At 73.1% G+C, this 45,587-nt stretch carries 44 protein-coding genes and 1 tRNA gene; 29 read left to right on the forward strand and 16 right to left on the reverse strand.

Translation table 11 applies throughout. The features are described 5' to 3' along the window. The 4 genes from VMV22_02905 to VMV22_02920 all read right to left on the reverse strand — a co-directional run. The coding region (locus VMV22_02905; GenBank protein HUY21269.1) for an FAD-dependent oxidoreductase at positions 1-157 on the reverse strand (157 nt) is incomplete at its 3' end. 109 nt (positions 158-266) lie between these two features. Next, positions 267-1,316 (reverse strand): NAD-dependent epimerase/dehydratase family protein, encoded by a 1,050-nt coding sequence (locus VMV22_02910; GenBank protein HUY21270.1) that lies wholly within the window; start codon positions 1,314-1,316, stop codon positions 267-269. Positions 1,317-1,323: 7 nt separating this feature from the next. Continuing rightward, the gene (locus VMV22_02915) at positions 1,324-2,202 is read right to left on the reverse strand and encodes a lysophospholipid acyltransferase family protein (GenBank protein HUY21271.1); all 879 of its coding nucleotides are present in this window, start codon (positions 2,200-2,202) and stop codon (positions 1,324-1,326) included. Positions 2,203-2,273: 71 nt separating this feature from the next. Beyond that, positions 2,274-3,539: a C40 family peptidase gene (locus VMV22_02920; GenBank protein ID HUY21272.1), complete on the reverse strand. Its 1,266-nt coding sequence runs from the start codon at positions 3,537-3,539 to the stop codon at positions 2,274-2,276. 142 nt (positions 3,540-3,681) lie between these two features. Between VMV22_02920 and VMV22_02925 the strand changes: the two genes are divergently transcribed. From VMV22_02925 to VMV22_02940, 4 genes are all read left to right on the forward strand, one after another. Continuing rightward, positions 3,682-5,214 (forward strand): carboxylesterase family protein, encoded by a 1,533-nt coding sequence (locus VMV22_02925; GenBank protein ID HUY21273.1) that lies wholly within the window; start codon positions 3,682-3,684, stop codon positions 5,212-5,214. An 81-nt stretch (positions 5,215-5,295) separates the two neighbouring features. After that, on the forward strand, positions 5,296-6,609 hold the full coding sequence (locus VMV22_02930) for a glycosyltransferase family 2 protein (protein HUY21274.1): 1,314 nt from the start codon (positions 5,296-5,298) through the stop codon (positions 6,607-6,609). After that, the gene (locus VMV22_02935) at positions 6,606-7,229 is read left to right on the forward strand and encodes a methyltransferase domain-containing protein (protein ID HUY21275.1); all 624 of its coding nucleotides are present in this window, start codon (positions 6,606-6,608) and stop codon (positions 7,227-7,229) included. The genes VMV22_02930 and VMV22_02935 overlap by 4 nt, the downstream gene beginning before the upstream one ends. A 64-nt stretch (positions 7,230-7,293) precedes the next feature. Beyond that, a tRNA-Leu gene (locus VMV22_02940) sits at positions 7,294-7,367 on the forward strand. A 33-nt stretch (positions 7,368-7,400) separates the two neighbouring features. On the opposite strand, the gene VMV22_02945 is transcribed toward VMV22_02940, so the two are convergent. Continuing rightward, positions 7,401-7,862, reverse strand: coding sequence for a MarR family transcriptional regulator (locus VMV22_02945; GenBank protein HUY21276.1), 462 nt, complete (start codon positions 7,860-7,862; stop codon positions 7,401-7,403). A 159-nt stretch (positions 7,863-8,021) separates the two neighbouring features. On the opposite strand from VMV22_02945, the gene VMV22_02950 reads away from it, so the two are divergent. Further along, a complete protein-coding gene (locus VMV22_02950; protein ID HUY21277.1) occupies positions 8,022-8,852 on the forward strand; it encodes a TIGR03084 family metal-binding protein in 831 nt (276 codons plus the stop codon). A gap of 15 nt (positions 8,853-8,867) precedes the next feature. On the opposite strand, the gene VMV22_02955 is transcribed toward VMV22_02950, so the two are convergent. After that, the gene (locus VMV22_02955) at positions 8,868-9,722 is read right to left on the reverse strand and encodes a prolipoprotein diacylglyceryl transferase family protein (GenBank protein ID HUY21278.1); all 855 of its coding nucleotides are present in this window, start codon (positions 9,720-9,722) and stop codon (positions 8,868-8,870) included. Between the two features lie 189 nt (positions 9,723-9,911). On the opposite strand from VMV22_02955, the gene VMV22_02960 reads away from it, so the two are divergent. Next, on the forward strand, positions 9,912-10,730 hold the full coding sequence (locus VMV22_02960) for an SDR family NAD(P)-dependent oxidoreductase (protein ID HUY21279.1): 819 nt from the start codon (positions 9,912-9,914) through the stop codon (positions 10,728-10,730). 34 nt (positions 10,731-10,764) lie between these two features. Here VMV22_02960 and VMV22_02965 read toward each other — a convergent pair whose 3' ends face one another. Beyond that, positions 10,765-11,892, reverse strand: a complete 1,128-nt coding sequence (locus tag VMV22_02965; GenBank protein ID HUY21280.1) for an NlpC/P60 family protein — start codon at positions 11,890-11,892, stop codon at positions 10,765-10,767. A gap of 127 nt (positions 11,893-12,019) precedes the next feature. Here VMV22_02965 and VMV22_02970 point away from each other — a divergent pair, with 127 nt between their 5' ends. From VMV22_02970 to VMV22_02985, 4 genes are all read left to right on the forward strand, one after another. Beyond that, on the forward strand, positions 12,020-12,673 hold the full coding sequence (locus VMV22_02970) for a hypothetical protein (GenBank protein ID HUY21281.1): 654 nt from the start codon (positions 12,020-12,022) through the stop codon (positions 12,671-12,673). A 58-nt stretch (positions 12,674-12,731) separates the two neighbouring features. After that, complete coding sequence (locus VMV22_02975; protein ID HUY21282.1) at positions 12,732-13,487, forward strand: dienelactone hydrolase family protein; 756 nt, start codon at positions 12,732-12,734, stop codon at positions 13,485-13,487. Then, entirely contained in the window at positions 13,484-14,719 is a 1,236-nt protein-coding gene (locus VMV22_02980) for a hypothetical protein (GenBank protein HUY21283.1), read from the forward strand. The genes VMV22_02975 and VMV22_02980 overlap by 4 nt, the downstream gene beginning before the upstream one ends. Before the next feature lie 68 nt (positions 14,720-14,787). After that, positions 14,788-15,726 carry a CoA ester lyase gene (locus tag VMV22_02985; GenBank protein HUY21284.1) on the forward strand — a complete coding sequence of 313 codons (939 nt, stop codon included), beginning with the start codon at positions 14,788-14,790 and terminating at the stop codon, positions 15,724-15,726. 3 nt (positions 15,727-15,729) lie between these two features. Here VMV22_02985 and VMV22_02990 read toward each other — a convergent pair whose 3' ends face one another. Further along, on the reverse strand, positions 15,730-17,346 hold the full coding sequence (locus VMV22_02990; GenBank protein ID HUY21285.1) for an acyl-CoA dehydrogenase family protein: 1,617 nt from the start codon (positions 17,344-17,346) through the stop codon (positions 15,730-15,732). Positions 17,347-17,355: 9 nt separating this feature from the next. Next, complete coding sequence (locus VMV22_02995) at positions 17,356-18,015, reverse strand: methyltransferase domain-containing protein (protein ID HUY21286.1); 660 nt, start codon at positions 18,013-18,015, stop codon at positions 17,356-17,358. 33 nt (positions 18,016-18,048) lie between these two features. Between VMV22_02995 and VMV22_03000 the strand changes: the two genes are divergently transcribed. From VMV22_03000 to VMV22_03010, 3 genes are read left to right on the forward strand one after another with little or no spacing between them, the layout of a single operon-like run. After that, on the forward strand, positions 18,049-18,477 hold the full coding sequence (locus VMV22_03000; GenBank protein ID HUY21287.1) for a hypothetical protein: 429 nt from the start codon (positions 18,049-18,051) through the stop codon (positions 18,475-18,477). Then, complete coding sequence (locus VMV22_03005; protein ID HUY21288.1) at positions 18,474-18,986, forward strand: MaoC family dehydratase; 513 nt, start codon at positions 18,474-18,476, stop codon at positions 18,984-18,986. Before VMV22_03000 ends, VMV22_03005 begins: the two co-directional genes overlap by 4 nt. A 53-nt stretch (positions 18,987-19,039) precedes the next feature. After that, the gene (locus tag VMV22_03010; protein ID HUY21289.1) at positions 19,040-19,864 is read left to right on the forward strand and encodes an A/G-specific adenine glycosylase; all 825 of its coding nucleotides are present in this window, start codon (positions 19,040-19,042) and stop codon (positions 19,862-19,864) included. Positions 19,865-19,933: 69 nt separating this feature from the next. Here the strand turns inward: VMV22_03010 and VMV22_03015 are convergent, their stop codons facing one another. After that, complete coding sequence (locus VMV22_03015) at positions 19,934-20,800, reverse strand: alpha/beta hydrolase (GenBank protein ID HUY21290.1); 867 nt, start codon at positions 20,798-20,800, stop codon at positions 19,934-19,936. A 176-nt stretch (positions 20,801-20,976) separates the two neighbouring features. Here VMV22_03015 and VMV22_03020 point away from each other — a divergent pair, with 176 nt between their 5' ends. The 6 genes from VMV22_03020 to VMV22_03045 all read left to right on the forward strand — a co-directional run bounded on the left by VMV22_03020 (position 20,977) and on the right by VMV22_03045 (position 25,799). Next, positions 20,977-21,771 (forward strand): MBL fold metallo-hydrolase, encoded by a 795-nt coding sequence (locus tag VMV22_03020; GenBank protein ID HUY21291.1) that lies wholly within the window; start codon positions 20,977-20,979, stop codon positions 21,769-21,771. 35 nt (positions 21,772-21,806) lie between these two features. Next, positions 21,807-22,352, forward strand: a complete 546-nt coding sequence (locus tag VMV22_03025) for a flavin reductase family protein (protein ID HUY21292.1) — start codon at positions 21,807-21,809, stop codon at positions 22,350-22,352. A gap of 73 nt (positions 22,353-22,425) precedes the next feature. Further along, complete coding sequence (rfbC, locus tag VMV22_03030; protein ID HUY21293.1) at positions 22,426-22,977, forward strand: dTDP-4-dehydrorhamnose 3,5-epimerase; 552 nt, start codon at positions 22,426-22,428, stop codon at positions 22,975-22,977. Then, positions 22,974-23,534 (forward strand): helix-turn-helix domain-containing protein, encoded by a 561-nt coding sequence (locus tag VMV22_03035; GenBank protein ID HUY21294.1) that lies wholly within the window; start codon positions 22,974-22,976, stop codon positions 23,532-23,534. The genes rfbC and VMV22_03035 overlap by 4 nt, the downstream gene beginning before the upstream one ends. 16 nt (positions 23,535-23,550) lie before the next feature. Further along, entirely contained in the window at positions 23,551-24,801 is a 1,251-nt protein-coding gene (locus VMV22_03040) for an LLM class flavin-dependent oxidoreductase (protein HUY21295.1), read from the forward strand. Between the two features lie 194 nt (positions 24,802-24,995). Next, entirely contained in the window at positions 24,996-25,799 is an 804-nt protein-coding gene (locus VMV22_03045) for a DUF4115 domain-containing protein (GenBank protein ID HUY21296.1), read from the forward strand. Positions 25,800-25,850: 51 nt separating this feature from the next. Here the strand turns inward: VMV22_03045 and VMV22_03050 are convergent, their stop codons facing one another. Next, complete coding sequence (locus VMV22_03050) at positions 25,851-28,172, reverse strand: S9 family peptidase (protein HUY21297.1); 2,322 nt, start codon at positions 28,170-28,172, stop codon at positions 25,851-25,853. Positions 28,173-28,310: 138 nt separating this feature from the next. Here VMV22_03050 and sufB point away from each other — a divergent pair, with 138 nt between their 5' ends. Together sufB and VMV22_03060 are read left to right on the forward strand one after the other, a co-directional pair. Beyond that, positions 28,311-30,857, forward strand: a complete 2,547-nt coding sequence (gene sufB / locus VMV22_03055) for a Fe-S cluster assembly protein SufB (GenBank protein ID HUY21298.1) — start codon at positions 28,311-28,313, stop codon at positions 30,855-30,857. Positions 30,858-30,916: 59 nt separating this feature from the next. Continuing rightward, positions 30,917-31,264 (forward strand): hypothetical protein, encoded by a 348-nt coding sequence (locus VMV22_03060; protein ID HUY21299.1) that lies wholly within the window; start codon positions 30,917-30,919, stop codon positions 31,262-31,264. Between the two features lie 13 nt (positions 31,265-31,277). Here VMV22_03060 and VMV22_03065 read toward each other — a convergent pair whose 3' ends face one another. After that, positions 31,278-32,192, reverse strand: a complete 915-nt coding sequence (locus tag VMV22_03065; protein HUY21300.1) for an enoyl-CoA hydratase-related protein — start codon at positions 32,190-32,192, stop codon at positions 31,278-31,280. Between the two features lie 211 nt (positions 32,193-32,403). Between VMV22_03065 and VMV22_03070 the strand changes: the two genes are divergently transcribed. The 6 genes from VMV22_03070 (at position 32,404) to VMV22_03095 (ending at position 38,576) form a co-directional block, all read left to right on the forward strand. Then, positions 32,404-33,846 carry a SufD family Fe-S cluster assembly protein gene (locus VMV22_03070; GenBank protein ID HUY21301.1) on the forward strand — a complete coding sequence of 481 codons (1,443 nt, stop codon included), beginning with the start codon at positions 32,404-32,406 and terminating at the stop codon, positions 33,844-33,846. Next, positions 33,839-34,156 (forward strand): non-heme iron oxygenase ferredoxin subunit, encoded by a 318-nt coding sequence (locus VMV22_03075; GenBank protein HUY21302.1) that lies wholly within the window; start codon positions 33,839-33,841, stop codon positions 34,154-34,156. Before VMV22_03070 ends, VMV22_03075 begins: the two co-directional genes overlap by 8 nt. After that, positions 34,153-34,968: a Fe-S cluster assembly ATPase SufC gene (sufC, locus tag VMV22_03080; protein ID HUY21303.1), complete on the forward strand. Its 816-nt coding sequence runs from the start codon at positions 34,153-34,155 to the stop codon at positions 34,966-34,968. Before VMV22_03075 ends, sufC (VMV22_03080) begins: the two co-directional genes overlap by 4 nt. A 74-nt stretch (positions 34,969-35,042) precedes the next feature. After that, entirely contained in the window at positions 35,043-36,251 is a 1,209-nt protein-coding gene (locus tag VMV22_03085) for an LLM class flavin-dependent oxidoreductase (protein ID HUY21304.1), read from the forward strand. Positions 36,252-36,256: 5 nt separating this feature from the next. Further along, positions 36,257-37,060, forward strand: coding sequence for an alpha/beta hydrolase (locus VMV22_03090; GenBank protein HUY21305.1), 804 nt, complete (start codon positions 36,257-36,259; stop codon positions 37,058-37,060). A gap of 241 nt (positions 37,061-37,301) precedes the next feature. Beyond that, positions 37,302-38,576: an LCP family protein gene (locus VMV22_03095; GenBank protein HUY21306.1), complete on the forward strand. Its 1,275-nt coding sequence runs from the start codon at positions 37,302-37,304 to the stop codon at positions 38,574-38,576. A gap of 50 nt (positions 38,577-38,626) precedes the next feature. Here VMV22_03095 and VMV22_03100 read toward each other — a convergent pair whose 3' ends face one another. The 3 genes from VMV22_03100 to sufC (VMV22_03110) form a co-directional block, all read right to left on the reverse strand. Then, on the reverse strand, positions 38,627-39,175 hold the full coding sequence (locus VMV22_03100; GenBank protein ID HUY21307.1) for an SUF system NifU family Fe-S cluster assembly protein: 549 nt from the start codon (positions 39,173-39,175) through the stop codon (positions 38,627-38,629). 111 nt (positions 39,176-39,286) lie between these two features. Next, positions 39,287-40,585 (reverse strand): SufS family cysteine desulfurase, encoded by a 1,299-nt coding sequence (locus tag VMV22_03105; protein ID HUY21308.1) that lies wholly within the window; start codon positions 40,583-40,585, stop codon positions 39,287-39,289. Beyond that, positions 40,567-41,316: a Fe-S cluster assembly ATPase SufC gene (sufC, locus tag VMV22_03110; GenBank protein HUY21309.1), complete on the reverse strand. Its 750-nt coding sequence runs from the start codon at positions 41,314-41,316 to the stop codon at positions 40,567-40,569. The genes VMV22_03105 and sufC (VMV22_03110) overlap by 19 nt, the downstream gene beginning before the upstream one ends. A gap of 136 nt (positions 41,317-41,452) precedes the next feature. Between sufC (VMV22_03110) and VMV22_03115 the strand changes: the two genes are divergently transcribed. After that, on the forward strand, positions 41,453-43,597 hold the full coding sequence (locus VMV22_03115; GenBank protein ID HUY21310.1) for a glycogen debranching N-terminal domain-containing protein: 2,145 nt from the start codon (positions 41,453-41,455) through the stop codon (positions 43,595-43,597). Positions 43,598-43,622: 25 nt separating this feature from the next. On the opposite strand, the gene VMV22_03120 is transcribed toward VMV22_03115, so the two are convergent. Continuing rightward, positions 43,623-44,789, reverse strand: a complete 1,167-nt coding sequence (locus VMV22_03120) for a hypothetical protein (GenBank protein HUY21311.1) — start codon at positions 44,787-44,789, stop codon at positions 43,623-43,625. Positions 44,790-44,829: 40 nt separating this feature from the next. Here VMV22_03120 and VMV22_03125 point away from each other — a divergent pair. After that, positions 44,830-45,587, forward strand: a 758-nt coding sequence (locus VMV22_03125; protein ID HUY21312.1) for an FGGY family carbohydrate kinase, incomplete at its 3' end; no start/stop codon positions are given.

Consider the following 45,587-nt stretch of genomic DNA (forward strand, 5'->3'; position numbering starts at 1 on the left):
TCCCGCCGACCACGTCGTCGGCCTCGAGCACCATGGCGTCGCGCCCCGCCTTGGAGAGCTGGTAGGCGGCCGTGAGGCCGGCCGGCCCTGCGCCGATCACCACCACCGGCCGGTCGTCGCGCCACGCCGTCGTCTGCGTCAACTCACCCAGCTCCACTTCGTCCGGCTTCCTGCCGTTCCGCAGGGTAGTTGCTGGGGCCTTGCCACCCGCGGACGGGGTCGGGGAGTTGGCTTCTGGGGCTGGGCCTCGGGCGGGAGCGCGTGATTCAGCTTTCCCCGGTCGAGTGCACGACCGCGGGGGAGTGGCGGAAGAACTGCTCGATGTCCTGGGAGTAGGTGTACGACGGTGGAGCGTCCCCCACGCTGCGCCGGAGCCGCACGGCGCCGATGAAGCTCTCCACGGCCCCGGCGGTCGTGTAGCGGCACGAAAAGCCGGTCTTGTCGATCCGGGTGGTGTCGACGCCCCGGCCGTAGCGCAGCAGGCCCTCCAGCTCGGGCGGGAATTCGATGAGCCCGAGGCGGATCAGGGGGGCGGCCGCGGTGTGCGTCCCCACGGGCGGGATGGGCAGGAGGCGGGTGCCGCAGATGGACGCCACCTCGCTCCACGGCAGCTTGCCCGCCCCCGCCACGTTGTAGAGGCCCGGGACCCGGTGCCGGGTCACGTGTTCCAGGCACCGGGTGACGTCGTCCTCCTCGATGAACTGCACGAGGGGGTCGTAGCCGGCCACCGCCGGGCACAGCGGTCGCGACAGGTTGGTGCTGATCGGCGTCACGATGTCGGTGCCGAGCACGTTGGCGAAGCGCAGGACCGACACCACCGTGGCCGGGTTGTCCTCGGCGAAGTCCCGCACGAAGCCCTCCACCTCGAGCAGGGAGCGTTCCACCCGCGTGCGCGCCGGCGACGTGCGCGGCACCTCCTCGCGGAACCACGCCGGGTCGGTGGGGGCCGACCCGTAGACCAAGGTGGACGACTTCACCACCACCTGGCGCACCGGGGACCCGGACTGCCCCGCGGCGGCCAGGAGGTTCATGGTGCCGATCACGTTGATCTCGTGCAGGGCGCGGCCCGGCACGCGCGTCGAGTCGACCACGAGGAAGGTGTGGACGATGGTGTCCACCTGCGTCGCCCGGACGATGCGCGACAGGATCGAATAGGTCTGGTCGGCCCGGACGAACTCGGCCCGCTCGAGCGGCACCGACGGCTCGCGCGTCCCCATGCCCAGGATCATCTCGACTTCGGGGTCAGACTCCAGGGCCTGGGCCATGCGGCCCCCCCAGAACGAGTCGAGGCCGGTGATCAGGACGCGTCGGCCCACGCGCGTCTCAGCCGAACCAGACGCTGCGCCGCTCGCGCAGCATCTCGTAGATCGTCTCCTGCATGGCCGTCCGGATCTTCTCGGCCTCTTCCATGACACGGCTCTTCGAGTACCGGTCCTGGCCGCTCGGGACGTCGAAGGTGACAGGGTCGAGGACGCGGAGCTTGAACTTGGCCGGGAAGTACAGCGCCAGCCCGAGCGGGCCGAACGCCAACATGTTGGCGGTGACCGGCACGTAGGGGACGCCGAGGACCCGGGCGAGCGAGGGCAGGCGGAAGATGATCGGCATCGACTCCTCGGCGCCCACGACGGCGATGGGGATCACCGGGACGCCGGCGCGCATGGCGATCTCGACGAAGCCGCCCCGGCCGAAACGTCGCAGCCGGTAGCGGTCCGCGTACGTCTTCGAGGGGCCCTTGGTGCCCTCGGGGAACACCAGTGCGAGCTGCCCCTGGTCGCGCAGTAGGCGCAGGGCGTTGTCCGGGTGGGCGGGCACGCCGCCGACACGGGCCCATGCGGTGCCGAACCACGGCACGCCGCGGAAGAAGAAGTCGGCCATGCCGTAGACCGGGCGGCCGAGCTCGACCTCGATGCCGTGCATGATGACCGGGGCGTCCGAGGGGATCGCCGCCGCGTGATTGGCCACGAGGAGCGCGCCGCCGCTGCGGGGGATCTTCTCGAGGCCCTCCCACTCCACCCGGAACCAGTTGTTGTAGAGCGGGGCGAACAGCCGCCGGGCGACGTCCCGGGCGTGCTCGGAGCGGCCCCACTCGTCGACGTCGGTCAACCGGTGGCCGGGGATGGCGGCCTCGCCGGCCCTGGGGAGCGGGACGAGCGCGGCGCGCTGGCCCTGCTGCTCGCGCTGGACCGTCTCCTTGCCCGTCACGGGGTCATGGTACCCGGGGACGCCGATCGCCCCCGCGGCGTCCGAGAGCGCCACCGGCGCGCCACGCGGGCCTACGGCCGGCCGGCGCCCACCAGGCCCTCGTACCAGACCGGGTCGAATTCCACCACGGTCCCGGTGTGGGCCGCCTGGATGATGGTGGCGGCCCCGTAGGCGCCCGTCCCCACGTACATGACCACGTGGTCGATGCCCGATCCGTCGAGGTCGTAGAAGAGGAGGTCCCCCGGGTGGACCTGGGCGAGCGGGATGTGGGTCGTCTCGTCGTACTGGATCGCCGCGGAGTGCACCATGTCCACGCCGGCCGCGTGCCAGGCGAGCATGGTCAGGCCCGAGCAGTCGAGGCCGCCGCCGTCCGCCCCGCCCCACAGGTAGGGCACACCGAGGAACGTGCGCGCCTCGGCCAGGGCCACGGCGCCGGGCCCGGTGGCCGCCTGGGGCGCGCCCGTCCCGACGACACCGGTGACGCCGGCGCTGGCCGCCGCCTGGTTGGCCGCGTCGGTGGCCTGGGCCGCCGCCGCCGAGCCGCCGTCGAGCGTCTGGGCGACCTGCGCCGCCTGGGCCGCCTGCTCGGCCGCCTGCTGCCTGGCGGCTTGACTGGCCGCCGCCGCGGCTGCGACCGCCGCCGCGGCCGCCTGCGCGGCGGCGCGCTGGGCCACGAGCCGCGCCAGGGTGCCCTTCACCTGGGTCAGCGTCGCTTCGGAGGCGGCGTCGGCGGCCTGGGCGGCGTGTTGCGCCCGCCCGACCTGGCTCGTCTGCGCGGCCGCGTCCTGTTCCTGGAGGCGAAGCGTGGACTCGGCCGCCCCGAGCTGTCGTTCGCTCGATTCCAAGCGCAGCACGGCGTCGCTCACGTTGCCGATGGCGGCGCGCTGGTACTCGTCGTGCAGTTCGGCGGTGTCCGACGTCGGAGAGAACAGCGAGCTGATGTGTCCCGTCGGCGTGTCGAACATGTAGGCGTTCACCGCGGCGACCTGTAGTTGGTGGTGCGCGGCGGCGCGCGCCGCCCTGGCGTCGGCGAGGCGTGCGTCGGTCAGCGCCAGTTGGGCCTGCACCTGCTGGAGCCGCACCGTCGCCTGGTCGTACTGCTCCGACAACGAGGCCAGCGTCTGCTGCTGCGCGGCGACCTGGGCCTCCACCGCGTCGACCTGGGCCTGGGTGGCGCCGATGTCGGCCCCCACGGGGGTGCTCGTGCGCCCCGCCGCGGCCGCCGGCACGGCCGCGTCGATGCCCGCGACGACGACGGCCCCCACCACCGCGGCGCGCAGCCGGGAGGCGGTGACCTGGGTCCGGGCGCGACGGAACAGGCCAGTCACAAATGCCACTTTGTCAACAGTACCCAGCTCTGGGGCTGTGCGGTAGGGCCAGTGACCCATTGACCAGCCTGGGGATATCCCCGTACCGTGCCTGGGGGGCTCTGCGTTCGGGGAGGGGCTCCCGCTGTGTGGGAGGTGGACCGTGGAGGGCGTGGCCCGCACGACCGCCGGGGCCCTCCGAGGGGTGGAGGAGCCCGGCGTGTGGGTGTTCAAGGGCATTCCCTACGCCCGCGTCGGGGCGGCGGGTCGATGGCGCGCGGCGCACGATCCGCTGCCGTGGACCGGGACCCGGGTCGCGGACACGTGGGGCCCGATCGCACCCCAGTCGGCGCCGGTGCCGGGCTTCAGCCTTCCGGGCGACCCCACGGCATCGGACGAGGACTGCCTCAACCTCAACGTGTGGACGCCGCGGCCCGATGGCGGCGCCCGGCCGGTGATGGTGTGGGTGCACGGAGGCGGGTTCACCACGGGCACCGGGTCCAGCGCGTTGTTCTCCGGCCGCCGTCTGGCGTCGAGGGGCGTGGTCGTCGTCACCATCAATTACCGGTTGGGCGCCCTCGGCCTGCTCGCCCATCCCGAGTTGGCCGATGACGGTGACGGCGGATGGGGGAACTGGAGCCTGCACGACCAGATCACGGCGCTTGGCTGGGTGCAGGACAACATCGGCGCCTTCGGGGGGGATCCCGCCAACGTGACGGTGTTCGGCGAGTCCGCCGGCGCCATGAGCATCGCCGGGCTGCTGGCGTCGTCAGCGGCCTCGGGCCTGTTCCATCGCGCCGTGCTGCAGAGCGGCCCGCCGGCCACGGCCAGCGCGGCGTGGGCGATGCGACGCGCCGAGCAGCTCGCACACCATGCCGGTGTTCCCGGCGCCGTCTCGTCACTGCGCGACGTGCCGGCGGACCGGCTGGTCGAGGCGACGCAGCACCTGGCCGCACAGGCCCCGAGGGACGGCGGCCTGCCGCTCCCCCTCCTCCCCGTGGTCGACGACGGCCTCCTCGACCGCCCACCCGGCGACGTGATCACCGACGGGTACGCGGCGTGCGTCCCGCTCCTGGTCGGCACGACCCGGGACGAGACCGCGCTGTTCACCGTGATGGACCAGTCGAACGCCGCGCTCGACGACAGCCGCGTCGGGGCGCGGCTGGTGCCATTCGTCGGGCACGGCGCGGCTCGCGACGTCGTGGCCGCGTACGCCGCGGCCCGCCGGGACCGAGGAGAGCCCGCGTGCGGGCGCGACCTGTGGACCGCGGTGACGACGGACTATGTCTTCCGGCTCCCGCTCCTGGCGCTCGCCGCCGCGCATGCCAAGTACCAGGCCAAGACGTTCTCGTACCTGTTCACCTGGGAGTCACCGTTCCTCGGGGGGGTGTTCGGCTCGTGCCACGGGCTCGAGATCCCGTTCGTGTTCGGCACCGTCGAGGACGCCCCCGTGCAGCCGTTCACCGGCTCGGGGCCCGCGGCCAGCCGGCTCTCGGAGCAGATGCAGGCCGCCTGGGTGGCCTTCGCGCGCGACGGGGACCCGTCGTGCGAGGAGGCGGGGGAGTGGCCCGCCTACGACGCCATCCGTCGTCAGACCATGGTCTTCGGGCCCGGGGGCGGGGTGGAGGACGACCCCCGCCGGGCCGAGCGGCTGGCCTGGGAGGAGGCGGGCACCGACCTCGGCGTGGGCCACCACCACCACTGACCTGCGACCCGGGCCCTGTCACCGCACCCCGGTGGCGCCGATGGTGTCGTTCGCCGCACGCCGGCGCGACAGAATGGGGGCGTGAGCCGTTCTGAGCTGGGTCCCGTGCCGGCGTCGGCGGCCGGCTCGAGCGCTCCCCCGGGCACCACGCTCTCGTCGGTGACGTCCGCCGGCGACCCCGACATCGAGCTCCTCCTGCCCGGCCACGACGTCGAGGACCCCGAGGTCTCCATCGTCGTCCCGGCGGTCGACGAGGAGCTCACGATCGCCGACTTCGTGGCGTGGTGCCGCCAGGGCCTCGCCGACGCCGGCACGACGGGCGAGATCCTGATCGTCGACAGCTCGACCGACCGGACGGCGGAGCTGGCGCTCGCCGGCGGCGCCAGGGTCCTGCGCACGCCCAAACGAGGGCTGGGGCGTGCCTACATCGACGCCCTGCCCTTCATCCGGGGGCGCTACGTCGTGATGGGCGACGCCGACTGCACCTACGACTTCCGGCTCCTCGGCGGGTTCGTCGAGAAGCTCCGGCAGGGCTACGACTTCGCCATGGGGTCGCGCTGGCTCGGGAGCATCGAGCCCGGCTCCATGCCCGCGTTGCACCGCTATCTGGGGACGCCGGTGACGACGTGGATCCTCAACCGGCTCTACGGCAGCCAGTTCACCGACATCCACTGCGGGATGCGCGGCATCAGCCGCGACGCCCTCGATCGCATGGGCCTCACCTCGCAGTCCTGGGAGTACGCGTCGGAGATGGTGCTCAAGTCGGTGCGGATGAAGCTCAGAACGAGCGAGGTGCCCGTCACCTTCTACAAGGACCGGGAAGGGCGGCTCTCCCACCACAAGCGCTCCGGATGGTTCTCGCCGTTCCAGGCGGCCTGGATCAACCTCCGCGCCATGTTCATCTACCGCGCCGAGTTCTTCGCCCTGAAGCCGGGCCTGCTCTTTCTTGTCGCGGGGCTGGTCCTCACGCTGCCGCTCAGCTTCGGATCGATCTCTGTCGGCTCGGTCACGTTGAGCCTCTACTGGATGCTCCTCGGGGTGACCCTGGCCGTACTCGGGCTGCAGAGCTTCTTCTTCGGCGTGCTCGCGCAGGTGCTCTGCGACTACACCGGGGACGCGCGCGACCGCTGGACGGGGCTCTTCCGGTACACGCCGGCGGTCATGGCGAGTGCCGTGCTCTTCCTGTTGGGCCTGGGGCTCGCCGGTGCGCTCGTCGTCAGCTACCTCAGCCACAGCTTCACGCTCCCGCCGCCCTCGGCGCTGCTGGACCACCTGGCGGTGACGGGCTCGCTGCTCATGATCATCGGGTTCTCCGGGTTCTGCTTCACGCTCCTTCTCCACGCCACGGGCGTCCGCTACGGAACGGCTCGTGCTCCCGAGGACCGGCACCGGTGAGCCCGGCCGACGCCACGAGGTCCGAAGCCTTCGGGCAGCGCCGCGCCATGTCGCCCGCAGACCGGCTGGGCGTGTGGCTGTCGGGACGCCGGATCCGCAAAGAGGTCGGCACGTTCCGCGGGAAGGCGATCGGCGACTTCGGCTGTGGCTACCAGGCCCGGTTCGCCCGGACCGTCCTCGACGAGGTGGCGTCGGCCACGCTCATCGACGTGGCCCTGGCCGACGACCTGAAGGCCGACCCCAGAGTGCGCGCCGTCGAGGGGTCGCTCCCGGACGCGTTGGCCGACCTCGCCGACGGATCGCTCGACGTCGTCCTGTGCGTGTCGGTGCTCGAGCACCTGTGGCATCCCGACGCCGCTCTCGCCGAATTCCACCGGATCCTGGCGCCCGGGGGCACGTGCGTGGTGAACGTCCCGAGCTGGCGCGGCAAGCGGTTCCTGGAGCTGTCCGCCTTCCGTCTGGGGCTGAGCCCGCCCGAGGAGATGGACGACCACAAGTGGTACTTCGACCCGCGCGACCTCTGGCCGCTGCTGGTGCGGGCCGGGTTCGTCCCGCACGCGGTCCGCTGCTACCGCCACAAGTTCGGGCTCAACACGTTCGCCGCGTGCAAGAAGTCGTGACCACCGGCCTCCGCGTCGACGGCGCCGGGGCTCCGCCGGGACGGGTCTGCACGCCACGCACCTGGGGGGTGTAGCCCAACCGGCAGAGGCAGGGCGCTTAAAACGTCCCCAGTGAGGGTTCGACTCCCTCCGCCCCCACGATTCGGAACCCCACGACGTCGCGGACCGTCGTCACCGGCAGCCCGGCTCGGTGGCGACCTTGTCGAGCGCGTCGGCGAGCGCGACGAGCTGGCGCCGGCTGAGCCGGTCCACGAAATGGCGGCGGACCTGATCGACGTGGTCGGGGGCCACCGCCTCGAGGCGGGCGCGCCCCGCCGGCGTGAGCTCGGCGAACGAGCCGCGCCGGTCGGTGGGGCACTGGCGGCGCTCGACCAACCCGGCGCGCACCAGGCCCTCGAGCCGGCGCGTGAGCCCGCTCGGGGACAGCAGGAGGCGCTGCGCGAGCTCGCTCATCCGCAGCCGGCCGTCCTCCTCCTCCGACAGCTGCACCAGGACGCCGTAGTCGGCGACCGAGATGCCCTGGCTCGCCTGCAGCTCGGCATCGAGCCGTCCGAGCACGCGCGAGTGCGCCCGCAGCAGCGACCGCCACGCGTGCATCTCGAGCTCGTCGAGCCAGGGTGTCGTTTCGGACACAACCCCAGCGTATCGGAGGACAGTTGGTTGCGTATGCAATGAGATGGGATCGGGATCCCCGCCGCCTGCCGTCGGGTCGGCGCTCGAGCGACCGGTGCCTCCCCCGACCGGCCCGGGGGCTCGTGCCCTGGTCGGGGCCGGACCCCGTAGCCTGAGCCGATGGCGCCCGCACCCACCACGCTCGAGTCCCTGCTCCAGGACCTCGAGGACGAGCACGCCGACCTCGACGGTCTGGTGGGCCCGCTCGACGAGGCGTCCTGGGCGCTCGGCACCCCGGCCGCGGGCTGGGCCGTGCGCGACCAGATCAGCCACCTGGCCTTCTTCGACGATGCCGCCACCATGGCGATCACGGAGCCGGCGCGGTTCTCGGCCATGGCCGAGGCCGCCATGGCGGCGGCGGGCGATCCCATGGAGGAGCACCTGCGCAGGGGCCGGGCCATGGCCGGGCACGACGTGCTGGCGTGGTGGCGCACCAGCAGGCACGCCATGACGGCCGCCGCCGGTTCCCTCGGGCCCCGCGACCGCGTGCTGTGGTTCGGTCCGCCGATGGGCGCCCTGTCGTTCGTGTCCGCCCGGCTGATGGAGACCTGGGCCCACGGCCAGGACGTCGCCGACGCCCTCGGCGTCACCAGGGTGCCCACGGCGCGGCTGCGCCATGTCGCCCATCTGGGCGTCCAGGCCCGTCCCTTCTCGTACGTGGTGCGCGGGCTCGAGGTCCCGACCGCGCCGGTGCGCGTCGAGCTCACGGGGCCGTCGGGCGAGCAGTGGGAGTGGGGGGATGACGACGGCCCCGACGCCGTGCGCGGCACCGCCCTCGACTTCTGCCTGATCGTCACGCAGCGCCGCCACCTCTCCGAGACGGGGCTGACGGTGCAGGGCGCGGGGGCGGCCGAGTGGCTCGCCATCGCGCAGGCGTTCGCCGGCCCGCCGGGGCTCGGCCGCCAGCCCGGCGCCGTGGGCACGCCGTCGGGCGCACGACACCAGGGCTAGCGGGTTGGACGCGGCTCAGACCGAGGGGGCGGCGGGCTCCGGTTCGCCGGTGACGTCGCCGAGACGGTCCTCGGCGTCGGGTCGTCGGCCGTCGTCGGGTGCCGCGGGGCCGTGCCCCCGCCGGCGTCGGTGCAGGAACGCCATGACGACGAGGCCGGCGGCGAACAGGGCGAGGCCGGCGACCTGGACCAGGACCGACCCGAGGTGGCCGATCTCGCCGAGCCAGAGGCGCTCCTCGAGGAAGCGGGCGAGGCCCCACAACGCCATGGTGGCGGCCAGGACGAACCCGACGGGCCGGTCGCGGTAGTAGCGCTCCACCAGCAGGAGGATCCCGAAGATCACGAAGCTGTCGATGGCCTGGAAGATCGGCACCGGCACGCGCTCGCCGATCTGACCCGCGTACTGCATCCCGAACCATGCATGGGTGGGATGACCGCCGCCGTTCACCATGAGTTGCGGGCCGAGGAGCCGCCCGACGCCCCAGGCGGCCATGAGCACGGGCGCGACGATGTCCAGGCCGCGCATGGCGGTGAGCTCGGGGCAGCGCCTGCGGACGAAGACGAGGCCGGTGGGGACGCCGAACAACAGCCCTCCGAACGACGACAGCCCGCCGTGCCACACCTGCAGGATCTGGCCCGGGTCGGCGGTGTAGGTGGAGAGGTTGGCGAGCACGTGGAGGAGGCGGGCCCCGATGATCGAGGTCGCCACGATCCACAGGAACGCGGCCGTCAGCCATTCGGTGGGGTAGCCGTTGGTCCGCAGCCGCCGCTCGAAGTACCGGTAGGCGAACCAGAAGGTGATCGCCAGCCCGATGCCGTAGGTGTGGACCACGAGGGGCCCGATATGGAAGGAGACGGGGATTGGTTTCACGATGATCCTGGGCGGTCGACCGGGCCCGAGCGTGCCCGCGATCGGGGCCAGCGTAGCGCCGAGCCCGGGCCCGTCCCGATCGCGCCCGGCGCGACTGCCGGCTCCCCCCGCCTGTTCGACGCGTGGGCGGGGTCCCATTAGCGTCGAAGCGCCTCCCGTGGACGGGACCGGCACGACGAGGAGGGTGTGATGGCAGCGCTGCAGGGGAAGGTCGCCGTCGTGACGGGCGGCGCCTCGGGCATCGGGCTGGCGAGCGCCCGGCTGCTCGCGTCCGAGGGCGCCACCGTGGTCGTCGTCGATGCCAACGGCGACGGTGCCGAGAAGGCCGCGGCCGCGCTCGGCGGCATCGCCGTGCGCGCCGACGTCGGGAACGTCGGGGATTGGGCGGCCATCGTCGGCGCGGCGCGCCATCTCGGTGGCCTCGACATCGCCTACCTGAACGCAGGTGTGACCACCGGCGAGGAGGACATCACCAAGCTGACCGACGAGCAGTACCGGCGGATCATGTCGGTGAACGTCGACGGCATCGTGTTCGGCACCCGGGCCGTGGTACCCGAGCTCGTCGCACGCGGTGGCGGCTCGGTGGTGGCGACGTCGTCGCTGGCGGGGATCGTCTCGTTCCCCGGCGACCCGATCTACACCCTGACCAAGCACGCTGTCGTGGGTTTCGTGCGCTCGGTGGCGGCGCGCCTCGCCGAGCAGCACATCACCATCAACGCCATCTGCCCGGGCCTCGTCGACACGCCGCTCATCGACGGCGAGATCCGCGACGTCCTCGCGGAGTCCGGCTTCCCGTTGATCTCGGCGGAGTCCGTGGCCGAGGCCGTGCTCGGGTGCGTGCTGGGCGAGCAGACCGGCCAGGCGGTGGTGGTGCAGCTCGGGCGCGAGCCCGTCGCCTACCGGTTCGGGCGACCCCCGGGCCCTCGGGCGTCCGGCGTGGAGGGCAAGATCCCGCCGGGGTGGTTGGCGGCCCAGGACGGCGGCGCCTCGTCGCCCGCCGGCGACTGACCGTCAGGGGCGACAGCCCGCCGGCGACTGACCGTCAGGGGCGACCGGCGCCCACGAGCCCGGTGGTCCAGATCCCCGTGATCTGCACGAGCGTCCCGGTCTCCATGGCCTGCACCATCCGCCCGGGCCCCACGTACATCGTGACGTGGCCGATGGTCCCGCCCTCGTCGTAGAAGAGCAGGTCGCCGGGCTGCAGGTCCGACAGGGGCACGTGGACCGTCTCGACGTACTGGTCGGCGGCCGAGTGCGACAGCGCGACGCCGGCGCGTCCCCACGCCCACATGGTGAGGCCCGAGCAGTCGAAGGCCGCACCGGGTATGTCGCCGCCCCACACGTACGGCACCCCGATCTGGGACTCGGCGGCGGCCACGGCGCGCCCCCCGGCCCCGTCGGGCGCCGGCGGCGCCGAGGAAAGCCCGTCACCGGCGGCGGCTCGTTGCGCCGCCATGCGCGCCTGGAACGCGGCCGCCTGGGCGGCCGCGGCGGCGGCCTGCTGCTGGGCGACGAGCGTGGCGATCTGGCCCTTCACCTTCGAGAGGGTCGCCTGCTGGTCGGCGAGCGCGCTCTGGGCGCCCTGCCGGGCGGCACGCGTGGCGGTGAGCGCCGCCTGGGCCTGGTCCTGCGTCTGTTGGAGTTGCGCCTGCTGCGCGTTGAGGACGCTCTCGGACTGGTCGAGCCGGTCGATGGCGCCGGCGATGCTCCCGCTGGCGACCTGTTGGTACTCGCGCACCGCCGCCGAGCGCTCCCCTCCGGGGACGAACAGCTGCTCCACGCCGGCGTTCGACCCACCGGTCGTGTAGTCCTCGATGGCCTGCTGGCGCAGGGCGCTCCGGGCCGCGGCCACCTCGGTCCTGGCCCTGGCCACGTCGGCCTGGGTCTGCGAGATCTGCTGGTCCAACTGCTGGACGTGGATCTGGTCCTGGTCGTACTGCTCGGACAGGGCGGCGAGCTGCTCACCCTGCGCCTGGATCTGCGCGGCGATCTGCGCGGCCTGGGCGCGGGCCTGCGACAGCTGGTCGGCGGCAGCAGGTCGTGCGGGGGAGAGCGCCGCTCCGGCGACGACGGACGCCGCCGCGATCGACGCCGCGACGAGACGGCGGGATCGAACAGAGCGCGGCGCCCGCGCGGGCCTCGCATTCGCGTGCTGCTCGCGGCACGTCACAACGACTCGTGTCTAGCAACCGGGCCCACCCGGTTCAAGCATTTCGCCATGCCGGGGCACCTCCCGGGTCGGCCGCGCCCTGCGCGGCGCGGGCCGGTCACGCCCCGGCCCCGGTAGCGTCGGGTGGGTGCACCCGATCGAACGCCTCCGCTACGTGGCCCGCGCCGGATGGGCGCCACCCGCGGTGCTCGCCGCCGAGGCGGCGTGGGCGCTGGGCGACCTCGCCGTGCACGAGGAAGCGGCCGTCCTTCCGGCTTGCCGCCGACTGCTCGACCGCCACCCGGGGTGCGGGCCGCTGTGGTGGGTGGCGGCGCGGATCCTCACTGCCGGCGACGCCGTCGAGGAGGCGGAGCGCTGCGCGCACGAGCTCGAGTCCGACCGCACGCCCGACCGGTTGCACGAAGATCTCGCGGCTGCCGGCAGGGTGGTGCGCCACGGCGGGATGGGTGAGGTAGCGAGCGCCGACGTCGTGCTGGTCGAGGTCGACGCCATCGGCCCCGGCGGCATGGTGGTCGACGCCGACGACACGGGCCTGATCGCCGCCGCGCTCGCCGTGGACGTGCCCGTGTGGGTCGAGGCCGGCGTGGGACGGGTCATGCCCCGTCGACTCTGGGAGGCGCTCGTTCGTCGCGTCGACGGCGCGCCGACGGGCCGGGGCGGCATCGTCGTCGCCCTCGACGGTGTCGACGCCGTGGTCGGGCCCGACGGCTCGCAGGCGGTGCGCGTCGCGCTCGCCTCGACCGACTGCCCCGAGCCGGGCGAGCTCCTGGCGCGCTGGTAGGCGCCGCGGGGGCCCGGCATGGTCGGCGTGGGACCGATCGACGCCGCGGAGGCCCGGCATGGTCGATCGACGCCGGGGCGTCGGCGTGGGACCGATCGACGCCGGGGCGTCGGCGTGGGTATGGTCGGCGGCCATGGGCGAGATGATCGAATTCCCGAGCAACGGATCCCCGGGCCAGGGGTACCTGGCGGTGCCCGCAGCAGGCACCGGGCCGGGCGTGGTCGTGATCCAGGAGTACTGGGGGCTGGTGCCGCACATCAAGGACGTCGCCGATCGCTTCGCCGCCGCGGGGTTCGTGGCGCTGGCGCCCGACCTCTACCGGGGCAAGCAGGCCTCCGAGCCTGACGAAGCCGGCAAGGAGATGATGGCCCTCCAGCTCGACCGGGCCGCCCGGGACATGTCGGGGGCCGTGGACGAGGTGCTGCACCGCTCGTCGGGCAGCGTCGTGGGCGTGGTCGGCTTCTGCATGGGGGGCGGCCTGGCGCTCGTGCTCGCCACCCAGCGGCCCGACGCCGTGGCGGCCTGCGTGCCCTTCTACGGGCTGATCCCGTGGCCCGACGCGCAGCCCGACTTCTCGGCGATGTCGGCCGCCGTCCTGGGGCACATCGCGGGGGCCGACGAGTACTTCCCGCCGGAAGCCGCCGCCGCGTTGCAGGCACAGCTGCGCGGCCTCGGCAAGGAGGCCGACTTCCACGTGTACGAGGGCGCCCATCACGCGTTCTTCAACGACACGCGGCCCGAGGTCTACGACGCCGACGCGGCGGCGACGGCCTGGGCCCGGACGATCGACTTCCTGCGCGCCCGGATCGGGTGACGCCCGCCGACGCGGCGCGGGGCCTGATCGGCCGCTACCTCGAGCTCGGGCTGGGGCTCGGTCGCCACGTCGACGGCCTGGTTGACGCCTACTACGGCCCGCCCGAGCTCGCCGTGCGCATCGACGCCGCGCCGCTTCGCGCCCCCGCGCAGCTCGTGGCGGACGGTCGCGCCCTGGTCGCCGCCCTCGACGCCGGTGAGCCGCTCGACGACGGCGCGCCCGGCGAGCCGGGGCCCGACCCCGGCGCGGACGCCCGGCGCCGTCGGTGGGTGCGGGCGCAGGCCGTCGGACTGCTCACCACGGCCCGCCGCCTGACCGGTGAGCCCATCGCCTACCCCGACGAGGTGGAGGCGTGTTACGGCGTCCGCCCCCACGTGGTGCCGGAGGAGGAGCTGGCCGCGGCCCACCGACGCCTCGACGACGCACTCCCGGGCAGCGGGCCGCTGGCGGACCGACTCATCGCGTGGCGCGAGGCGCAGGCCGTCCCGCCCGACACGTTGACGGCCGCCATCGGATCGCTGGCGGAGGAGCTGCGACAGAGGACCGACGACCTCTTCGGGCTCCCCGACGGGGAGCATGTCGAGTTCGAGCTGGTGACGGACAAGCCGTGGTCGGGCTTCAACCACTACCTGGGTGGGTTGCGCTCCTCGGTGGCGGTGAACACCGACCTCCCCGTTCTCTCCACGTCGCTCGCCCACCTCGTCGCGCACGAGGCCTACCCGGGGCACCACACCGAGCACTGCCGGAAGGAGGTCGGCCTCGTCCGGCGCCGGCACTGGCTCGAGGAGACGATCTTCCTCGTCGGCACGCCGCAGTGCCTGCTGGCCGAAGGCCTGGCCGATCTCGGCCTCGAGGTCGTCCTCGGGCCCAGGCCCGAGCCGGTGGTGGCCGGTCACCTCCACCCGCTCGGCATCCGCTACGACGCCGAGGTCGTCGCCGCGCTGGCCGAGTCGGCCGAGACCCTCGGGGCGGTACGCGGCAACGCCGCCTGGCGGCTGCACGTCGAGGGCGCCGACCCCGAGCTCGTCGTCGACGAGGTGGCTCGCTGGGCGCTGCTTCCCCGTCGGCGCGCCGCCAAGGCCGTGGAGTTCCTGCTCCACCCGACGTGGCGCGCCTACGTGTCGTGCTACGTCGAGGGCCTGCCGCTGTGCCGGCGTTTCGTCGGCGGTGACCCGGCGCGCTTCGCCGAGCTCCTGAGCGAGCAGCTCGTCCCGGCCGACCTGGCCGCCTGAGGGGTCGTGGCCGGGCGCGGCCCGGGCCCACGTGGAGTCCGGTCGGGTGCCGCCGGTAGCATGCGCCCATGTCCGAACGAAGCCGGAACCTTCCCCGCCGATCCTGTTTCTCCACCCCCGGCTCGAACGAGCGCTTCCTCGAGAAGGCGCCCACGGTGCCCGCCGACATGTCGTTCCTCGACCTCGAGGACTCCGTCGCCCCCCTCGAGAAGGAGGCCGCCCGGGCCAAGGTGGTCGAGGCGATCCGCAAGCAGGCGTGGGACGACCGCGTCCTGTGCGTCCGCATCAACGCCTGGGACACGGAGTGGACCTACGGCGACGTCATCGAGGTGGTGGGCAACGCCGGCGAGCGCCTCGACGAGGTGATGCTCCCCAAGGTGCAGTCGGCGGCCGAGGTCGTCGCCCTCGACCTCCTGCTCACCCAGGTCGAGAAGAAGCACGGCCTGCCGCCCCGGCACATCGGCATCGAGGCGCAGATCGAGACGACCCGGGGCCTCATCAACGTCGACGAGATCTGCGCGGCGTCGCCCCGGCTGGAGACGATCATCTTCGGCCCCGCCGACTTCGCGGCGTCGATGGAGATGCCCGTGCTGACCGGCGGCGTCCAGATCCCCGAGTACCCCGGTGACCATTTCCACTACGTGTTCAGCCGGATCCTCATGGCCGGGCGCGCCAACGGCCTGCAGGTCATCGACGGCCCGTACCTGAGGGTCAAGGACATGGAGGGGCTGCGCGACTTCGCCCAGCGAACCCGTGTCCTCGGCTACGACGGCAAGTGGGCCCTCACCCCCGATCAGGTCACGGTGCTCAACGAGCTGTACTCGCCGACCCAGGAGCAGTTCGACCACGCCTGGGACATCCTCGACGCCTACCAGAAGGCGACCGAGGACGACCGCAAGGGCGCCGTGATGTTCGGCGACGAGATGATCGACGAGGCCAGCCGGAAGATGGCGACCAAGTTCGTCGTCCGGGGCGAGCGCGCCGGGCTCAGCCGCTCCACGGGGTAGTGGTCAGCCCGCCGCCTGCTCCACGAGCCGTCGGGCCACGACCTTGAGCGCCAGTGTCTCGTCGGCGCCCTCGAAGATCGACAGCACCCGGGCGTCGACGAAGTACCGGCTCACCGGGAACTCCTCGGCATACCCCATGCCGCCGTGGATCTGCATGGCTTCGCGCGTCACCCACTCGGCGGCGCGGCACACGTAGGCCTTCAACATCGACGCCTCGAGCGTCCCTTCACCCTTGGCCATGAGGCGGGCCACCTCGTACGAGAACTGCCGGGCCACCTGGATCAGCACCGCCATGCGAGCCAGCTTCGCCCGGGTCAGCTGGTAGTCGCCGACGGGCCGCCCGAACACCACGCGGTTGGCGGCGTAGTCGGTGGCGGCCTCGTAGGCGGCCTGCATGACCCCGAGCGCCCGCGCCGCGGTCTGGAGGCGGCCGTTCTCGAACCCGGCCATCTGGAAGTAGAAGCCCCGGCCCACACCCTCCTCACCACCCACCAGGTTGGCGTCGGGGACGAACCAGTTGTCGAAGGCGATCTCGTAGGAGTGCATGCCCCGGTAGCCGAGGGTGTCGATGGGCCGTCCCTCCATGCGACCCCCGGGGTCGCGGCGCCCGTCCGCGGCGGCGTCCTGCTCGAAGACGAACCCGCTGCCCTCCCCGCGGGGCTTCTCGACGACGAACAGCGACAGGCCCCGGTGCGCTTTGGCGCGGTCGGGGTCGGTGCGGGCGAGGAGCATGAGGACGTCGGCGCGGGCCGCGAACGTGCACCAGGTCTTCACCCCGTTGACGAGCCAGCCGCCGTCGGTGCGCGCCGCCGCGGTGACGATGGCGGCGACGTCGGAGCCGAAGTCCGGCTCGGTGACCGCCACCGCGTTCATGACCTCGCCCGAGGCCAGCCTCGGCAGCCACAGCTGCTTCTGCTCCTCCGTCCCTCCCGCCACGAGGGCACGGCTGAGGATCTCGGGCCTCGTGATCAGTGACCCGCCGGCCCCGAGGGATCCCCAGGACAGCTCTTCGGTGGCCACCACCATGCCCAGGTAGTCGCTGTCTCCCCCCGAGGCGAACCCGCCGTACTCCTCGGGGATCGACAGCCCCAGCGCGCCCATGTCGGCGAGGCCCGTGATGATCTCTTCGGGGATGTCGTCGTTGGCCCGGTGGATGTGCTCGGCGCGGGGCCGGATCTGCTCCTCGGCGAAGCGGTGGAAGGTGTCGCGCACGAGGGCGAAGTCGGCGTCGAGACGGCGGTCGCCTTCGGTGCCCGCCAGCCCGGCGAGGAACACCGGGTCGCGGTGGGCGGCGACGAACGGCCGGGCCGGTCCCATCCAGTCCGGCGTCGTGCCGAAGGCCTCCTCCCGCCCGACCAGGCGGGCGGCGAGGTCGGCGAGTGCGTCGGCCACGAAGGCACAGGCGATGCGGGCCTCGTCCGCGCCGGTGGCGCCGTAGGTGAGGGCGGCCTCCGCGGCGCGCACGCCGGCGGCGGCGTGGGCGAGGTCGTACGCCACGACCTGGTCGGCGTCGGGGCCGCCGCCCGCCGCCACCCGCCGGGCGGCGTCGCCGACGACCGACGACGCCAGGGCCAGCGCGGCCGTGGCCGCCTCGAGGTTCGGGGTCGGGCTACCGGGCACGGCCAGAGGTTAGCGATCGCCCGCGCCAGCTTCGGGCACGCGCCCGATGACCGTGACGAGCGGGGGGAGGACGACGGGGTCCTGCCCGGGGTCGACGCCGGTCAGCGACTGCAGGTACGCCGTCACGGGCCCGGGCCCGACGCCGGCGGGCGCCTCCGCCCAGGCGTCGACGATGTCGAGCCCCGCGTCGCGTGCCAGCGCCGGGAGCAGCGCGCCGACGTCGGGATGGCGCGCGCCGGGCATGGACATCGGTGTCCCGCCCACGCGCCCCGCCGAGGTGACGGGCTCCTGCGCGACCACCCAGCCACCGGGGCGCACCGCCGCCCGCATCCGCCGCAGCACGACGGCAGGGTCGGCCACGTGCATCAGCAGGAACCGGCAGAACGCCAGGTCCACGGCCTCGGGGAGGAGGAGGTCCTCGCCCGCCTGGGTGATGGCGAGCACCTGGCTGAACGCCGCCGCGGCGGTGGCGGCCTCGTCCCGGGCGCGCGGGTCGCTGTCCACGGCGTACACGCGCCCGTCGTGCCCCACGATCTCGGCGAGGGCCACCGACACGTCCCCGCCCCCCGCGCCCACGTCGACGCACCGCCAGCCGGGGCCGATCCCGAGGCGTTCGAGGGCGGTGGCGAGGGGACGCCGGTACACGTCGTCGCGCAGGGCGTCCGGCACGGATCAGACGCTACCGGCTGTAGCCTGCCGGACGTGAAGGTCACGATGCTGCTGTGCGACTCCGCCCAGGTCGCCGACGGGAAGCTGTTCGTGCTGGGGGGTGGGTGGTCCCTCACGGGGCCCGAGCCGATGCCCTCGGCCATCGCGCTCAAGATCGACGTGGGATGGCACGAGGCCGACCAGGTGCACCACTGGGAGCTGTACCTCGAGGACGCCGACGGCCGGCCGGTCATGGTGGACACCCCGGAGGGGACCCACCCGGTGGAGGTGCGCGGGGAGTTCAACGTCGTGCGGCCGACGACGGTCCCGGTGGGGACGCCCATCGACGTCGCCCTGGCGGTCAACCTCGGCCCGCTCCCGCTCGAGCCCGGCAACCGCTACACGTGGCGCCTGTCCATCGGCGGCGAGTCCGAGGCCGACTGGGCCCTCGGGTTCACCACCCGGCCGAGGCCGGCGCCATGACCACCTACGACCGCCCCTTCGGCCGGTACTTCGAGGACTTCGAGCCCGGTGACATCTACCGGCACTGGCCGGGGAAGACCGTCACGGAGTACGACGACCACCTCTTCTGCATGATCACGATGAACCACCATCCCCTGCACACCAACGAGTGGTTCGCGCAGAACGAGACGGTGCACGGCAAGAACGTCGTGGTGGGCAACCTCGTCTACTCGCTGGTGCTCGGGATGAGCGTCCCCGACGTGAGCGGGTCGTGCATCGCCAACCTCGAGGTGGAGTCGCTCGTCCACCGCTACCCGACCTTCCACGGCGACACCATCTACGCCGAGACGAGGGTCATCGGGAAGGTCGAGTCCTCGTCGAAGCCCGACCGGGGCATCGTCACGGTGGAGACGAAGGGCTTCAACCAGCGCGGCGAGGAGGTCTGCTACTTCCGCCGCAAGCTCATGGTGTGGAAGCGCGAGGCCGCCCCCGAGCGCCGGCGTCCCTACGGGGCCGACGTCTGGGACTGACCGCCCCACCGGCGGGACCAGCCCTCGGCGCGCTGCGACGGGCCGTCCTCGGCGTGGGCCGGGACGGCCTGCGCCCCTTCCCCTGGCGCTCGACGCGCGACCCATGGGCGGTCATGGTGAGCGAGGTCATGCTCCAGCAGACGCAGGCGTCGCGTGTGGTCGAGCCCTACGCGCGCTTCATGCTTTCCTTCCCGACCCCGCGCGCCTGCGCCGACGCGGGGCCGGCCGCGGTGCTCCGGGCCTGGGCCGGCCTCGGGTACAACCGCCGTGCGCGCCAGCTCCACCGGGCCGCGCAGGCGATCTCGGAGCGCCACGGCGGCTCGGTCCCGGCCGACCGCCGGGCGCTCGAGGCCCTGCCCGGCGTCGGGGCGTACACGGCCCGTGCGGTGCTCGCCTTCGCCTTCGAGCGCCACGAAGCCGTGGTGGACGTCAACGTGGCTCGGGTCCTGGCGCGGGCCGTGGCCGGCGCACCCCTGACGACCGGTGGCGCCCAGTCGCTGGCCGACGGCCTCGTGCCGAGGGGCCGGTCGTGGGAGTGGAACCAGGCGATCATGGAGATCGGCGCGGTGGCGTGCACGGCGCGTCGCCCGGCGTGCGGTCGCTGCCCCCTGGCGCGGCGCTGTGCGTGGCGCCGCGCCGGAGGCGTCACGCCCGACCCCGCGGCCGCACCGACCCGGCAAGCCCCCTTCGGCGGCTCCGACCGCCAGGGACGGGGGCGCCTCGTCGCCGCGCTCCGGGCGGGCCGCGTACCCGCCGCGCAGGTGGCGGCGGTGTGCGGCTGGCCCCACGACGCCGCCCGCGCCCGACGCGTCGCCGACGCGCTCGTCGCCGAGGGCCTGGCCCGGCGCGGGCCGGGGGGCACGCTCACCCTTCCGTGATCGCCGGGCCCCGCCGACACGGGCGCCGTCGGGCGCCGCCGGCGAAGACACCGCCGGGCCCCGCCGTGCTCAGGTGAGGAAGCGCAGGACGTGGTCCCGCACGAGATCGGGCTGCTCCAGATGGAGAAAGTGGCCGGCACGCTCGACGGTCACCCGCTCGGAGCCTGCGGGCAGGAGCGCGCCCACGTCCCCGATGGCGTCGAGGCCCATGGCGCCGTCGTCGGTGCCGTGCAGGTACATCGTCGGCTGCGACGGCACCTCGGCCGTCGCCGCCTGGGCCTCGGCGTACACGGGGTCCTGGTACGCCGGGTCGAACAGCGATCGGTAGTAGCCGATGGCGGCAGCGAGGTTGGCGGGGTCACCGATCGACTGCTTCACCTGGGCCACGTCCCATGTGGCGTCGTATCCCGGCGACCAGTCCGCCCACAAGTGGTCGAGGAACGCCAGGCCGTCGGCGGCCACGGCCATCTCGGCCATGGGGAGCTGGAAGAGAAAGACGTAGAAGCTGCGCTTCAGCTGCGCGTAGGTGAAGAACGACTCTGCCGACGCCGCCAGGGGCGGGACGGCCATGGCGACCACCCGGCGCCACCGGTCCGGGTGCAGCACCGCCGCGCCGTAGGCGGCGTACGCCCCCCAGTCGTGGCCGATCACCACGGCGTCGCCGTCGCCGCCGAGCGCACCGTGGAGGGCGCAGGCGTCGCTGGCCAGGGCGCCCACCTGGTAGACGCCGTCCGTCGGGACGGCCGTGGGCGCGTACCCCCGCATCCACGGCGCCACCACGTGGTACCCGGCGTCGGCCAGGGCCGGCATGAGGTGCCTCCACGTGTGCGCCGTGTCAGGGAAGCCGTGCAGGCACAGGGCCAGGGGCCCGGCGGCGGGCCCGGCCTCAAGGTAGGAGAACGCGATGCCGTTGACAGTGACGAGCCGCGATTGCATGGTCGGAGAGTAGTGTCGGCGCCCGAGGGGCCTCCCCGGCTCCCTGGGGCCGGTCCGCTCGCCGGGAGATCGCCGGGAGGCCGCCGGGCACCGGCGGGGGAGACAGAGGGGGTCGTTCGCTGCGAGTCACGTTCTTCGGCGTCAGGGGCTCGTGCCCGTGCTCGGGTGAGCACTACGTGCGCTACGGCGGCAACACCGCGTGCGTCACCGTCGAAGTCGGTGACGAGCCGCCGATCGTCCTCGACCTCGGGACCGGCCTCCGCCCGCTCGGGCACGCGCTCGAGGACCGCTACGGGCTCGGCAACCCCGTCGAGGTCACCGCCTTCCTGACGCACCTGCATTGGGACCACATCATCGGCCTGCCCTTCTGCACGCCGCTGCTGCGCGAGGGCGGGCGCATGGACGTCTACGGGCCGCCCCAGGAGGGCGGCACGCTCCACGACATCATCGACAGGGTGGTGAAGCCCCCCTTCTTCCCCGTGCAGGTGAAGGAGCTCCAGGGCAAGATCGAGTTCAACGAGGTGACCGACGAGGTCATCGCCGTGGGGTCGGCCAAGGTGCGGGTTCGGCGCGTCCCGCACGTGGGCACCACCCTCGGGTTCCGGATCGAGGCCGGAAACGCCTCGGTGGCCTTCGTGAGCGATCACCAGGCCCCCGACGACCGGTCCGTGGTCGCGCCGGCGGTGCTCGAGCTGTGCGACCACGCCGACCTCGTCATCCACGACGCCCAGTACACCGAGGAGGAGTACCGGGCCAAGGCCACGTGGGGGCACTCCACCATCGGTTACGCCGTGCACGTGGCGGCGGCCGCCGGCGCCCGGCAGCTGGCGCTGTTCCACCACGACCCGCAGCACACCGACGACGACATCGACGGGCTCCTGGCCCAGGCGAAGGTGGCGCCCGACGCCGCCCGTCTCGACGGCGTCGTGGCCGCCAGGGAAGGATTGGTCATCGACCTCGGGCGCCCCTGACGGCACCCGAGCGTGGCGAGCAGGACGAGGAGACCATGAGCGACACTGCGGCGGAGGGGATCGGGGCGGTCGACGCCGACGGCGACGACATGGGGGCGTCCGGGGCGTCGACGTTCGACGCCGGGCGCTTCCGCGAGGTCCTCGGCCACTTCGCCACGGGGGTGACCATCGTCACCGCCATGGAGGACGCCGAGCCCGTCGGGTTCACCTGCCAGGCCTTCACGTCCCTGTCGCTCGAGCCGCCCCTCGTGGCGCTGGCACCCGGGAAGAGCTCCACCAGCTGGCCCCGGATCGTGGCGGCCGGCTCGTTCTGCGTCAACATCCTCGCCGAGGACCAGGAGGCGCTCAGCCGGGACTTCGCCATCTCGGGCGGGGACAAGTTCACGGGCGTGGGCTGGCGCTCGGCGGGCAACGGCGCCCCCATCCTCGACGGCGCCCTGGGCTGGGTCGAGTGCGCGTTCGTGGTCGCGCACGACGCCGGCGACCACGAGCTGGTCGTGGGCCGTGTCCAGGACATGGGCGTCCGCCGGGGCCGGCCGTTGCTCTACTACCGGGGTGGCTTCGGCCGGTTCGAGCCGTAGGGCGCGGGCGCGCCGGGGCGACAGGGCGGCCCCGTCTCGATCGGCGCGTCGTCCGGCGGTAGCCTCACCGGCCGTGCCCCGGATCATTCCCTCCGACGAGATCGCCGACGTGGTCGTGGTCGAGCCCGACGTCCACGGCGACGAGCGCGGTCGCTTCATCGAGACCTACCGGCGGTCGTGGTTCCCGCTCGGACGCGAGATGGTCCAGGGGAACCGCTCCGAGAAGCAGGCGGGCGCCGTCGTCGGCCTGCACTACCACCTCCACCAGGCCGACTACTGGTACGTCCTGCGTGGCACGGCCCGGGTCGTCCTCCACGACCTGCGCATCGGGTCTCCGACCGAGGCCGTCACCATGTCGATCGACCTGGACGGCGCGCGCGACACGGGCGTGTTCATCCCGCCGGGCGTGGCCCACGGGTTCGCATCGCTCACCGATGTCCTGCTGTGGTACCTCGTGGACGGCTACTACAACCCCAACGACGAGTTGGGTGTGGCCTGGGACGACCCCGAAGTCGGTGCGGACTGGGGCATCGCCGCCCCCGTGCTGTCGGCGCGCGACCAGTCCAACCCCCGCCGCTCGGACCTCGACCCGGCCCTCTGCCCCCGCTACGGCCTGCGGACGTGACGCGGGCCGGGGCGCCCCGCTCCGGCGGCCCCCGCGCCGGGGCCACGGGCGCGGAGGCGCCCCGTGACGACTCGATCCGGTCCGCGGTGCGCGTGGCGCGCCGGGGGCTGGACTGGCGCGCCGAGAACCGGCACGCTGGCGGCGTGGACGAATCGCAGCAATGGGTGGAGTTCGGGCGCTGGGTGGCGGAGCAGCGCGAGCAGCGGGGCCTGCGCCGCCGCGACGCCGCCCGGCGGGCGAAGATCCCCGAGACGCTGTGGCGCGACCTCGAGACGGGGCGCAAGGAGGCCATCGGGGGTATCCGGCTCCTGCCCAATCCCAGCGCGGACGTCCTCGAGCGCCTGGCCGGCGCGCTCGAGGTCCCCGTCGAGGACGTCCTGGCCCGCATCGGCCGGCCCGCCCGGGCACCGAAGCCCGCCGCCCGCGCCACCGACGCCGGGCGCTCCGGGGACGACGGCTCGTTGTTGGGGGTGAAGCTGCGCCGCCTGTCCGACCGCGACCGGCTGCTGGTCGAGCGGCTGGTCGACGCCATGCTCGAGCACGACGACCGCGGCTAGTCGGCTAGTCGGTCGCGTGCGATTCGGCGTCTTCTACGAGCTGCAGCTTCCCCGCCCTTGGGCCGAGGACGCCGAGCACCGGTTGTTCAAGGACGCGCTCGATCAGATCGAGCTCGCCGACGCCCTCGGCTTCGACTACGTGTGGGAGGTGGAGCACCACTTCCTCGAGGAGTACTCGCACTCCTCGGCCCCCGAGGTCTTCCTGGCCGCGGTCAGCCAGCGGACGAGCCGCATCCGCCTCGGGCACGGCATCGTCCAGCTGCCGGTGGGCTACAACCACCCGGCGCGCGTGGCGGAGCGGGTCGCCACCTTGGACCTCGTGTCCGACGGTCGCGTCGACCTCGGCACCGGTGAGTCCAGCTCGGAGGCCGAGCTGGGCGGCTTCGGCGTGGCCCGGGCGACCAAGCGCGCCCAGTGGGACGAGGCGCTCGACGTCGTCACCCGTCTCATGGTGGAGACCCCCTTCGCGGGGCACGAGGGGCGGTTCGTGCACATACCCCCCCGCAACCTGGTGCCCAAGCCGTTGCAGCGGCCTCACCCGCCGCTGTGGGTGGCGTGCAGCCGGCGCGACACCATCCACCTGGCGGCCGAGAAGGGCATCGGCGCGCTGACCTTCTCGTTCGTCGAGCCGGACGAGGCCAAGACGTGGGTCGACGACTACTACGCCACGATCACCTCCGACCGGTGCGTGCCGGCGGGCTTCGCCGTCAATGCCAACCTCGCCTGTGTCCTGCCGCTCATGTGCCATGCCGACGAGGCGACCGCCATCGACCGCGGGCTCGACGGCAGCCACTTCTTCGGCTACTCGCTCGGGCACTACTACCTGTTCGGGATGCACTCGCCCGGGCTCACCGACGTCTGGCAGGAATTCCAGGAGAACCGCGATCGGTTCGGCTTCAGCCGCGACATCGCCGCCCGGACCGGCCAGCAGCTCGGTGCGCAGCTCATGGAACAGGGCCTCGGGTCGCTGCGCGGGGCCGTGGGGACGCCCTCGCAGATCAGCGACCTCGTCCGCGCCTATGAGGCCGCGGGCGTGGACCAGCTGATCTTCGTCAGCCAGGCGGGCCGCAACCGCCACGAGCACATCTGCGAGTCCCTGGAGCTGTTCGCCCGCGAGGTCATGCCGGAGTTCCGTGACCGCGCCGAGTCGATCGAAGAGGCGAAGGCGCGACGACTGGCGCCCGCCGTCGCCGACGCCCTGGCCCGGCGAGCTCCGCCGCGTGCCGCCCCGCCCGACTACGCCTTTCCCTCCATGCCGCAGTCCTGATCGGCGTCGCCGCTCGGGGCGCCCCTGCGGCGGGCACGGAGTCCCTGCGACGGGACCGCCGGCCCGGCCCCGTCCGGCTGCGTGCCGGTGACCGTTCGGGCCACCTGGGGTTCGGACGACGGGTGGTGATGGGTCTCCCACGCAGGGAGACACTCGTGGGCTCGCGATACCCAAAGCCGATCATGTTCGTTTGAATGGTGGCGATGACTACGGCGCTCATCGTCGGTGTGATCGCCCTCGGCGGGGCCATCGTGGCCCGGGTCACGTGGCGCCGGGTCGCCGACGAGCGCCAGTCCGTCCAACACCACCAGCACACCCTCGAAACGCTGCGCCACATCGCCGACAGTCGGGAACAGCCCCTCCGGGGGCCGGTGCCGAGCCCAGGGGCCGGTGCGCGGCCCCGGCCGCCCCGGCTGCCCCGGCGTCACGAGCCGCCGGGCCCGCCACCGGCACCGGGCGGTCCCCCGTCGGGCCCGGGGCGGCGCGCCGAGCGCGTCGGCCGGCGGGAAGTCCGTGGGAGGGGTCGCGCCGTGCTCGCCGTGGCTGCGGTCGTCGTCGTCGGCGCGGCGGCCGCCGTCGCCGTTGCCGTCGGGTCGTCGTCGACGTCACCCGGCAGTCACGGCCCACACCACGGCGGAGGAGTCGCCGCGGGCCGTGGGACCACCACGGTGCCCCCGCACGAGTCCGGCGCGCCGGTGAGCGACACGGCCTCCGGCGCGACGTACGTGGCGACGCGTGCGCACTACACGGTCGTGCTCGACGCCACCGGCCCGTGCTGGGTGATGGCCAGGGACACCGCGACCGGCGCGGTCGTCTGGACCGGGACCCTGCCGGGCGGGGACACGCACTCGCTGTCGGCCACCGGGACGCTCGCCGTGGAGCTCGGCGCGCCCGGCTCGGTCAGCGTGTCGATGGACGGCACGCCGGTCCGGTTCCCGGCGGGGTACGTCGCGCCGTTCACGATGACCTTCGAGGCCGGCGCGGCCGGCGCCTCCTGAGCTGCCGGCGGCGCCCCGTCGCCGGTGTGCAGGGGGCGCGGGTGCGCCCGATCAGGTGGCGGCACCGACGGCGTCGAGGACGAACGCCACGACGAAGGCTTCGTCGCGCCAGGCTTCGTAGCGTCCCGAGGGCCCCGCGTGCCCGGCGTCGAGCTCCACCTTGAGCAGCACCCGCCCGCCCGGGTCGGCGGCCCGGAGCTTCTGCACCCACTTCGCCGGCTCCCAGAAGCCGACACGGGGGTCCTCGAGCCCCGCCGTGACGAGCATGTCTGGATAGCGCACGGACCGCACGTTCTCGTACGGGGTGTACGCCTTCATCACGGCGTACACGGCCGGGTCGACGATGGGGTTGCCCCACTCCTCCCACTCGATGACGGTGAGGGGCAGGGAGTCGTCGAGGATGGTGGTGAGGCAGTCCACGAACGGGACCTCCGCCACCATCGCACGGAACAGCTCGGGCGCGAGATTGGCGACGGCCCCGATCAAGAGGCCGCCCGCCGACCCGCCGCGGGCCACGAGCCGCCCGGGCGTGGTCCATCCCCCGTCGACGAGCGTGCGCGCGCACGCCACGAAGTCGCTGAACGTGTTGGGCTTGGCGAGCAGCTTCCCCTCCTCGTACCACCGGCGCCCGAGCTCTCCACCGCCGCGCACATGGGCGATGGCGAAGACGAACCCGCGGTCGAGGAGGCTGAGGCGCAGCGACGAGAAGACGGGGTCCATGCACGCCTCGTACGACCCGTAGCCGTACAGGAGGCACGGCGCGCTGCCGTCACGCGGCACGTCCCGGCGGTACACGACGGACATGGGGACCTCGGTGCCGTCGGGGGCGACGGCCCACAGCCGCTCGGTGGCGTAGCGCGCCGGTTCGTACCCGCCGAGGACACGCTGGCGCTTGCGCAGCACGGCCGTGCCGGCGCCCATGTCGAGGTCGAACACCGAGCGCGGGGTCACGAGCGACGAGTACTCGTAGCGCAGCGTCGTGCTGTCGAATTCCGGGTTGGGGCCGCCCCACGACGACGACGGGGTCTCGGGGGACGGGACGAGGACGCCCTCGGGGAGGGGGTGGCGCCACGGGTCGTCGCCGTCGGGGACCGGCACCACGCGGATGCGTGGCATCCCTTGGCGCCGTTCGTAGCTGACCAGGTGGCCGGCGAACACGTCGAGCCCCTCCAGGCGGACGTCGGGCCGGTGCGGGATCACCTCGCGCCAGCCGTCCCGGGCCGGCGCGTCGGCCGCCGTGGCGACGACCCGGAAGTTCTCGGCGTCGTCGTTGGTGAGCAGGAGGAATGTCCCCCGATGGTGCTCGACGCCGTACTCCACCCCCTGGGCCCGGGGCTCCACCACGCGCGGGGCGTCCTCGGGGCGGTCGGCAGGGATCGCCAGGACCTCCGACGTGACCCGCGAGTGCAGCTCCACGAGCACGTACGCCCCGTCCTTGGTCCTGCCGACTCCCAGGTGGAACCGCTCGTCGGGCTCTTCGAGGACCAGCACGTCGTCGTCCGGCGCGCTCCCGACGCGGTGGCGCCAGAGCTGGTGGGGCCGGTTGGCGTCGTCGGGCCGGGTGTAGAAGACGGTGGCGTCGTCGTCGGCCCACGCCACGCCGTACGACGTGCCGAGGATGGCGTCCGCGAGGTCACCGCCGCCACCGGGGTCACCGCCGCCGCCGGGGTCACCGCCGCCGCCGAGGTCGCGCAGCCGGAGCGTGAAGCGCTCGTCACCGGTGGTGTCGACGGCGTAGGCCAGGCGGGTGTGGCCCGGGCTCACGGCGATGTTGGCCACGTCGAGGTAGGGATGGGACCCGGCCAGCGTGTTCTCGTCGAGCAGCACCTCTTCGTCGGGCCACGGTCCCGCCGCCTCGGCGGCGCCCTTCCGGGGGCTGGTCGACGCGCCGTCCTCCCGGGGGCTCGTCGACGCGCCGTCCTCCCGGGGGCTCGTCGACACGGGGTCCTCGTCCCCGGCGCGGGGGAGCGGGGGCGTCGCCGGGTCGCGTCCGGGGCCGTGCACCGGCAGGCGGCAGTGGATCGGGTAGGCCTGACCCTCGAGGGTGCGCTCGTAGTACCACCACGGTCCCTTGCGCACGGGGACGCTGAGGTCGGTCTCCACGATGCGGGCCCGGAACTCGGAGAACAGCTCCGCCCGGAGCTCGGCGAGGTGTGCGGTCTGCTCCTCGGTGAAGTCGTTCTCGGCCCGGAGGTGGGCGACCACCTCGGGGTCGTCGCGCCGGCGGAGCCAGAACCAGTCGTCGACCCGCCGGTCTCCGTGGGCCTCCAGGACCGTGGGGCGCCGGGGGGCCGCCGGGGCCGCCGCCGACCGGTCGGGCACGGGTCCGGGGGTGGTCCCCCCCGGCGGGCGACGATGATCGGGACCGGTCATCGCAGGATGATCCCAGACAGGGCCCGCCACGGTCGCACCGCCACCCCCTGGTTGTTACTATCTGGATAGGAGAAATCTCCCGAGCGGCCCCGAGGCTCGGTCGGGCGGTGCGTCCGGCTCCTCGGGCCAGAGGTGATCATGACCACAGCCGATCTCGACCTGGGCCGGTACAAGCTGGGCTGGAGCGACGCCGAGGACTACGTCTTCAAGCCGAAGAAAGGCCTGTCGGAGGAGATCGTCCGGGAGATGTCGGGCATGAAGGGGGAGCCCGACTGGATGCGCGACTTCCGGCTGAAGGCGCTCAAGCGGTTCTTCGCCCGGCCCATGGCGCAGTGGTTCGCCGTGAACATGCCGGACCTCGACTTCGACAACATCTACTACTACGTGAAGCCCACCGAGGGTCAGGTGAAGGACTGGGACGCCCTGCCCGAGTCCATCAAGACGACCTACGAGAAGCTGGGCATCCCCGAAGCCGAGCGGAAGTACCTCGCCGGGGTGACGGCCCAGTACGAGTGCCTCCGGGGATCGACGCGCGTGTGGACCACCGCCGGGATGCGGCCCATAAAGGAGCTCGTGCCCGGGGACGAGGTCTTCTCGCTGGACGAGGCGAGCAAGGACATGGTCGCCGCCCGTGTCGTCGGGCAGCGGTGCTCCGGGGACAAGGAGGTCTTCGAGATCACGGCGCGGGGCCGGACCATCGGCGCATCGTCGAACCACCCGTTCCTCGTCCTGCGCGACGAGCGCCGACCGGGCGCGAAGAAGGCCCGGTTCCGTCCCACGTGGGTGCCGGTCGAGGACCTGGTGGTCGGCGACCTGGTGGCGATCGCCACCGACGTCCCTGAATTCGGCCGACCCGCGGCGCTGTTGCCTCCGGACCGGCCCGAGGCGTCGCGGTTCCCGGTGGTGACGACGGACGACCTGTGCTGGTGGGCCGGCGTCTACCTGGGTGACGGCTATCTGAAGCGTGGCACGCACCCCGTCGTCGAGATCGCCGTGGATCGGACCGACGAGGTGCTGGTCGAGGAGATCCGGCGCGTCACGCGGGAGCTGTTCGGCATCGAGCTGGCCCTGTCCCCCGACGGCTCCCGCCTCCGGGGCAGGGGCACCGCGGCCCTCGCCGAGTTCGTCGAGCGCAACGGGCTCGGAGGGACCTCGCACACCAAGCGCCTCCCGGACTGGTGCTTCGGGCTCCCCCGGTCCCAGCGTCTGGCGCTGATCGCCGGCCTGCTCGACGCCGACGGCTACGTGCGGGACAACGCCACCAGCAAGGACGCCATGTTCTGCAGCGCCAATCGCGACATGCTGTCCCAGCTGAAGGAGCTGCTCGCCCTGTGCGGTATCGGGAGCAGCCGCGTCATCGACGTTCGCAACCGGCACCCGTTCGACCGCGACCGGATCCTGCAGGCGTACCACCTCCGGCTGAGCGGGCGCTTCGACCAGATGCCGGCGCGCTCCGCGCGTCGCCGTGACCGCCTCGGCCGGCGGCAGTACGTGCACACGTACCGGACGGCCAAGGGCACGGTGTTGCGCGCCCACACCAGCGAGATGCTCGGATTCGTCGAGGTCGAGTCGATCGAGTCGGTGGGCGTCGAGCCCGTGTTCGACATCGAGGTGAGCGGGCACCACAACTTCGTCGCCGAGGGGTTCGTCGTCCACAACTCCGAGGTGGTGTTCCACCGCAATCGCGCCGACCTCGAGGCGCAGGGCGTGTTGTTCTGCGACATGGACACGGCCGTGCGCGACTACCCGGACCTCGTCCGGCGCTGGTTCGGGTCCATCATCCCTCCCAACGACAACAAGTTCGCCGCCCTCAACTCGGCCGTGTGGTCGGGCGGCTCGTTCATCTACGTCCCGCCCGGCGTGCAGATCGACATGCCGTTGCAGGCCTACTTCCGGATCAACGCCGAGAACATGGGCCAGTTCGAGCGGACGTTGATCATCGCCGACGAGGGATCGCAGGTGCACTACGTCGAAGGGTGCTCGGCGCCGGTCTACTCGACGGACTCGCTGCACTCGGCCGTGGTCGAGCTGGTGGCGCTGCCCGGCTCGCGCATCACCTACACGACCATCCAGAACTGGTCCAACAACGTCTACAACCTCGTGACCAAGCGGGCGCGGGCGGAGGCCGAGGCCCGCGTCGAGTGGATCGACGGCAACATCGGGTCGCGCCTGACCATGAAGTACCCGTCGGTGTACCTGATGGGCCCCAAGGCCTCGGGCGAGGTGCTGTCGGTGGCCTACGCCGGTGCGGGACAGCACCAGGACGCGGGGGCGAAGATGATCCATGCCGCCCCCGAGACGACGTCGACGATCGTCTCCAAGTCGATCTCCAAGGACGGCGGCCTGTCGACGTACCGGGGCCTGGTCAGGGTGGAGGAGGGGGCGAAGCACGCCAAGAGCTTCGTGCGCTGCGACGCCCTCATCCTCGACGAGCAGTCCACCTCCGAGACCAAGCCCTACATGGAGGTGGAGGAGCGCGACGCCCAGATCGGCCACGAGGCGACGGTGTCCAAGGTGGGCGAGGACCAGCTCTTCTACCTCATGAGCCGCGGCCTGTCGGAGAGCCAGGCCATGAGCATGATCGTCAACGGCTTCATCGAGCCCGTGGTGCGGACCCTGCCCATGGAGTACGCGGTCGAGTGGAGCCGGCTCATCGAGCTGCAGATGGAGGGCGCGGTCGGCTGACCGCACCGGCGCCGCGCCCCGGCGCCCGCCGCCCCGCCCCGGGATGGGATGATGGCACCGTGCCCATGCGTGAGGAGTGCAAGCACTTCCAGAGCCGGACCTACGACAGCGGCGACGTCGTGCGGTTCTGTGAGCTCGACCTCGCCCCCGAGGCGCCCTGGCGCTGCCCCGACGACTGTGCGTCGTACGAGCCCCGGCTGGCCGACGTGGGGTGGGTCCACGGCTCGCTGGTCGAACCGCCCGTCGAGGACGAACCGGCCACGGGGCCCGACGTGGTGCGACTCCTCGAGGATGCCGAGGACATCATCGACGCCGTCGTCCCCGAGACCCTGGCCGAGGTCCAGCGAGAGGAGCGCCGCCCGCCGCGCCCCCGCGACCGGCGTCGGTGGCCGTGGCGCCGCCGCTGAGCGAGGTGCGGGCTCAGCGCCCCCGGAATTCCGGCGGGCGCTTCTCCATGAAGGCGGTCATGGCCTCGACGAGGTCGTCGGACTGGAGGAACCCGGCGTTCCAGGTGGCCACGTAGTCGAGGCCGTCCGCCACCGACTTGTCCTCGCACGCGGCGAGCACCGCCTTGGTGCCCTGGACCGCGAGGGGTGAGTTGGCGGAGATCTCGGCGGCCAGCCGGTACGCCGCTCCCAGGGCCGACTCGGCGTCGGGCAGCACGTCGTTCACGAGCCCGATCTCCCTCGCCCGGGCGGCGGTGATGTCCCTGCCCGTCAGCGCCAGCTCCGCCACGTGGCCCTTGCCGATGATGCGCGGCAGCCGCTGCAGGCTGCCGAGGTCGGCCACGATGGCGACACGCGTCTCGCGCACCGAGAAGACGGCGTCGGCGCTCGCCACCCGGATGTCACAGGCCGCGGCCAGGTCGACGCCACCCCCGATGCAGTACCCGTGGATGGCGGCGATCACGGGCTTCGGGCACTCGGCCACCGCCGTGACCGACCGCTGCATGCGCAGGATGCTCGGCCGGGCCGTGAACGCCCGCGCCGCCATGGAGGGCCGGCCGCCGCCGGGCCCGCCGGCGTCGCCGGACCCGTTCGAGCCCCCGGGCCCGCCGGCGTGGCCGGGGCCGTCGTCCGGGCCGTGGGACCCGCCGCCCCCGTCGCCGGTGAGCAGCCCCGCCATCGCCTTCAGGTCGAGCCCCACGCTGAAGTGCGGGCCGCGGGCGGCCACCACCACCGCTCGCACCGAGCGGTCGTCCGACAGCTCGCCCATGGCGAGCGGCAGGTCGGCCCAGAACGCCGGCCCCATGGCGTTGCGGGCCTCGGGCCGGTCCAGCCAGAGGGTGGCGACGTGGCCGTCGCGTTCGATGGAGAGCACCTCGGAGTTCGCCATGGCCGCCACACTACGGCCCCGCCCGGGGCGCCGGGATGGGGGCGGGGTCCAGCTCAGCCGGGAATTCCGCCGGGAGAGGGGTGCGGTCGCGGCCGGTAGGATGCGACGAGAGGGCCCGCCGGCCGCGGGCGTCGCCGGCCTGGCCGCGTCGACATGGCCCCGCACGTTCGAGAGAGGTTGACCGCTGACCACCTTCACCGCCGACGCCTCCGTGGCACTGGGCGGCCCCGACTGGTTGACCGCCCGCCGGGCCGGGGCCTGGGAGCGGTTCGCGGCCTCGGCCGTCCCGACCGAGGCCGAAGAGGTGTGGCGCTACAGCGGCATCGACGCCTTCGACCTCGACGCCTACGCCCCGGCGGCCGTCCCGGTCGCCCCGTCCGGCGCCGCCCTCGCCCTCGCCCGGGGGCTCGCCGACTCCCTGGGGCCCCGTGCCGGGCTGGTGGTGACCCGCAACGGCCACGTCGAGGCCGTCGAGATGTCGCCCTCGGTCCCCTCCGACGCCGTGTCGGTGACCAGCGCGCGCGCTGGGGGCCCGATCGTCCCCGAGCACCTCGGCGAGCTCGCACCGGCGCGTGACGCCTTCGGGGAGCTGCACGACGCCTTCGTCGCCGACGCCGTGGTCGTGCGCGTGGCTCGCAAGGCCGTGGTGGGCGATCCGGTCGTCGTCGTCCACCTCGTCGACGCCGCGGTCGACGACCTGGTCGACACCGCCGTCGACGGCGACTCGGGCGGCCGCGGCGTCTCGGTGTTCCCGCGCGTGCTGGTGGCGCTGGGCACGTCGGCCGAGGCCGGGGTCATCGAGCTCACGGCACCGGCCTCCATGGTGGACGGCCGCCGCCCGGCGGGGGGCGAGGGCGACAGCGATCCCCGCGCCGCCCTCGTGGTGCCCGTCACCGAGCTCCACGTGGCCGACGACGCCCGCCTGCGCTACGCCAACCTCCAGGTCCTGGCGCGCGGCACCACGTGCATGGCCGTGCAGGCCAGCCGCGTGGGACGCGACGCCACGTTGCGGTCGTTCACGGCGGGGCTCGGCGGGCGCTACTCGCGGGTGCGCACCGACTCGGACCTCGTGGGCCAGGCCGGCCGCACCGCCCTGCTGGCCGCGTACCTCGGCACCGGGGACCAGGTCCATGACTTCCGGACCCTCCAGGACCACCACGCGCCGCGCACCGAGAGCGAGCTTCTGTTCAAGGGGGCCGTCGCCGACACGGCGCGCTCGGTCTACAGCGGCCTGATCCGGATCCGCCGGGGGGCACGCGGGGCCAACGCGTTCCAGACCAATCACAACCTCGTGCTCTCCGAAGGGGCGCACGCCGACTCGGTGCCGAACCTCGACATCGACGAGAACGACGTCCGGTGCAGTCATGCCTCCACCGTCGGCCCCATCGACGAGGACCAGCGCTACTACCTCGAGACGCGGGGCATCGAGCCGGTCGTCGCGGAGCGGCTCGTCATCCTGGGCTTCTTCTCGGATCTGGCCGGGCGCGCCCCGTTCCCGGGCGTCGGGCGGTGGGTGGAGGACGCCGTGGGGGCCCGTCTGACCGGGCGCCTGCCCGCCGAGCGCGGGGCGGGGGAGCACGGCGCCGCCGCGGGCCACGGCGGGAGCGGCGCCACGAGCGGCGCCACGAGCGGGCCGGACGGCGACGATGGGTGACGTCGTGCGCCTGTGCGGGCGCGACGAGCTCCCGGCCGGGAGCGCCCGCCGGTTCGACGCGGGCACCCACCGGATCGCGCTCGTGCGCATCGAGGACGACTACTACGCCATCGGTGACACCTGCAGCCACGAGGACTACTCCCTCGCCGAGGGGGAGATCCTCGCCGGCGCGTGCGAGATCGAATGCTGGAAGCACGGCTCGATGTTCGACCTGCGCACCGGCGAGCCCCGGTCGCTGCCGGCGACCAAGCCCGTCCCGGTCTACACGGTGCGGGTCGAGGGTGACGACGTGCTCGTGGAGCTCCCGTGACGATCCCGGCTGCCGGCCGCGGCGGATCGCACCAGCTGGTGGTGCGCGGGCTGCGCGCCGGCGTCGCCGGGCTCGACGTGCTCACCGGGGTCGACCTCACGGTGCGCGGCGGCGAGGTGCACGCCGTCATGGGCCCGAACGGCTCCGGGAAGAGCACGCTGGCGCACGTCCTCATGGGCAAGCCCGGCTACCAGGTCCTCGGCGGCGACGTCACCCTCGACGGTCAGGACCTCCTCGCCCTGCCGCCGTGGCGCCGGGCCCGTCTGGGGCTGTTCCTGGCGCCCCAGGACCCCACCGAGGTGCCCGGCGTCGGCCTGCACCAGGTTCTCACCGAGGCCCTGCGCGGCCGGGGTCCGGGCCCCGACGACGACGGCCGGGCCCTGGTGGCGTCGGCGTCGGCCGAGGCGGCGCGCGTCGGGCTGGAGGCGCGCCTGCTCGACCGGCCCCTCAACGTCGACCTGTCAGGGGGAGAGCGCAAGCGCAGCGAGACGTTGCAGCTGGCGCTCCTGCGGCCGACGATCGCCGTCCTCGACGAGCTCGACTCGGGCATCGACGTCGACGGGCTTCGCGACGTGGCACGGCGCGTGCGCGAGGGCGTCGATGAATGGGGCCTCGGGGTGCTCGCCATCACCCACTACCGCCGGTTGTTGTCGGTGCTGCGCCCCGACGTCGTGCACGTGTTCGTGCAGGGCCGCATCGTGGCGAGCGGCGGCCCGGAGCTCGCCGACGAGCTCGAGCGCTCCGGCTACGGCGCGTTCGAGGCGTTGGCCAGGGAACAAGGCCAAGGTTCGGGCGGCGCCGGCGGCTCGTGACGGTGATTCGTTCCGCCTGACGGCGCAGGGGTACCCTGGCCGCCCGCCCAGGGGATCCGACGCAGGAGGCCGCCGTGCGCTTCTTCAGCTTCCACCTCATGCCGTACTCGGGCCTTCCTGCCGACTACGACGGGCCGGCGTGGATCACCTGCCCGAACGAGCTGTTCGACCCGGTGCTGGGCGGTGAGCTGTACAACCGCTACATCGACGACCTCGTCTACGCCGAGGAGCTCGGCTTCGACGGCGTCTGCGTCAACGAGCACCACCAGAACGCCTACGGCATCATGCCGTCGCCGAACCTGATCGCCTCGGTCCTCGCCCGCGAGACCTCGCGGGTGAAGATCGCGGTGGTGGGGAACGCGCTCCCGCTCTACGACCCGCCGACGCGGGTGGCGGAGGAGTTCGCCATGATCGACTGCATCAGCGGTGGCCGCCTCATCGCCGGGATGGTGGTCGGCGGTGGCCCGGAGTACTACTCGTTCTCCTTGAACCCCGCGCACGCCCGGGAGCGCTTCGCCGAGGCCCACGACCTGATCATCAAGGCGTGGACCGAGCCCGGCCCGTTCGAGTTCATCGGCAAGCACTACAAGCTCCGCTACGTGAACACCTGGCCCCGGCCCGTCCAACAGCCGCATCCCGAGATCTGGATCCCGGGGGTGGGCTCGCTCGAGACGCTGGAATTCGTGGCCCGGCACCACTACGCCTACATGGGGATCCCGTACTTCCACATCGACGTCTTCGAGCGCATGTTCTCCATGATGCGGGACGCCTGCTCCCGGGAGGGCTACGAGGCCGACCCCCTCCAGCTCGGGTGGCTGGTGCCCGTCTTCGTGGCCGAGACCGACGCCGAGGCGCGTCGGCGCTACGAGGAGCACTTCTGGTATTTCGTCCGCCGACTGCTCCCGGGCATCAACATCTCCCCCCCGGGCTACACGTCGGTGCGATCGGTGGAGAACATCATGAAGAGTGCCGGCACGTTCGCCCTGAACCTCGACACCTGGGACCAGGTGGTGGAGGGCCAGTACGCCATCGTGGGCTCCCCGGACACCGTCGCCGAGCTGCTGGCCGCCAACGTCGAGCGCCTGGGCGTGGGGAACCTGCTCGGCCTGTTCCAGCTGGGGACGCTGCCCGCCGCCGACACCAGGCGGAATCTCGAGCTCTTCGCCACCGAGGTCATGCCGAGGCTGCGGGCGCGGTTCCCGGGCGCGGCGCCGGCCATGGGGCCGGCCACGGCCACGGCTACGGCCACGGGGCCGGCGGCGAACGGGGCGGCGACACCGTGAGCGCGGTGACCCCCGGGTCGCTCGACACCGCGGTCGGCCGCATCGAGGTCCATCGCGGCGGTACCGGTGGCCCGGCGCCGCTCGTCTACCTCCATTCGGCGCAGGGCGAGGTGCCGGGCATGCCGCTCCTCGAGCAGTTGGCCGCCACCCGCGCCGTCGTGGCGCCGCTGTTCCCGGGCTTCGGCGCCTCCGAGGGCCTCGAGCACATCGACGACATCGAGGACGCCGCCTTCCACCTGCTCGATGTCCTCGACCGCCTCGACGTGACCACGTGCGACGTCGTGGGCATGTCGCTCGGGGGCTGGATGGCTGCCGAGCTCGCCGTGCGATGGCCCGACCGGGTGCGCCGCATGGTGCTCGTGAACCCCGTGGGCCTGTACGTGCAGGGCGCGCCCATCACGGAGATCTTCGGCAGGCCGCTCGACGAGCTGGCCGACGAGCTCTTCGCCGATCCCGGCCATCCCGTGGCGGCGTTCATGCACGCCATGGCCGCGGCGGAGGCGGACCTGTCGCAGGTGCCCTTCGAGCTCGTCCGCCCCATGCTCCAGGCCATGGCGGCCACGGCGAAGATCGGCTGGAACCCGTACCTCCACGACCCCAAGCTGCCCGGGCGCCTCCCGCGGATCGGCGCGCCCACGCTCGTGGTCCACGCGGTCCGGGACGGCATCGTGCCCCGGGCCCACGCCGAGGCGTACGCGTCGGCGATCCCCGACGCCCGGCTCACCGACCTCGACGGCGCGGCGCACCTGGCGGCGGTCGAGCGTCCCGACGAGGTCGCCGCGCTCGTGGTCGAGCACCTCGGGCACTGATTCCCTATACCTCGGGCACCGAGACCCCCGCTTCACAGGTCGGGCGCGCGCCGGATGCCCGACCTGGCGGCCCCCGGGCACGCTGGTACCGTTGCCCCGCAATGGCCCGCCGTCCTCCCCGCAGCACCGTCGCGGGCCGTCGCCCCCGCGACGTCCGCCCCCGCCCCGCCTCGCCTGCCCCCGCGACGCCCGGCACCGCCCGGCCCCGCCCTGCCCGCCACCGCGCCGCCCGGGTGGTGACGTGACCGGTCCCCAGACACCCGGCGGGGGCTCCCGGTCCCGGCCTGACGCCTCCCCGCCCACACCGGCCGCCCCCGCGCCCTCCCGGCGCCGCCACCGTCGGCGCACCCGCGGCGAGCGCGCCATCCGGTGGGCGGTCGTCATCGTGGCGGTCGTGCTCCTCGTGGCGGGCTCGGTCTACGGGTACCTGTGGTACCGGCTGGGACAGATCAAGTCGTTGAAGTGCCCGTCGTGCGCGTCGGAGGCACCGGGCGCCCCGTACAACGTGCTGATCGTGGGGTCCGACTCGCGCGCCGGCGACACCGGGAGTGCCGCGCAGGCCTTCGGCAGCGCCTCGCAGGTCGGCGGGCAGCGCAGCGACACCATCAAGATCCTCCATGTGGACCCGTCGGCGGGGACGGCCCGCCTCCTGTCGATCCCGCGCGACACCTACGTGCGGCTCTCGGGCATGCCGTCGGGCACCGGGCTGGCGACGCATAACAAGATCAACACCGCCTTCAACAGCGGGCCGACCCCGCTCATCGACACCATCGAGAACACCTTCGGCATCACCATCAACCACTTCGTCATCGTGAACTTCAACGGCGTCATCAACCTCGTCAACTCGGTCGGGGACATCAGCCTGAACTTCCGCTACCCCGTGCGCGACAACGACAACGGGAACAACAACTCAGGACTCAACATCCAGCAATCCGGCTGCCAGAAGCTGAACGGCAACATGGCCCTCGCCCTGGCCCGGTCCCGCTACTACCAGTACGAGGTCCGCCCGGGCGTCTGGTACTACGACGGGAGCGGTGACCTGGGGCGCATCCAGCGGCAGAACACGGTGATCGAGGCCGTCATCAACAAGGCGAAGTCGAGCTACAACCCGCTCACGCTCAACGCCTTCCTCGGTTCACTCGTCCACGACATCACCAAGGACGACCAGATGTCGACGGGCATGATCGTGTCCCTGGCGCAGCGCTACCACGCCTTCTCGGGGTCGTCGCTCAAGACCTTCACGCTGCCCACGCTGGGCGCCTACTCGGGCGTGGCGGGGTCTGTGGAGGTCGTCCAGGAGCCGGCCGCCACCCAGGTGATCAGCCAGTTCCTCGGGGCCGACCCGAACGCGATCGTCACGCCCCCGCTCACCGGCTACGGGGCGTCGGTCACGGTGCCGCCGACGACCACGACCACGACCACGCGGCCGTCGCACCCCGGCGGCGGGAGCGTCGCGACGACGACCACGACCACCCTGCTGCCCGGGTCGGGGCCGTTCAACCCGACCCCCTGCTGAGCGACATTCGGGCGCCGGGGGCCCGCCCGCGGGCGGAGGGCGCCGGGCGCTCACCGGGCCGGCGCGGCGTCCTTGTCGAGCTCGTCGAGGCCCTGCGCGAGGGTGTTCCACGACAGGGTCGCGCACTTGATGCGGACCGGGAACTTCACGACACCCTGCAGCGCGGCCAGCTCCCCGAGCGACTCCGGGTCCGTGGCGGCGGCGTCGGGCCCCTCGCCGTCCGACCCGTTGCCGCTCGCGGGGCCATCGGGCCCCTCGGGCCCCTCGGGGCCGTCGCCGTCACCGAGGCGGGCCTCGTGGACCGACATCATGGCCTTGAAGGTGCGGATCAGGCCGCGCACCTCGGGGACCGACTTCCCCTTCACCGCTGCCGACATGAGCGACGCCGAGGACTGGCTGATCGAGCAGCCCTGCCCGGCGAAGCGGATGTCGCGGACGGTGCCGTCCTCGACCTGCACGTAGACGACCACCTCGTCCCCGCACAGGGGGTTGAACCCCTCGACCCGGTGGGCGGGGGGCACGGCCAGCTCGCCGCGATTGCGCGGGCTGCGGTAGTGGTCGAGGATGATCTCGCGATAGAGGTCTTCGAGACCGGTCATGTGCTCCTCGTCGTCAGTGGCGGCATCAGGTCAGTGGCGGCATCAGGTCAGGGAAGGCGTCCCGACGGAACGGCGTCTCGGGGGCATGTGCATCGGGCGACCGCGCACCCCCTACCCGAAGAGGCTACCGGCCTCGGCCAGCGCGTCGGCCAGGGCGTCGACGTCGGACTCGTCGTTGTAGAGGTAGAGCGAGGCGCGGGCCGTGGCCGTGACACCCAGCCGCCGCATCAGGGGCTTGGCGCAGTGGTGGCCGGCGCGGACGCACACCCCGGCCTGGTCGAGGACCTGGGCCAGGTCGTGCGGGTGGACGTCGCGGTACGCCAGCGACAGCACGCCGCCGCGCTCGGCCGTGCCGGAAGGGCCGAAGACCCGGATGTCGTCGCCGAACCGCTCCGCCAGCGTGCCCAGCGCGTAGGCGGTGAGCTCGACCTCGTGGGCACGGATGGCGGCGAGCCCCACCCGCTCGAGGTAGGAGACCGCCGCCCCGAACCCGACGGCCTCGGCGATCGGGGGCGTCCCCGCCTCGAACTTCCAGGGAAGCACGTTGGCGGTGAAGCCGTCGTGGCGGACGTCGCGGATCATGCCGCCGCCGCCCAGGAACGGCGGCATCTCCTCGAGCAGCTCGCGCCGGCCCCACAGCACGCCGATCCCGGTGGGCCCGAGCATCTTGTGGGCGCTGAAGGCCAGGAAGTCGCAGCCGAGCTGCCCGACGTCGGTGGGGAGGTGGGGGACGGACTGGGCCCCGTCGGCCAGCACGAGCGCCCCGGCCCGGTGGGCCGCCTCGGCGATGCGGCTGAACGGGGTGATCGTCCCGAGCACGTTGGACATGGTGGTGCACGCCACCAGCTTCACGCCGTCGACCAGGTGGTCGAGGTCGGAGAGGTCGAGGCGGTACTCGTCGTCCACGGCGATCCACCGCAGCACGATGCCGTGCTCCTCGGCCAGCATCAGCCAGGGGACGATGTTGGCGTGGTGCTCCATGTCGGTGAGCAGGACGACGTCGCCGCGCCGGAGGTTCGCCCGGGCCCAGGTGGCGGCCACCAGGTTGATCGCCTCGGTGGCGTTCTTCGTGAAGACGACCTCGTGCGCCGGGTCGGGTGCCCCGATGAACCGACCGACGGCGACGCGCGCCGCCTCGTAGAGCCGGTCCGCCTCCTCCGCCATGGCGTACACGCCGCGGTGCACGTTGGCGTGGGTCGTCTGGTAATAGGCGTCCATGGCGTCGAGCACGGACTGCGGGCGCTGCGCGGAGGACGCCGAGTCCAGGTACACGACGCGCCGGCCGTGCACCGTGCGGCTCAGCACGGGGAAGTCCGCCTTGAGCGCCGAGAAGTCGGCGCGCGACGCGCACGCGCCCTGCACGCGGTCGGCCTCGTCGACCCGGAAGTCGGTCACGGTTGCCTTCGCCACGGCTCGTACCCCTCCGCCTCGAGACGGTCCGCCAGTGCGGGGCCACCGCTGTCCACGATCGTCCCGTCGACGAGCACGTGCACCACGTCGGGCCGAAGGAGCTCGAGGATCCGGGTGTAGTGGGTGACGACGAGCACGCCGAGCGCCGGCCGCTCGTCGCGCACCGCCCGCACGCCGTCGGCGACGATGCGCAAGGCGTCGATGTCGAGGCCCGAGTCGGTCTCGTCCAGAATGGCGAGCTCGGGATCGAGCATGGCCATCTGCAGGATCTCGTTGCGCTTCTTCTCGCCGCCCGAGTAACCCTCGTTGAGGTGGCGCTCCCCGAACGAGGGGTCCATGCCCAGCCGCTTCATCCAGTCGAGCATCGACAGCCGGACCTCGAGCACGGAGCGGTCCTCCCCGATCCGTGCCGACACGGCCTGGCGGAGGAACTGGATGATGGGCACCCCGGGGATCTCCTCGGGGTACTGGAAGGCGAGGAACATGCCGGCCTTGGCGCGCACGTCGGTGGCCCACGACGTCACGTCCTCGCCGCGGAAGCGGATGGCACCCGCGGTGACCAGGTAGGAGGGGTTGCCGAGCAGGGTGCTGGCGAGGGTGGACTTCCCCGACCCGTTCGGGCCCATCAGGGCGTGCAGCTCCCCCTCGCCCACGGCCAGGTCGACGCCGCGCAGGATCTCGGTCCCGTCGACGGCCACATGGAGGCCCTCGATCTCGAGCAGCGGGGTCACGCCCGGGAGTCTACCGTCGCGACGGGATTTGCACTACGGCCGTAGTGGCAATCGGGGAACGGGCCCGCCGGCGGCCCCAGAGACCCCTCCGACCTGGTGATTCGGTGCGGCGTGCCGGTCCGGTAGCGTCCCCCGGGTGAGCGAGCCCTGGACATTCGCGGGCAAGGTGGCCACCGTGGGCCAGTCCGGGGGTGCCATCACCCTCGTCGACGAATCGACCTTCGCCATCAGCGGCCGCGACGGCGACGTGATCGCCCCCTCGGCCGAGGGCCTCTTCGTGCGCGACACCCGGATGCTCTCCCGGTTCGAGCTGCGGGTGAACGGGGCCCGGCCCGAGGGACTGACGGTGGTCTCCGACGACCCGTTCTCCGCCACCTTCGTGTCGCGGTGCCCGCCGGGCCCGGGCCGGGCCGACTCCACCCTCATGGTGTTCCGCCGCCGCTATGTGGGCCAGGGGATGCGCGAGGACGTCGTGGTCCGCAACTTCGGCGACGAGCCCACCTTCTGCTCGGTGGAGCTCTTCCTCGACTCGGATTTCGCCGACCTCTTCGCCGTCAAGGAGGGTCGCTTCGGCGATCCCGACGGGGACATCTCCCGCGAGCGGCGCGACGGGCAGCTCGAGTTCTCCTACCGGCGGGGAACCGTCAATCGCGGGCTCGTGGTCCACATCTTCCCCGTGCCGGCCGTGCTCGCCGACGACCTGGTGCGCTTCGAGGTGATCGTGCCCGCCCGGGGAGAGTGGACCGGTTGCCTGGAGTTCCACCCCGTGATCGAGGGCAAGGCCATCGACCCGCGCTACCTGTGCGGCCAGCCCGTCGACCGTGCCGCCCCGGCGGAGCGACTCGCCAAGTGGCGCCGCCAGGTCCCCCAGGTGGAGACCGACCACGAGGGTCTGCGGACGGTGATCGCCGCGAGCGCCGAGGACCTCGGCGCGCTGCGGATCTTCGACCCGGACTTCCCCGAGCGCGTGGTGCTGGCGGCGGGCGCCCCCTGGTTCATGACGGTGTTCGGGCGCGACTCGCTCATCACGTCCTGGATGGCGCTGTTGGTCGACCCCGACCTGGCCCTCGGCGTCCTGCAGACCCTGGCGCGCTTCCAGGGGGAGAGCATCGACCCCCGCAGCGAGGAGCAGCCCGGCCGGATCCTCCACGAGATGCGCTTCGGCGACGCGCCGTCGCTGTCGCTCGGCGGGGGGAGCATCTACTACGGGACCGCCGACGCCACGCCACTGTTCGTCATGCTCCTGGGCGAGCTGCGTCGGTGGGGCCTGGCGCGCGAGGTCGTCGACGAGCTCCTTCCCAACGCCGAGCGGGCCCTCGAGTGGATCGACAACTACGGCGACCTCGACGGTGACGGGTATGTCGAGTACCAGCGGATGACCGACCGCGGACTCGCCAACCAGGGGTGGAAGGACTCGGGCGACGGCATCCGCTACGCGGACGGCCGCATCGCCAATGCCCCCATCGCGTTGTGCGAGGTGCAGGCCTACGTCTACGGCGCGTACCTGGCCCGCGCCCACTTCGCGCGCGAGGCGGGGGACGAGGCGACCTTCGAGCGCTTCCGCGCCAAGGCCACCAGGCTCAAGACGGAGTTCAACCGCGACTTCTGGCTCGAGGACCGCGAGTGGCTCGCCATCGGGCTCGACGCCGACAAACGGCCCATCGACTCGCTCACGTCGAACATGGGCCACTGCCTGTGGACGGGCATCGTCGACGACGACAAGGCACGGATCGTCGCCGACAAGCTGATGGCCCCCGAGCTGTTCAGCGGGTGGGGGGTCCGCACCCTGGCGTCCTCCATGGGCGGCTTCAACCCCATCAGCTACCACTGCGGGTCCGTGTGGCCCCACGACACTGCCATCGTCGCCGCCGGCCTGGCCCGGTACGGGTTCATGGAGCACGCCCTGCGGCTGGTGTGCTCCCTGCTGGACGCGGCCACGAGCCTCGGGGGCCGGCTGCCGGAGCTGTTCTGCGGGCTCGACCGTTCGGAGTTCTCCTCGCCCGTCGGCTACCCCACCTCGTGCTCGCCGCAGGCATGGTCGGCGGCCTCGCCGCTGCTGTGCCTGCGCACCATGCTCCGCCTCGACCCGTGGGTGCCCTACGGCAAGACGTGGCTCTCGCCGATGCTCCCCGACGGGATGAAGTACCTCAAGGTGCAAGGCATCCCGCTCGCCGGGTCGCGTGTGACGGTCGAGGTCGACGGTGACGACGTCGACGTGTCCGGGCTGCCGCCCGAAGTCGAGCTCGTCACCGAGCCGCGCCATCCCGCCACCGCGGTCTGAACGCCGGGCGCCGGCGCCCGAGGGGTCAGTCCCCGGCCAGCGTCCGCAGCACGTCGACGGGGCCGAGCGCGGCGTGCGGGATCCCGGCCTGCACGTTCCCGAGGGGGACCACGCCGTCGACGACCTCGTCGTGGGCACCCGCACCGCAGTCCGGTCCGAACGGGACGCGCGCCACCACCTGCACGCCGCCGCCGGTGCCCGCCACGGTCCCGGTGCGTGCGCCCGCGCCAACGCCGGCTGCGGTGCCCGTCCCGCCGGCGCTCGCCTGGACCTGCGTCCAGCCGTAGTAGCTGGCGCAGGCGGGCAGGCTGACGTGCACGGCGGTGCTGGCCGGCCCGACGGGCTGCCAGGGAACGGAGACGAGCTCGGCGGGGCTCGACACCAGGGGTGACGTCGCCGCCCCGCCACACGGTGACGGGCCGCCGCTGGTGTACGTGACGGCGTCGGTCCCCGTTCGGGCGTCGAAGATCACCGCCGTGTAGCGGGTGGCGGTGTGCGCCGCGCCCGCCGCCGACGTGGTGGGCGCCCCGGCCCGCGCCGGGCAGCTCGCGCCCCACACGATCCCCACCCAGGCCAGGCGATGGTCGAATGGCGGAAGCGGCAGGGTCTGGGGTCCTCCCGGGAGCACGCCCGGGATCGTCACCGCCGGTGCCCCCGTCGTCGTCGTCGGTCCGGTCGTCGCGACCGCGCCGGGGGGCGCCGAGCCCGTGGTCGTCGTCGGCCCCGTGGTCGTCGTCGGCCCCGTGATCGTGGTCGGCCTGGTGGTCGCGGTGGTGCTCGCGGTGGTGCTCGCGGTCGCGGTGGTGCTCGCGCTCGTGGCCGCTCCGGTCGCTCCGGTGGTCGTGGTCGACGCGCCCGTCGTCGTCGAGGTGGCCACGCCGGGTGCGATGGTGACCAGGCCGAGGCCGAAGATGGAGAACTGGTAGGTGCCCGACACGGCGTCGGTGGCGCGGAACATGGCCTGTGCCCGGGCGGCGGCGACACGCGGTGTCGCCGCGCCCGCGGGCTCGACCGTGAGACCGCCGCCGTCGAGGGCGACGGTCGAGACGAAACGACCGTTGTCCACCGAGGCCGGCGCCGGCAGCGTCGAGCCGTTGGCGGCAGCTCCGCCGTGGTGGTTCGAACAGGCCCCGAGGAGCCCTCCGGCGACGAGCACCACGACGGCGCGACGCAGCGTCGGCGGGGGTCGCATGGGCCACAGTCTGCCCGCAGTGCGGCGTTAGGCTGCGCCAATGTCGGTCACCGTCAGCGATCCCGACGGGGCCGGCTCCCCGGCGCCGGCGCAGGACGTCGTGCTGGCCGTCGACCTCGGCACGGGCGGCCCCAAGGTGGCGCTCGTCTCCGCCACGGGACGGATCGAGTCGAGCGCGTTCGAGCCGGTGGGCACCCGTCTCGTCCCCGGGGGTGGGGCCGAACAGGACCCCGCCGCCTGGTGGGCGGCGATCACGTCGGCGAGCCGGCGGGTGCTGGGCGCCACCGGGGTGCGGCCGGCACGGGTCATCGGCGTGGGCTGCACCGCCCAGTGGTCGGGAACGGTGGCCGCCGACGCCGACGGGACGCCGCTGCGCCCCGCGGTGATCTGGATGGACTCGCGCGGGTCGCAGGCGATCGGGCGCCAGGTGCGGGGCCCGGTGAGCGTGCTCGGCTACGACGTCCGCAAGCTGCGGCGCTGGATCAAGCTGACCGGCGGTGCCCCCGGCCGATCCGGGAAGGACCCCACCGCGCACATCCTGTGGATCCGCGACACCGAGCCCGACGTCTACCGGGCCGTGCACAAGTTCCTGGAGCCCGTCGACTGGCTGAACCAGCGGCTCACCGGTCGCTTCGCGGCGTCGTTCGACTCGATCGTCGCGCACTGGGTCACCGACAACCGGCGCATCGCGTCGGTCGACTACGACGAGACCCTGCTGCGCATGGCCGGCCTCGAGCGTTCCACGCTTCCCGACCTGGTCCCGTCCGGCTCGGTCGTGGGGCCCTTGCGGCCCGAGGC

Source organism: Acidimicrobiales bacterium, from assembly GCA_035531755.1.
GTDB lineage: Bacteria > Actinomycetota > Acidimicrobiia > Acidimicrobiales > UBA8190 > DATKSK01.

Bases quoted from the DNA above. Each gene is read 5' to 3' on its own strand.
- VMV22_02950 (HUY21277.1), top strand. From the start codon at position 8,022: ATGGCGCCCGCACCCACCACGCTCGAGTCCCTGCTCCAGGACCTCGAG.
- VMV22_02960 (HUY21279.1), top strand. From the start codon at position 9,912: ATGGCAGCGCTGCAGGGGAAGGTCGCCGTCGTGACGGGCGGCGCCTCG.
- VMV22_02975 (HUY21282.1), top strand. From the start codon at position 12,732: ATGGTCGATCGACGCCGGGGCGTCGGCGTGGGACCGATCGACGCCGGG.
- VMV22_02985 (HUY21284.1), top strand. From the start codon at position 14,788: ATGTCCGAACGAAGCCGGAACCTTCCCCGCCGATCCTGTTTCTCCACC.
- VMV22_03005 (HUY21288.1), top strand. From the start codon at position 18,474: ATGACCACCTACGACCGCCCCTTCGGCCGGTACTTCGAGGACTTCGAG.
- VMV22_03015 (HUY21290.1), bottom strand. From the start codon at position 20,800: ATGCAATCGCGGCTCGTCACTGTCAACGGCATCGCGTTCTCCTACCTT.
- VMV22_03025 (HUY21292.1), top strand. From the start codon at position 21,807: ATGAGCGACACTGCGGCGGAGGGGATCGGGGCGGTCGACGCCGACGGC.
- VMV22_03045 (HUY21296.1), top strand. From the start codon at position 24,996: ATGGTGGCGATGACTACGGCGCTCATCGTCGGTGTGATCGCCCTCGGC.
- VMV22_03050 (HUY21297.1), bottom strand. From the start codon at position 28,172: ATGACCGGTCCCGATCATCGTCGCCCGCCGGGGGGGACCACCCCCGGA.
- sufB (HUY21298.1), top strand. From the start codon at position 28,311: ATGACCACAGCCGATCTCGACCTGGGCCGGTACAAGCTGGGCTGGAGC.
- VMV22_03065 (HUY21300.1), bottom strand. From the start codon at position 32,192: ATGGCGAACTCCGAGGTGCTCTCCATCGAACGCGACGGCCACGTCGCC.
- VMV22_03075 (HUY21302.1), top strand. From the start codon at position 33,839: ATGGGTGACGTCGTGCGCCTGTGCGGGCGCGACGAGCTCCCGGCCGGG.
- VMV22_03100 (HUY21307.1), bottom strand. From the start codon at position 39,175: ATGACCGGTCTCGAAGACCTCTATCGCGAGATCATCCTCGACCACTAC.
- VMV22_03120 (HUY21311.1), bottom strand. From the start codon at position 44,789: ATGCGACCCCCGCCGACGCTGCGTCGCGCCGTCGTGGTGCTCGTCGCC.